This window comes from Spirosoma jeollabukense (assembly GCF_054777855.1).
The window spans coordinates 1-57,671 of the sequence record NZ_BAAHAD010000018.1 but is presented as its reverse complement, the minus strand read 5'-3'; the positions used below and the strand labels follow the sequence as shown (position 1 = coordinate 57,671).

47 protein-coding genes and 2 tRNA genes (1 of these 49 running past the window's edge) are annotated in these 57,671 nt (G+C 48.4%); 16 read left to right on the top strand and 33 right to left on the bottom strand.

Annotated features, from left to right (window positions below; all coding sequences use genetic code 11):
* From ACYVEA_RS32950 to ACYVEA_RS32940, 3 genes are all read right to left on the bottom strand, one after another.
* Nucleotides 1–2,746, bottom strand: partial view of an outer membrane beta-barrel protein gene (locus tag ACYVEA_RS32950; protein ID WP_461117631.1) — the 5' portion only. 47 nt of this gene lie to the left of the window's left edge; 2,746 of the gene's 2,793 nt are visible here — the first part of the coding sequence; the start codon lies at nucleotides 2,744–2,746; its stop codon lies beyond the left edge, outside the window.
* 82 nt (nucleotides 2,747–2,828) lie between these two features.
* Complete coding sequence (locus ACYVEA_RS32945; protein WP_461117630.1) at nucleotides 2,829–3,623, bottom strand: hypothetical protein; 795 nt, start codon at nucleotides 3,621–3,623, stop codon at nucleotides 2,829–2,831.
* A 75-nt stretch (nucleotides 3,624–3,698) separates the two neighbouring features.
* Nucleotides 3,699–4,469: a GLPGLI family protein gene (locus ACYVEA_RS32940; RefSeq protein ID WP_461117629.1), complete on the bottom strand. Its 771-nt coding sequence runs from the start codon at nucleotides 4,467–4,469 to the stop codon at nucleotides 3,699–3,701.
* Between the two features lie 137 nt (nucleotides 4,470–4,606).
* Between ACYVEA_RS32940 and ACYVEA_RS32935 the strand changes: the two genes are divergently transcribed.
* Together ACYVEA_RS32935 and ACYVEA_RS32930 are read left to right on the top strand one after the other, a co-directional pair.
* Complete coding sequence (locus ACYVEA_RS32935) at nucleotides 4,607–6,109, top strand: sensor histidine kinase (RefSeq protein WP_461117628.1); 1,503 nt, start codon at nucleotides 4,607–4,609, stop codon at nucleotides 6,107–6,109.
* A gap of 23 nt (nucleotides 6,110–6,132) precedes the next feature.
* Nucleotides 6,133–6,810, top strand: a complete 678-nt coding sequence (locus ACYVEA_RS32930; protein ID WP_461117627.1) for a response regulator transcription factor — start codon at nucleotides 6,133–6,135, stop codon at nucleotides 6,808–6,810.
* A gap of 194 nt (nucleotides 6,811–7,004) precedes the next feature.
* On the opposite strand, the gene ACYVEA_RS32925 is transcribed toward ACYVEA_RS32930, so the two are convergent.
* From ACYVEA_RS32925 to ubiE, 6 genes are all read right to left on the bottom strand, one after another.
* Nucleotides 7,005–7,304: a hypothetical protein gene (locus tag ACYVEA_RS32925; protein ID WP_461117626.1), complete on the bottom strand. Its 300-nt coding sequence runs from the start codon at nucleotides 7,302–7,304 to the stop codon at nucleotides 7,005–7,007.
* A 321-nt stretch (nucleotides 7,305–7,625) separates the two neighbouring features.
* Nucleotides 7,626–7,964: a LytR/AlgR family response regulator transcription factor gene (locus tag ACYVEA_RS32920; protein WP_461117625.1), complete on the bottom strand. Its 339-nt coding sequence runs from the start codon at nucleotides 7,962–7,964 to the stop codon at nucleotides 7,626–7,628.
* Nucleotides 7,965–8,142: 178 nt separating this feature from the next.
* Nucleotides 8,143–8,361 (bottom strand): hypothetical protein, encoded by a 219-nt coding sequence (locus ACYVEA_RS32915; protein ID WP_461117624.1) that lies wholly within the window; start codon nucleotides 8,359–8,361, stop codon nucleotides 8,143–8,145.
* Nucleotides 8,362–8,868: 507 nt separating this feature from the next.
* Nucleotides 8,869–8,943, bottom strand: a tRNA-Val gene (locus ACYVEA_RS32910).
* Between the two features lie 113 nt (nucleotides 8,944–9,056).
* The gene (porT, locus tag ACYVEA_RS32905) at nucleotides 9,057–9,836 is read right to left on the bottom strand and encodes a type IX secretion/gliding motility protein PorT/SprT (protein WP_461117623.1); all 780 of its coding nucleotides are present in this window, start codon (nucleotides 9,834–9,836) and stop codon (nucleotides 9,057–9,059) included.
* Nucleotides 9,773–10,522 carry a bifunctional demethylmenaquinone methyltransferase/2-methoxy-6-polyprenyl-1,4-benzoquinol methylase UbiE gene (gene ubiE, locus ACYVEA_RS32900; RefSeq protein WP_461117622.1) on the bottom strand — a complete coding sequence of 250 codons (750 nt, stop codon included), beginning with the start codon at nucleotides 10,520–10,522 and terminating at the stop codon, nucleotides 9,773–9,775. Before ubiE ends, porT begins: the two co-directional genes overlap by 64 nt.
* 212 nt (nucleotides 10,523–10,734) lie before the next feature.
* On the opposite strand from ubiE, the gene ACYVEA_RS32895 reads away from it, so the two are divergent.
* From ACYVEA_RS32895 to ACYVEA_RS32885, 3 genes are all read left to right on the top strand, one after another.
* The gene (locus ACYVEA_RS32895; protein ID WP_461117621.1) at nucleotides 10,735–11,943 is read left to right on the top strand and encodes a dipeptidase; all 1,209 of its coding nucleotides are present in this window, start codon (nucleotides 10,735–10,737) and stop codon (nucleotides 11,941–11,943) included.
* 178 nt (nucleotides 11,944–12,121) lie between these two features.
* Nucleotides 12,122–13,429, top strand: coding sequence for a Gfo/Idh/MocA family protein (locus ACYVEA_RS32890; protein ID WP_461117620.1), 1,308 nt, complete (start codon nucleotides 12,122–12,124; stop codon nucleotides 13,427–13,429).
* Between the two features lie 226 nt (nucleotides 13,430–13,655).
* The gene (locus tag ACYVEA_RS32885) at nucleotides 13,656–14,198 is read left to right on the top strand and encodes an RNA polymerase sigma factor (protein ID WP_461117619.1); all 543 of its coding nucleotides are present in this window, start codon (nucleotides 13,656–13,658) and stop codon (nucleotides 14,196–14,198) included.
* A gap of 92 nt (nucleotides 14,199–14,290) precedes the next feature.
* On the opposite strand, the gene ACYVEA_RS32880 is transcribed toward ACYVEA_RS32885, so the two are convergent.
* Nucleotides 14,291–15,295 carry a YpdA family putative bacillithiol disulfide reductase gene (locus ACYVEA_RS32880; protein ID WP_461117618.1) on the bottom strand — a complete coding sequence of 335 codons (1,005 nt, stop codon included), beginning with the start codon at nucleotides 15,293–15,295 and terminating at the stop codon, nucleotides 14,291–14,293.
* A gap of 189 nt (nucleotides 15,296–15,484) precedes the next feature.
* On the opposite strand from ACYVEA_RS32880, the gene priA reads away from it, so the two are divergent.
* The 4 genes from priA to pyk all read left to right on the top strand — a co-directional run bounded on the left by priA (nucleotide 15,485) and on the right by pyk (nucleotide 20,217).
* The gene (priA, locus tag ACYVEA_RS32875) at nucleotides 15,485–18,010 is read left to right on the top strand and encodes a replication restart helicase PriA (protein WP_461117617.1); all 2,526 of its coding nucleotides are present in this window, start codon (nucleotides 15,485–15,487) and stop codon (nucleotides 18,008–18,010) included.
* A gap of 34 nt (nucleotides 18,011–18,044) precedes the next feature.
* Nucleotides 18,045–18,275, top strand: a complete 231-nt coding sequence (locus tag ACYVEA_RS32870) for a hypothetical protein (RefSeq protein WP_461117616.1) — start codon at nucleotides 18,045–18,047, stop codon at nucleotides 18,273–18,275.
* Complete coding sequence (locus tag ACYVEA_RS32865; RefSeq protein ID WP_461117615.1) at nucleotides 18,275–18,670, top strand: type II toxin-antitoxin system VapC family toxin; 396 nt, start codon at nucleotides 18,275–18,277, stop codon at nucleotides 18,668–18,670. The genes ACYVEA_RS32870 and ACYVEA_RS32865 overlap by 1 nt, the downstream gene beginning before the upstream one ends.
* A 110-nt stretch (nucleotides 18,671–18,780) precedes the next feature.
* A complete protein-coding gene (gene pyk, locus ACYVEA_RS32860) occupies nucleotides 18,781–20,217 on the top strand; it encodes a pyruvate kinase (RefSeq protein WP_461117614.1) in 1,437 nt (478 codons plus the stop codon).
* Between the two features lie 189 nt (nucleotides 20,218–20,406).
* Here pyk and ACYVEA_RS32855 read toward each other — a convergent pair whose 3' ends face one another.
* A complete protein-coding gene (locus tag ACYVEA_RS32855; protein WP_461117613.1) occupies nucleotides 20,407–20,901 on the bottom strand; it encodes a DUF5606 family protein in 495 nt (164 codons plus the stop codon).
* A 111-nt stretch (nucleotides 20,902–21,012) separates the two neighbouring features.
* On the bottom strand, nucleotides 21,013–21,657 hold the full coding sequence (yihA, locus tag ACYVEA_RS32850) for a ribosome biogenesis GTP-binding protein YihA/YsxC (protein ID WP_461117612.1): 645 nt from the start codon (nucleotides 21,655–21,657) through the stop codon (nucleotides 21,013–21,015).
* Between the two features lie 193 nt (nucleotides 21,658–21,850).
* On the opposite strand from yihA, the gene ACYVEA_RS32845 reads away from it, so the two are divergent.
* Nucleotides 21,851–22,336 (top strand): thioredoxin family protein, encoded by a 486-nt coding sequence (locus tag ACYVEA_RS32845; RefSeq protein ID WP_093834009.1) that lies wholly within the window; start codon nucleotides 21,851–21,853, stop codon nucleotides 22,334–22,336.
* Between the two features lie 32 nt (nucleotides 22,337–22,368).
* On the opposite strand, the gene ACYVEA_RS32840 is transcribed toward ACYVEA_RS32845, so the two are convergent.
* From ACYVEA_RS32840 to tgt, 17 genes are all read right to left on the bottom strand, one after another.
* Nucleotides 22,369–23,361: an MraY family glycosyltransferase gene (locus ACYVEA_RS32840; protein ID WP_461117611.1), complete on the bottom strand. Its 993-nt coding sequence runs from the start codon at nucleotides 23,359–23,361 to the stop codon at nucleotides 22,369–22,371.
* The gene (locus ACYVEA_RS32835) at nucleotides 23,358–24,272 is read right to left on the bottom strand and encodes an NAD-dependent epimerase/dehydratase family protein (RefSeq protein WP_461117610.1); all 915 of its coding nucleotides are present in this window, start codon (nucleotides 24,270–24,272) and stop codon (nucleotides 23,358–23,360) included. Before ACYVEA_RS32835 ends, ACYVEA_RS32840 begins: the two co-directional genes overlap by 4 nt.
* Nucleotides 24,269–25,486 (bottom strand): glycosyltransferase family 4 protein, encoded by a 1,218-nt coding sequence (locus tag ACYVEA_RS32830; RefSeq protein ID WP_461117609.1) that lies wholly within the window; start codon nucleotides 25,484–25,486, stop codon nucleotides 24,269–24,271. The genes ACYVEA_RS32835 and ACYVEA_RS32830 overlap by 4 nt, the downstream gene beginning before the upstream one ends.
* On the bottom strand, nucleotides 25,449–27,092 hold the full coding sequence (locus tag ACYVEA_RS32825; protein ID WP_461117608.1) for a heparinase II/III domain-containing protein: 1,644 nt from the start codon (nucleotides 27,090–27,092) through the stop codon (nucleotides 25,449–25,451). The genes ACYVEA_RS32830 and ACYVEA_RS32825 overlap by 38 nt, the downstream gene beginning before the upstream one ends.
* Nucleotides 27,089–29,257 carry a bi-domain-containing oxidoreductase gene (locus ACYVEA_RS32820; protein ID WP_461117607.1) on the bottom strand — a complete coding sequence of 723 codons (2,169 nt, stop codon included), beginning with the start codon at nucleotides 29,255–29,257 and terminating at the stop codon, nucleotides 27,089–27,091. The genes ACYVEA_RS32825 and ACYVEA_RS32820 overlap by 4 nt, the downstream gene beginning before the upstream one ends.
* On the bottom strand, nucleotides 29,232–30,392 hold the full coding sequence (wecB, locus tag ACYVEA_RS32815) for a non-hydrolyzing UDP-N-acetylglucosamine 2-epimerase (protein WP_461117606.1): 1,161 nt from the start codon (nucleotides 30,390–30,392) through the stop codon (nucleotides 29,232–29,234). Before wecB ends, ACYVEA_RS32820 begins: the two co-directional genes overlap by 26 nt.
* 21 nt (nucleotides 30,393–30,413) lie before the next feature.
* Entirely contained in the window at nucleotides 30,414–31,106 is a 693-nt protein-coding gene (locus ACYVEA_RS32810; protein WP_461117605.1) for a class I SAM-dependent methyltransferase, read from the bottom strand.
* Nucleotides 31,107–31,116: 10 nt separating this feature from the next.
* Entirely contained in the window at nucleotides 31,117–32,244 is a 1,128-nt protein-coding gene (locus ACYVEA_RS32805; RefSeq protein WP_461117604.1) for a glycosyltransferase, read from the bottom strand.
* Nucleotides 32,241–33,272, bottom strand: a complete 1,032-nt coding sequence (locus ACYVEA_RS32800; protein WP_461117603.1) for a glycosyltransferase family 4 protein — start codon at nucleotides 33,270–33,272, stop codon at nucleotides 32,241–32,243. The genes ACYVEA_RS32805 and ACYVEA_RS32800 overlap by 4 nt, the downstream gene beginning before the upstream one ends.
* 6 nt (nucleotides 33,273–33,278) lie before the next feature.
* Nucleotides 33,279–34,613, bottom strand: coding sequence for a hypothetical protein (locus ACYVEA_RS32795; RefSeq protein ID WP_461117602.1), 1,335 nt, complete (start codon nucleotides 34,611–34,613; stop codon nucleotides 33,279–33,281).
* Nucleotides 34,610–35,881, bottom strand: a complete 1,272-nt coding sequence (locus ACYVEA_RS32790; protein ID WP_461117601.1) for a lipopolysaccharide biosynthesis protein — start codon at nucleotides 35,879–35,881, stop codon at nucleotides 34,610–34,612. Before ACYVEA_RS32790 ends, ACYVEA_RS32795 begins: the two co-directional genes overlap by 4 nt.
* A complete protein-coding gene (locus ACYVEA_RS32785; RefSeq protein WP_461117600.1) occupies nucleotides 35,878–36,888 on the bottom strand; it encodes a CgeB family protein in 1,011 nt (336 codons plus the stop codon). Before ACYVEA_RS32785 ends, ACYVEA_RS32790 begins: the two co-directional genes overlap by 4 nt.
* Nucleotides 36,889–36,902: 14 nt before the next feature.
* Nucleotides 36,903–38,195 (bottom strand): nucleotide sugar dehydrogenase, encoded by a 1,293-nt coding sequence (locus ACYVEA_RS32780; RefSeq protein WP_461117599.1) that lies wholly within the window; start codon nucleotides 38,193–38,195, stop codon nucleotides 36,903–36,905.
* A 234-nt stretch (nucleotides 38,196–38,429) separates the two neighbouring features.
* Nucleotides 38,430–38,975, bottom strand: coding sequence for an REP-associated tyrosine transposase (locus ACYVEA_RS32775; protein ID WP_461117598.1), 546 nt, complete (start codon nucleotides 38,973–38,975; stop codon nucleotides 38,430–38,432).
* Between the two features lie 163 nt (nucleotides 38,976–39,138).
* A complete protein-coding gene (locus tag ACYVEA_RS32770; protein ID WP_461117597.1) occupies nucleotides 39,139–40,248 on the bottom strand; it encodes a GNVR domain-containing protein in 1,110 nt (369 codons plus the stop codon).
* A 3-nt stretch (nucleotides 40,249–40,251) separates the two neighbouring features.
* The gene (locus ACYVEA_RS32765; protein ID WP_461117596.1) at nucleotides 40,252–42,576 is read right to left on the bottom strand and encodes an SLBB domain-containing protein; all 2,325 of its coding nucleotides are present in this window, start codon (nucleotides 42,574–42,576) and stop codon (nucleotides 40,252–40,254) included.
* Between the two features lie 173 nt (nucleotides 42,577–42,749).
* Nucleotides 42,750–43,880 (bottom strand): tRNA guanosine(34) transglycosylase Tgt, encoded by a 1,131-nt coding sequence (gene tgt / locus ACYVEA_RS32760; RefSeq protein WP_461117595.1) that lies wholly within the window; start codon nucleotides 43,878–43,880, stop codon nucleotides 42,750–42,752.
* A gap of 117 nt (nucleotides 43,881–43,997) precedes the next feature.
* Here tgt and ACYVEA_RS32755 point away from each other — a divergent pair, with 117 nt between their 5' ends.
* The 4 genes from ACYVEA_RS32755 to ACYVEA_RS32740 all read left to right on the top strand — a co-directional run bounded on the left by ACYVEA_RS32755 (nucleotide 43,998) and on the right by ACYVEA_RS32740 (nucleotide 46,436).
* The gene (locus ACYVEA_RS32755) at nucleotides 43,998–45,197 is read left to right on the top strand and encodes a glycosyltransferase (protein ID WP_461117594.1); all 1,200 of its coding nucleotides are present in this window, start codon (nucleotides 43,998–44,000) and stop codon (nucleotides 45,195–45,197) included.
* Between the two features lie 27 nt (nucleotides 45,198–45,224).
* On the top strand, nucleotides 45,225–45,854 hold the full coding sequence (rsmG, locus tag ACYVEA_RS32750) for a 16S rRNA (guanine(527)-N(7))-methyltransferase RsmG (RefSeq protein ID WP_461117593.1): 630 nt from the start codon (nucleotides 45,225–45,227) through the stop codon (nucleotides 45,852–45,854).
* A gap of 108 nt (nucleotides 45,855–45,962) precedes the next feature.
* Nucleotides 45,963–46,265, top strand: a complete 303-nt coding sequence (locus tag ACYVEA_RS32745) for a hypothetical protein (protein WP_461117592.1) — start codon at nucleotides 45,963–45,965, stop codon at nucleotides 46,263–46,265.
* A gap of 97 nt (nucleotides 46,266–46,362) precedes the next feature.
* Nucleotides 46,363–46,436: transfer RNA gene (locus tag ACYVEA_RS32740), tRNA-Asn, on the top strand.
* Nucleotides 46,437–46,600: 164 nt separating this feature from the next.
* Here ACYVEA_RS32740 and ACYVEA_RS32735 read toward each other — a convergent pair.
* From ACYVEA_RS32735 to ACYVEA_RS32720, 4 genes are read right to left on the bottom strand one after another with little or no spacing between them, the layout of a single operon-like run.
* Entirely contained in the window at nucleotides 46,601–47,293 is a 693-nt protein-coding gene (locus ACYVEA_RS32735; RefSeq protein ID WP_461117591.1) for a M48 family metallopeptidase, read from the bottom strand.
* Entirely contained in the window at nucleotides 47,286–50,471 is a 3,186-nt protein-coding gene (locus tag ACYVEA_RS32730) for a type I restriction endonuclease subunit R (RefSeq protein WP_461117590.1), read from the bottom strand. Before ACYVEA_RS32730 ends, ACYVEA_RS32735 begins: the two co-directional genes overlap by 8 nt.
* Entirely contained in the window at nucleotides 50,468–51,718 is a 1,251-nt protein-coding gene (locus tag ACYVEA_RS32725; protein WP_461117589.1) for a restriction endonuclease subunit S, read from the bottom strand. Before ACYVEA_RS32725 ends, ACYVEA_RS32730 begins: the two co-directional genes overlap by 4 nt.
* A gap of 8 nt (nucleotides 51,719–51,726) precedes the next feature.
* Nucleotides 51,727–53,292: a type I restriction-modification system subunit M gene (locus tag ACYVEA_RS32720; RefSeq protein ID WP_461117588.1), complete on the bottom strand. Its 1,566-nt coding sequence runs from the start codon at nucleotides 53,290–53,292 to the stop codon at nucleotides 51,727–51,729.
* Between the two features lie 1,044 nt (nucleotides 53,293–54,336).
* Here ACYVEA_RS32720 and ACYVEA_RS32715 point away from each other — a divergent pair.
* Nucleotides 54,337–54,678 (top strand): hypothetical protein, encoded by a 342-nt coding sequence (locus ACYVEA_RS32715; RefSeq protein ID WP_461117587.1) that lies wholly within the window; start codon nucleotides 54,337–54,339, stop codon nucleotides 54,676–54,678.
* Nucleotides 54,679–55,385: 707 nt separating this feature from the next.
* On the top strand, nucleotides 55,386–57,671 hold a 2,286-nt coding region (locus ACYVEA_RS32710), incomplete at its 3' end, for a ligand-binding sensor domain-containing protein (RefSeq protein ID WP_461117586.1).

Here is a 57,671-nt window from a genome sequence, read left to right as displayed (position 1 = left end):
ACCGACGTAGTATCCGGCTTTGAACGTCTTCGATATACGTATCGGTCGTGGTACGAATCAGACTGCGGTTCTGGTTCAGCACATCAAAAACCTGTAACCGCAATTCGCCTGTATTGCCTTTAAAAAACTGCTTGGCCAGCGCTACGTTCCAGAGCATAAACTGCTGATTATAGCCCGCTGCCCGGCCAGTTGTGCCCGTATACGTCAAATCGCTGGTAAGCACAAAACGGAAAGGGAGTTTCCAGAATACGTCGGCGGTAGCGTATTGCGACCAGAACGCTGTGTTCTGTTTGGGATCAGACCGGCCATCCGGTTGCGAATACGTAGCACTCTGATACGTTAGGTGGCTACTGATCCCGTATTCCAGACTGTTATTGAAATTAGATTGCAGCTGAAATCCCTGTCCCACGCTGGCCGTTTTGGCAATGTTTAGTTGGTCATTGATAAAACTAACCGCCTGACTCAGCCCCATGTTGGTGGTGAAGGTAAGTCCCAGGTTCGACGGTTGCAGCGTTCGCCCGATCGACATTGACCCGTTGGCCGACCAAAAACCACCGACATTAACGGGTTGCGTTGTCTGCACACCCGACGGACTAATCGTCGTTGACGTTGCAATCCGGTTGTGGCTCTGATTCAGGCTGGCAAACGCCGATAAACTTTTAGTGCCCTGATCTTTTGACACCTGGTAACCCAGGATAATTGTATGGTAAAACTCGGGAGCAAGTTGTGGATTCCCAATCCGAATGTTGAGCGGATTGGTATTATCAACAACGGGCTGCAATTGGGTAAGCGACGGCGCACTCAGGCGGGTTCGGTATTGCAAGCGCAGGTTTCGATTACCTGAAAAGGTGTAATTGAACAAAGCATTCGGCAACAGATTGAGGTACTGACGTCGCTGACTGGTATCGGCTGAACGATTATCAAGTTGCAGTTGCGATTGCTGAACATCCAACCCAAGCGCATATCGGTACCGTAATCGTTGATTCTGGAATGTAGCGCCCGCCCGCTGAAAAGTAAAGGAATGACTAAACTCGTTCGATAGCAGAGCATTGACGCGGTCATATTGGCCATTCACTTCATTTCGGTCAGTAACCAGTCGGTTAGCCTGATGGCTACTGATCGAATAGGCGTAGCGTAACTCCAGCTTTTGGGTGAATGATACCGGTTCAGTATACGACAACGTCAGCGTGTTTTGCAGGTTTTCATTGGCTTGCCGGTTCTGCTGGTTCAATACGTTCAAAACGGGATTACTACCGGTGGAGTCGTAAAATGTATTGACCGATTGATTCAGCGCCTTCGTTTCGCCATCGCCCAATACCGTGTTTAGATTGAACGACAGACTACGTCCTTCGCGTCGGAACTTACGCATCAGTAGCAGGTTATTGTAGCCATTCAGACCATTACCTGTCGATCCATAGATCGTTTCGCCGGTATTAATCAACTGAGCGGTTTGTTCTAAGATGCCGGGTACCGCCCGACCGGGTACTGTAGATCGGCTGGATAGTCGGCTGGGGTAATCAGTCGTTTGCCACCAGAAAGTGGGGGTTAGCCGAAGACTGGTCATCGAATCGAGTACCCAGTCCAAACGGGCATTGAATCGATGAGTCAACTGCTGATTCTGTGCGTAATGCTGCTGATCGGTCGTCAGTGAACTTCCGGGCAAAATACTGGTGCGCCGACTTTGTTGATCAGTAGTCGTGATGGCCTGATTCAGAAAATAACTCGCTGCAATTTCGGCTCGCTGTCCCAATTTATCCCGGTAGTTTACTCCGCCGGCGCGTACTTCGATCATAGTCGTGGGCGTCTGGCTACCCGGAGGTCCACCACCTTCCGGGCCTCCGACATAGACCGGAGCTTGCGCAGGCCCAGCGCCCAGCGTAAAATTTTGCTGGTTGAGGTTGTTCGCCTGACCAATCAGGGAGAGCTGACGTCCGTTGTTAAAGCGGTGTACGTTCAATTGACCCTGATACCGATTGGCCTCCCCCTCGCGCGCTGTGCCAAGACCCAGTTCATTCTTCCCAAAATACCCTTTCCGTTTGTCCCGCTTCAGGGTTATGTTGATAGTTCGCTCCCGATTCCCATCGTCAATCCCTGAAAACTGCGACTGATCCGACGACTGATCGTAGAGCTGTACCTTATCGACAATATCGGCGGGCAGGTTTCGGGTAGCCATTTTCGGATCATTACCGAAAAACGGTTTTCCATCCACCAGTATTCGGCTGACCGTTTGCCCCTGTGCTTTTATCGTTCCATCACGACCCACCTGCATACCTGGTAGCTTGCGAAGTAATTCCTCCACCGCGGCATTCTGTTGCGTCTTGAACGACCCGGCGTTGAACTCCAGCGTGTCCTGCTTCACCGTTACCGGCGCACTTTCCTGACGAACCACCACTTCCCGAAGCTGGTTACTCTGCTCAACCATCCGCAGGATACCCACTCCCTTCGCTGGTACATCGGGCGAAATAATGACCCCCTGGGAGACATTGCGATAGCCCAGGAAGGTAACCAGCAGCCGATAGGTCCCTGGTGCTACGTTGCGTATCTGAAACATCCCATCGCCATCGGTAATCGTTCCCGTTACGTAGCTCGAATCGCGATCCATCATCAGCGAAATAGACGCTTGCCGCAGAGGTTTGCCACTCACTGAATCAACGACCATCCCCCCAATCTCCGATTTTGATCCGTTCCGTTGGGCAAATAGGCCAGTAGTGAGCGTAAGGCAGAAAAATAAGAAAAACGAGTTCATGATAGAGCAAAGGGCTGAGGGTAGGATAGAGGGCATGGCCTAGAGAGCAAGGGGGTAACGCAACTCCTTGCCCTTATGGCACCTAATTCCGCTCGTTAAGTTGCAGTTGTTGCTGAAAATCGGCGATGGCTTTTTGGCGCAGGTCAGCTAATTGGTCCACCGTGACGGTCTGCGCCTGTGCGCTCGGTTTAAGCACGGATGCATCGAAGGCGGTTTTAGCTACTTTTCTGGCTTTAAATTGTTCTTTGCTTCCTTCGATAAGAAGTACGGTGCCCGTTTCGGGTGTGAGTTCGTGGATGGGCGAGTAGGTGACCGGAATTTCGGTCGTTATCCAGACCGTATAGATCTCTTTTTTGTAGGGCACGGTCGCTTTTCGGCAGGTGTAGCCGGCAATTTTCCTGGTTTGATCGGTCCATTGCCAGCCGCTTACTGGCTGAAAGGGCACTTCGGCCTGATACGTTTTGGCCCCCGCATCCTTGCCGACCGTGAGCCGCGTTACTTTCTTGAGCGCCTTCAGATCAACAAAAACCTGTTCGGCAAATGGCCTCGGCAGGTTTCTGGTTTGAGGAGGGCTACCGTCGTTCCTTACCCGAACGACGGCGTTCTGCTCATCGCGGCTTTCTTTCGCAAACGTACCGTTAATTAGTGTCTTCTGGCCAAACGAGCGCGTATCAGGAATGTCAGCTGGAAAATTCGGATCGCCGGGTTTGACTTGTTCGCCGTTGATCATAATCCGCATACTGGACGGATCGACTTTGCGAACACCTTCATAGGTAATTTGACCACACCACGGAGCAGTGGCCGTTTGTGCGATGATAGGATGAGTTGTCAAAAGGGCTACTAAGCAGTTGACAACGACGCTAGGGAGAGTTTTCATGATTGGTGATTTAGTTTACCTATTCAGAGATCAGATGGAGACTTATAACGTACTGATAACTAAGGCCAGACAGTGTTAACCCCCTTGCCCAACGCGTCTGTTCTTTTCTATAAAATCGGCGATGGCTTTCTGGCGCAGGTCAGCTAATTGGTCCACCGTGACGGTCTGCGCCTGTGCGCTCGGTTTAAGCACGGATGCATCGAAGGCGGTTTTAGCTACTTTTCTGGCTTTAAATTGTTCTTTGCTTCCTTCGATAAGAAGTACGGTGCCCGTTTCGGGTGTGAGTTCGTGGATGGGCGAGTAGGTGACCGGAATTTCGGTCGTTATCCAGACCGTATAGATCTCTTTTTTGTAGGGCACGGTCGCTTTTCGGCAGGTGTAGCCGGCAATTTTCCTGGTTTGATCGGTCCATTGCCAGCCGCTTACTGGCTGAAAGGGCACTTCGGCCTGATACGTTTTGGCCCCCGCATCCTTGCCGACCGTGAGCCGCGTTACTTTCTTGAGCGCCTTCAGATCAATAAAAACCTGTTCGGTAAACGGGCGCTGACCACCCACCGTTGGCATCACCTGATAATTGTTGCCGGTTACCTTCGCATACGCACCATTGATGAGGACCTCCTGCTCCGACATTCGGTTATCGGGAATGTCTTTAGGCCAGTTCGGATCGCCGGGCTTCATCAACTCGCCATTACTATCTTTGAATTTCAGACTCGCCGGATCAATTTTGTGGATGCCTTCGTAGGTAATCTGACCCGACCACGAAGCTGCGTTCGTTTGAGCGATGAGGGAATGAGCTGCCAGACAGGCTACTAACAAGCTGACAACGACGACAGGGAGCGTTTTCATAGGAATTGCTGGTTTGATTTAGCGCCCGTAATGACGGACCACTCAAAGGTCAGGCGGAGTTTTGTAACACACTGCTACATAGTGTTAAACAGTGTTAACGCCCATCCGAAGCCCACCCATCTGATGTAGCTTTGTGTATGAACCGACGCATTCGTTCGATAGTCTGGCTGATGACGCTGTGCATCATCGGCATTAATGCGTTTCAGGGCTATTGGCTCTGGACAACGTATCATCTTAAGAGCCAGCAGTATAACCAAACGATGCGCGATGCGCTGTTTTCGGTTTTGCAGAATCGTCAGATAGTTGAGGCTAACCGCTTATTTGCCAGACAGGGCCGTGATAAGTCATTAAAGCCAACACGAACGATTATTCGCCAGTTTGACGGTACTACCAACCGGGAGCAGATTCAAGTTATTGTAAGCGAACCCGGCCCCCCATTAAGCCCAAAGCGAACGCATAAACCGGCCAGGCGTGCGATAACCGTTGATGGTCTTTACCCGCGGCTGTCGCTCGGCCCGCCAGGAATAGATACACCGCTATTCGAATCGCCCGATACGCTTGCCCGTCGAATTTCAACGCTGTTGCTACTCGACTGGGCCGAAGGGACACGGATTAATTTGACTAAGTTGACAGATGCGTATCGGGCTGAGCTTCTTCAACGAGGCTTAAACCCTACGTTTAACTTTGATACGCTGAGCGTTCAGCCTCAAAAGACGGCCAAAAATGGACTGGTTCGTCAATGGGGTGCACCCTCCACGTCGAATGATAGTCCGAGTGTGTTGAATAAGTTAGTTGTGCCTATCAATCCGATTCGGAATCTGTTTGCCCAGGTGACCTTCGAAACGCCAACGTTCTATTTGCTCCGTCGAATGGGCTGGTTACTGGGCGGTTCGGTGGTACTAATATTGTTAACGACGGGTAGTTTTCTATTTATGCTGAGCACTATTCTACGTCAGAAGAAGCTGTCGGAAGTGAAAAACGACTTTATCAACAACATGACGCATGAGCTGAAAACACCTATTGCCACCGTAACGGCAGCCGTGGAAGCGTTGCAGCATTTTGGCGCGCTGGATAACCCGAGGAAAACGCAGACCTATCTGGCCATTTCACGAAACAACCTGCAACGCCTTGCCGATCTGGTCGAAAAAGTGCTGAATCAGGCCGTCGAAGAAAAACGCGAACTATCGCTTCATCCCGAACCGATAAACCTGAACGATATCGTAGCGGATTTAGTGACGAGCCATCAGTTGAAGGCACCCAAACCCATTACGTTCCAGGTCAACATACCGGCGCACACCCTGGTGAGCGTTGACCGCGTTCATTTCGGAAATGCGCTCAACAACCTGATTGACAACGCGATTAACTATTCCAGTGATCGCGTAACTATCCAACTAACGTTCCTGAAAAACGTAGCAGGCTGGCAACTGTCGGTAACTGACAACGGCATTGGTATCGCCAGAACGTATCAATCAGCCATTTTTGAGCGATTCTTTCGGGTTCCGACGGGCGATTTGCACCCGGTAAAAGGCTTCGGGCTGGGGCTTTCTTATGTTCGCCAGGTTGTTGAACGGCACGGCGGTCGCATTTTACTACGTAGTGAGCCCGGGAAAGGAAGTGAGTTTAGGCTTATATTTTCATAAAACAGTAATGATCTACTACGTATATGTCCACTGTTTTGCTGATTGAAGACGAACCGGCACTGGGAATGATTGTGAAAGACAGCCTTGAAGTGCGTGGCTTTACGGTACGGTATGCAACGGATGGCGAGGTCGGTTTGGCCATGTTTCGGCAGGAGCGGCCCGATATTGTTGTGGCTGACGTTATGATGCCGAATCTGGACGGGTTTTCGGTGGCACAACAGATTCGGCAGACTGATGCTGATCTGCCGATTCTGTTTCTAACAGCTCGTTCGCTAACAACCGATGTAGTCCGTGGTTTTGAATTGGGCGGCAATGATTACCTCAAAAAACCATTTAGTCTGGATGAATTGATCGTACGGATCAATGCGCTCCTTCGACCGAATTCACGATCGGGGGGTGAGAAGTCAGCCTGGGTACGTATTGGTCGGTATCAATTCGACGCCCCCAAACAAAAGCTTTCGCTTAACGGTTGTGACGTGCTCTTGTCGCATCGCGAAGCCGAACTGTTACGGCACCTTTACGAGCAGCGGAATCAGGTGCTGGAACGGAACGCCGTCTTATTGGAACTTTGGGGCGACAACAGTTTTTTCAATGGCCGTAGCCTGGATGTGTTTATCACCAAACTCCGTCGCCACCTCCGCGACGACCCATCCATACAGATTGTCAATGTGCGCGGGATAGGTTATAAGTTAATTGTGTAACTATTTCTAAACTGGTCGAGCCAGCTTGTTAACAGCATTATAGTTACGGTAGAATAAAATCGGGCAAGAAACTTGCCAAAACAAGCTAGAATTAGTCAACGCACAAACCTGGGAAAATACAATACCTTCTACAACTTTTGAGATTGATCCATTTTTATCTTGACGAAGCTTCCATAAAAAATATCGGGATTCAACTAGTCCAAAGAGTTTATCAGGAGCTGCTTTAGCTCGATAATGCGGGTCTCCAGGTGAACCAAGCTGCTACCTGATGGGTGAAGCTGATCCAATAGGCCTGCTATTGAATCGAAAAGGTCTTGGCTGGGAGCTTGCTGTCCGATCTGACCTAGACAAACCCGCATCTGCGGCAAGACGGACTGTAAGCCGGTGACATTACGACTAACCATGTCCTGGTAGAGTTGACGGTCAGCCGTTGAGAGCCGCTTATCCCGGAGCACATGGACCGCCCAGTGAATAGCACTCCAGGTATTACTCAAACTATGTGAAAGAAGGCGTAATTGATCTTTAGATAAGGAGTTCACTATTTCTGATGTCTCCCCACTTGACTCCTTGACTCTTCCCATAACCTACTCCTTGTGTTTATTCTACTTACGTGTTGATTTATCCTGAAATTAGCAAGAGCGATTAAATTCGGATTTGGAAGCTCGTTCCAATTAGCTCCAAACCATTTAGCCAATACATATTAGACCTAGGTGGAAGTAGTATATCCGTCATTCAGCATACCGATAGCTGGGCGAGTTTGAACCTTGGTGGCATATAGAACGAGTAAAAAACTCGTGAGTAAAGACAAGGCTAAATTAAGTACGATCTAGTCGAGCCAGCGTTTGAATCATTCGACGGCGGGATACCAGTAAACACAGCCCATTGGTTAGTTTTAAATAGATCACTTTGGCCTCTTCCCGAATGATTTGGTCAACATAATTTGGATTGACCATCGTGGATTTACTGATGCGAATGAAGTGGGGGAAGAGTTCTTCAAAGCGTTTTAAAGTCTGACTGACCAACAGGGGTTTTGAACTACCCTGTAGATGTATAATGGTATAATTGCCATTGCCCTCAAGCCGACAGATGAGCCCGGTATTCTGGAGGTGGCGGTAGCCTGGAATGCGTAATGGAGTATCTTGGTGAGAGGTCATGAATTGAAGTAGCGAGTCGACGCTTAGGGGTTGAGTATCATTTTAGTTACTGGTCAGGCTAGCCAGTCTTTCTCTTAGGGCCCACTAGCCTGACTAAGTGGACTGGCTGGATCACTAGTAAAGATGAATCAGCATTCTGAAGCAATTCTGTAGAATTGATTGGTGGCAACTCGTTCATTTATAAAAGGCGCATTCTGAGTCGCATGAAGCGAATCCCTAGAAAAGTATAGAAGCCTAGAGCACCTGTTTCAAGAAAGGCCTCCAGATGATTCCGTTCATAGACGCCTGTTTTGTAGTCCTGTACCCAATCAATGAGGGCTGTACAGTAGCCAGCAAAGCAGGTTAAACTGCCGATGGCCAGTAGGAGAGCAAAGAGGGCTTGACGCCTGTTTCCCATAAGTAATGTGTGATGTATTTAACTACTTATTAATAAGCCGATTTTCATTACTTAGTAACAAGTCATTTGTATAGACAGTGATACTACCTAAGAGTTTAACGAATGTTTTCTTGTCACGACTAAACAGGATTAGACTCGTTATAAATCATCATAAAGCTCAATCAATATAATCGCTAGCTGCACCAGTTGATGATGCAGGTGGACTGGTTGTAAGATAGGGAATAGGTTGACCTGCTTATCAGGTAGGCTTAGTGCCGGATTCTGACACTTTTGATCTGTCGGGATTACCCATTGCCACATTAGCGTCGCGGCTAGGAGTAGTGTTAGCCGGAATGGGTATGCTGGGTTACTTACACTAGCTAAGTGATAGAACGACGAGTAACCACAGTGATGTACGGCTGAAATATTTCACTGGTTGACCAATTTGGTCTAACGTGTCAATATCTATATTGTACACCAATAAAAAACCACTTACTGCTTTTACGCTGTAAGTGGTTGATAATCAGGTGGGAGTTGACGGGTTCGAACCGCCGACCCTCTGCTTGTAAGGCAGATGCTCTGAACCAGCTGAGCTAAACTCCCTTTCCTTGTGTTTGGGAGTGCAAATATAGGTAGCTAAACTATCTTTATGCAAGCCCAAGTCAGAAAAAAACTGAAGTTTTTTGCAAATGTCTGATACCCAATGATTGGGCCAGCTATTCGAAATTCAAATACAAGGTAAATGAATGCGTTGTTAGTCGGTTGATACCAATGCCCGCCGAATTAGTAGTGGGTTGATAAAGATTAATGAGACCATGTGAAAAACGAAGTTCGGGAGCAAACTTGAAAAATTCGAAGAACTGATCAAACCCGATACCATATTCTATCGCAAAATCCATGGTGCCCATACTGAGCCGACTGGCACCTATGGCTTCTTTTTTGCGTACGTTACTTTCAATGCTGAATGTCCCCCCTGCCAATAAATACATACGGGAGTTGTTACGTCGTTCCGATTTATATTTCAGTAACACCGGAAGATCAATCCAGGTAGATTCCCGAAGTTCGGTTTTTGACGCGCTGTTGGGGTAATCATACGTTATTTCGCGACTGAGCAGCGAAACCGAAGGTGTCACCCGTAAATCGAAGCGGTCATCCAGGTAAGCATTGATGAGCAGACCCACCCGAAAAGCCGGTCTGTTGGGTGAATAGATTCGGTAAGCCGAATCAGCATTCAGAAACGACGGGCTGTGACCGACACTGAAACGAGTAACGGGAGCCGCAAAGAAAAAACCGTAGTGAATCGTCTTATCATCGTAGCGTTCAAGGTGCTTACGAACATATTTGTACGATGTTTGAGCCTGGCTCTTCAGAGCCACTGTACTGAGTATAAGGGTTAGACCAAAATACACCGAATACTTGGAAAAGAGACGTATCAGGACTCGGCCAGCTTGTGGCCTATGTAGATTGATGCAACGCCGAAGGTGAGCGGTATCCATTTGGTGTTGGTAAATCCTGATGCTTCATAGATCCGTAGAAAGTTGGGACCGTCGGGAAATGCCTGCACAGATTCGGGCAGATACGTATACGCCGACGCGTCTTTGCTCACTACACGCCCAATAAGCGGCAGGATGGTACGGGAGTAAAAACTGTATACTTGTTTAAACGGAAACTGGCGCGGGTTTGAGAATTCCAGCACTACACACACGCCACCAGGACGTGTTACGCGGTGCATATCAGTCAGTCCTTTGAGCAGATTCTCGAAGTTGCGCACACCAAACGAAACGATGACAGCGTCGAATTCATTGTCTGCAAAGGGTAAACCTTCTGAATCGCCCGCTCGCATGTCAATAATTTGGTCTACACCACGCTTTTTCATCTTCTCCCGGCCAATGGCCAGCATACCCTCCGAAATATCGACACCAACGATTTTTTTAGGGTGCAGCGCCAGAGCTTCAAGGGCGAAATCACCCGTTCCACTGGCCACATCTAAAATGGTTTGGGGAGCAAAAGACGGTGTCTTTGATGCCTTGAGTTCACGAATCGCCCGTTTGCGCCATAGAATGTCAATACCACCACTCAATACGTGGTTGAGTAGGTCATATTTTGGCGAAATAGAATCAAACATCTCCGCGACTTGGTCACGCTTGGATGTGTCTTTGTCTTTGTAAGGGACGACGGCCATGTTTAAAGAACGAAAGAATGAAAGAGCGAAACCGGGTTGTCGGCATAGAGCAAATAAAAAGGCGATTAGTAAACGCTCTTTCCTTCTTTCGCTCGTTCGCTCTTTTACAAAGGTAGTGCGATAACAGTCTGTTGTTGGCGAAAGTTTGGCATTTCGTTGGGCAATGCGTAGTTTCGACTTAGTGTCATTCTCTTCATACAACCTGATTCACTATGTCTCCCTTCATTCTTGCCACTATGCTGGCTTTGAGTTCTTTTACAACTCAGTCACCCGCTGATGATGACCCGATTGTAAAAAAAGCCCGCAAAATCCATAAACAGGTGCTGACCCTCGATACGCATGCCGATGCACCGATCATGATGCAGCAGCCCGGTTTTGATGTTGGGGTGGCGCATGATACCAAACGGGACCAGTCGCAGATTGACTTTCCGCGGATGAAGCAGGGAGGCATGGATGCTATGTTTTTTGCCGTGTATACGTCACAGGGGCCACGTACTGATTCGGGTCATGCCGAAGCTAAACGGAATGCTCTGAACCAGTTTGACCTGATTCATAAAGCCCTGAAAAAATATCCGAATCTGGCCGAGTTAGCTACGTCGCCTGCTGATGCTTATCGAATTAAGAAGGCGGGCAAGCGGGCGGTCTTTATTGGTATGGAGAATGGGTATCCAATTGGCAATGATTTGTCTATGCTTAAAACGTATTACGATCTTGGTTGCCGCTACATCACGCTCACGCACTTTGCCAACAACCTCATTGGCGATTCCTCGACCGATCCAGACGGCCCGATGTACGGCGGTTTGAGCGACTTCGGCAAGAAAGTTGTGCCTGAAATGAACCGGCTTGGTATTCTGATCGACGTATCGCACGTGGCCGACAGTACGTTCTATGATGCCTTAGCGTTGTCGAAAGCGCCCGTTATTGCTTCACACTCCAACTGCCGGGCCTTGTGCGATTTTCCGCGTAACATGACCGACGACATGATCAAGGCTATTGCTGCTAAAGGGGGTGTAGTCCAGGTGAATTTTGTGAGTGATTACCTCAAAAAGCCATCTGATGCCCATCGGGCCGCTAAAACTAAAATACGGATGTCGCGGGTAGGCAAGGTAGCCACACCAGATATGGAAACTCGTATAGCCGCTCAAAGCGATTCAGTATCGAAACTCTATGCCTCGGAACGGGCCAGTTTGTCGGACATTGCAGACCATATTGATCACATCGTTAAACTGGTTGGGATCGATCATGCGGGCATCGGTAGTGATTTCGACGGGGGCGGTGGTGTTAACGGACTCGAAGACGTAAGCCAGATTGAGAATCTTACGGCTGAACTCGTTCGTCGGAAGTATTCCGAAGCGGATATTGCAAAAATCTGGGGAGGTAATCTGCTACGTGTGCTGGGACAGGCTAAGGTGACGCAGTAACTGTCATGACAAAAATTTATTTCTATTCGTTGCGCCTGCTCATAGAGAATTGACATAAAAAATCTCTTTCAACTGGCCTGAGAAACTGACGGTAAAAATACAGCGCGTTCAGCTTTAACGTAGTAAAGGCCAATTTACGGGTCTGTTAACGTTATAACCGCTAATCTTGCTTTTGCCAATGAATCGCTCCGACTTTCTGAAAACGTCTGCTCTTGCTGGTGCTTCGCTCATTACTGATCCCGTCCAAGTCCGGGCATTTATTACCCGTCAACCGGCTCAGAAATACCGTACGGCAGTGATTGGGACGGGCTGGTGGGGTGGTAATATTCTGCGCTGCGCGGTGCAGGCAGGCCAATCGAAAATCGTTGCGCTCTGTGACGTAGACACACGTCAACTTCAAAAGACCAGCGATGAACTCAGCAAACTAACTTCTGATAAGCCTAAGCTTTACCGAGATTATCGGGAAATGCTGGCGACCGAAAAACCCGAGATTGTTATTGTTGCCACGCCCGATCACTGGCATCCACTTGCGGCTATTGCGGCCATGAAAGCAGGCGCGCATGTGTATGTTGAGAAACCAATTTCGCACACCATCAATGAAGGCAAGGCGATGGTAAAAGCGGCTCGCCAAACAGGACGCATTTGTCAGGTTGGCATGCACCGGCGTGTATCGCCCCACAACGTATCGGGCATGGAATTTCTGAGATCGGGCAAGGCGGGGCAAATTGGCATGGCCCGGGCCTTTGTGTACTATGGTGGTGGAGCCGGTCAGCCCACGCCCGATGGTGACGCCCCCAAAGAAATGGACTGGAACATGTGGTGCGGACCCGCCCCGTTGCGAGCCTATAATCCGGCCATGCATCCCAGAGGCTGGCGTAATTTTCTAGATTACGCCAATGGTACCCTTGGTGATTGGGGTATTCACTGGATGGATCAGATTTTGTGGTGGACGGACGAGAAGCATCCACGAAAAGTTTATTCCACTGGCGGTCGGCCTATTAAAAAAGACAGTACCGATGCGCCTGATCATCAGGTTGCTACATATGAATTTGAAAATTTTACGGCTATTTGGGAGCAACGGGCATTCGCTGGCAATATGGCCGAGAAGACGCATCCACAGCAAGCTGTAGGTGTTTACTTCTACGGAACGGAGGGTACGTTTCACATGGGCTGGCTCGATGGCTGGACTTTCTACCCGTCGGACCCGAAAAAGCCCGTTATCCATCAGGAACCTCAACTCAATAAACCTGACGATCAGAATATCGCGCAACTTTGGGATAACTTTCTCGATAGTATTAAAACCAATAAATTGCCTATCTGCGACATCGAAATTGGTCATCGCTCTACGAATATGGCCCTTCTTGGTATGTTATCCATGAAACTCGGACGTAGCGTTGAGTGGGATGGGAGTCAAATTCCTAACGATCCTGAAGCCAATAAACTGCTTAGCCGAGCCTACCGGGGCGAATGGCAGTATCCGACTTGAAGTATAAGAGCTCCGCGCCGGAACGACGCGGAGCTCTTGTACCTATTAGTACTAATTTATACATACTTCAAGGTATGTTGATAGAAAATAGTCGTAAAAGTGAATTTTAATATACTATTTTATTTAGTTGTTAAATTAGAGAGGAATTTTAATAAAATATAACAAATAAATCATTAACTTATTAGTAAGTTTACGAATTATTACAAACTTAAACTTATTCATTTCTGTGAAGCTTATACTCACTGACGAAGAAATGATTCGTCATTACCTACCCAATCAACCGGACCAATGTTTTGGAGCACTTTACGAGCGCTATGTAGGCAAGGTTTACCAGCGATGTCTGCACATGACTAAAGACACCGAAAAAGCGCAGGACTTCACACACGACATATTCATTAAAGCATTTGACAAACTAGATGCTTTTCAGGAGCGCTCCAGTTTTTCCACCTGGCTTCACTCAATTGCCTATAACTACTGCTCAGATCAACTACGCCTGGCTAAACGGTTTACTACGATGAGCCTCGATGAAAACCTCGAGCAGAATTTACCTGATTCCAGAGAAGAAGCCAGGCAGGAAGAAACACTTCAGTTGTTCCAACGAGCCTTTGCCAGCCTTTCTCTTCAGGAGCAAACCTTATTGAGATTAAAGTATGAAGAAGGCGTTAGCGCTGAAAAAATTGCTCAAATCTATAGCCTAAAGCTCAGCGCGGTGAAGATGCGAATCAAACGGAGCCGGGAGAAATTACAACGACTGTGTATGATTGAGTAAGCGAACTGACTGCTGGATAGGCAATGGCTGACCAACGTAGCAGTCAGGCACTAATCAACTGTCAGGCCATCTCAGCGATTGAAGGAAATGGATCAAATCCGCTGAATTAGCTCCGCTACCTTGTGAACTTCCCGGCCCATAATATGGTCAATAATGGCCTGCGCATGTTCACGACCGTTCTCAATAAAAACTTTCTCCGTATAAATTCCGGCCATTACGGTACCACACACGTATAAGCCCGGCACTGTAGTCTCAAAATTCTCTTTGTTGTAGACAGGAACCTGCGTAGCCGGGTCAAGCTCAATTCCGCAACGACGTAGTAACTCAGCATCAGGAATATAACCCGTCAGTACGAACACAAAATCGGCCGACAATTGGCTTTCTTCGCCCGTTTTCAGGTTGTTGACCGTTACCGTTTTTTCGTCGATGTGTGTTACACACGAATCAAACACCGTTTTTATTCGGCCTTCTTTCACCCGGTTTTTCACATCCGGCACAAGCCAATATTTGACCGTGCTACGGAAATCTTCACCCCGATGCACAATCGTAACGTTCACATCGTGCCGGTACAGCTCCAGCGCTGCTTCGACTGCCGAATTTGATGCGCCAATGATTACTACGTTCGTAAACGAGTATTTGAACGGTTCGTCGTAATAATGCGAGACGTGCGGCAGATTTTCGCCCGGAATATTGAGCCAGCGTGGTCGGGTAAAATAGCCTGTGGCCATAATTACCTTGTGAGCGTAGTATTGATCACCAGCTTTGGTATTAACAACGAACACGTCACCCTCTTTCTGAACATCCCAAACTTCCTGAAATAACTTGAAATTCAGGTGATAGTAGGCTGCTGTTTTTCGGTAATATTGAAGAGCCTCATTACGACCCGCTTTTACATCCGAAATAGCAAATGGTAATCCGCCGATTTCAATATTTTCGGCCGTTGAGAAAAAGCGCATCCGGCGAGGGTATTGCCGAATAGACTCCGTCAGGCTGCCCATTTCCAGAATCAGATGACTTAGCCCCGCTTTAGTGGCTTCGATACCAGCAGCCAGTCCACAGGGGCCACCGCCAACAATAATAACGTCGTAAACTTGCATGATTGTAACGCGGCTGAAAACCCGTGCTTTATACCTACAGATGGTGGGTTTTCACCCACGCTACATTTCTAACAGTCATAAAGGGCTCAAAGGTTTAATTGAAACTACCTTTTTTGCCAGATCAGGAATTCGCCGGGACAACGAGGGGTTTTCCGTATATTTACCTGACGTACCGCCCGTCTTTCGTCCGTGGAAAACCAGATCTATTCACTCTTTTCATCAACAGACGTCGAGGAAGTAACCTTCTTCGCCGACTTGATTTTACCAATTCCCGTACCGAGGCTGTTCACGTATAGGGTGCCCCGTGGAATGGCCGAGGTACTCAAAATTGGCGCCAGAGTCATTGTACCCTTCGGTAAAAACAATGGTCGCGTGCTCACGGCGGTCGTAGCGAGACTCCATAATTCTCCACCAACAGCCTATCAGGCACGGTATATCAGCGAAGTTTTGGATGAATATCCCTTAGTAACGGGCTATCAATTAGAGCTTTTCAGGTGGATGTCGGAGTACTATATGTGTTGCATTGGCGATGTCATGAACGTAGCGTTGCCATCGGGTCTGAAGATTTCGAGCCAGTCGAAAGTGCAGTTCAACCCCGATTTCGACTATCCTGAACTCCTTACCGAATTTGAAGCAACCTTATTGACCGAACTCAAAAAACAGTCGGCGCTATCTTATGAGGAGCTAGGTCGGTTGGCGGGGGCCGGCAGCAACGTACCGGCGCTCATTAAATCGCTGGTGGGCAAGAAAGCCGTCATTGTGTTCGAGGAGGTCAAGGAAAAATACATTCCCAAAATGGTGCGAAAAGTACGTTTGCACCGCAATTATGAAGAACGAGAGCAATTATTAGTCCTGCTGAATCGGCTGGAAAAACTGCCTAAACAGCAGGAAGTGGTAATGCGTTATCTGAGTCACGTTCCCATGCAGCGCAACCCGGAGCTGAACCAGAAAGGACTGGATAAAACCATCCTGAACCAGGATGATGAGCTTTCGCAGTCATCCCTGACGACACTCATTAAAAATCAGGTTTTCGAAGCCTTTGAGATTATTCAGCCCCGCTTCTCGGACAACCTCGCCCCACAAGCCGAAATTCGGCTAACCGATAGCCAACGTTCAGCGTCACTGCAGGTTATGGCGCAGTTCGAGAGCCAGAATATTGTGCTCTTACATGGTATTACGGGCAGTGGTAAAACAGAAGTATATATCGATCTGATTCAGCAAGCCCTGGCCGGCGGTTCGCAAGTGCTTTACTTACTGCCCGAAATTGCGCTGACCACGCAGATCGTGGTCCGTTTACAGCGCGTTTTTGGCGATAAAATGGGGATTTATCATTCCAAATTTTCAGATAATGAGCGCGTTGAGGTCTGGAAAGGGGTCGTATCCGGGCAGTATCAGTTTGTGGTTGGTGTGCGGTCGGCGGTATTTCTGCCCTTCGACAATCTCGGCTTGATCATCGTCGACGAAGAACACGAAACCAGCTATAAGCAACACGACCCGGCACCACGTTACCACGCCCGTGACGTAGCAATTATGCTGGCTCACTGGCAGCAGGCCAAAGTGTTGTTAGGATCAGCCACGCCCTCACTCGAAACCTATTATCAGGCTAAACACGGGCGATATGGCCTGGTGGAATTATTCCAGCGTTTCGGCGATGCTACATTACCCACCATCACATTGGTGAATACCCAGCAGGAGAAAAAGCAGAAATCGATGAAAAGTGAGTTTTCGTCCGCTTTGCTCAACGCGCTGGAGATGAACATGGCCCGCAAAGAGCAAAGTATTCTGTTTCAGAACCGACGGGGTTACTCGCCCTACATGCAGTGTGAAGACTGCGACTGGACCGCCGAATGTCCCAACTGCGCCGTCAGCCTGACGTATCACCAGCGCGACGCCGAATTGCGCTGCCATTATTGCGGCCATAAAGACGCGGTTCCCCGAATCTGCCCAACCTGTGGCTCCACCAAAGTTAAAACGATTGGCTTCGGAACGGAGAAACTGGAAGATCAGTTGCAGATTTTCTTTCCGCAATCACGGGTGCTACGTATGGATTTAGACACCACCCGCGCCAAAAATGCCTATCAACAAATTATTCAGGAATTTGAAGGAGGTCAGGTTGATATTCTGGTTGGTACGCAGATGATTACTAAAGGATTAGACTTCGACAATGTCAGTTTAGTCGGCATTTTCGATGCCGACCGGCTTATTCATTTTCCTGATTTTCGGGCTACTGAGCGGGCCTTTCAAATGATTACCCAGGTTAGTGGACGGGCCGGACGACGAGCCGGACGACAGGGTATTGTACTCATCCAGACCAGCAATCCGCAGCAGCCGATTTTGCAAAAAGTGATCGAAAACGATTACAAAGGTTTGTATGAAGAGGAAATCCAGGAGCGTCAGAATTTCAGCTATCCACCTTTCGTGCGACTTATTAAACTGACGGTTCGGCACGCGGATAAAGCAATCAGCCATCGGGCCGCCGAACGTCTTGCTGCTGAATTAACCGACGCGCTGGGCAGCAGTCGCGTATTAGGGCCCGAAGAGCCCCTGGTCGAACGTATCAGAAACCAGTTCCTGTTCGATATTCTGGTTAAAATTGAGCGTGATAAAGTAAATGTAAAAGCGGTAAAAACGTACATCCAGGATCGCATCAACGACATTCTAACCGACAAAGGGCTACGGCAAGTGAGTATCGTAGCTGATGTGGATTGTTTATGAGCATTTTACGTTATTGCTAAAAAAACCTACAACTATGTTAGCCACAGTAACCGGAACGTATCGAAATGGACAGATTATCCTCGATGAGGAACTGCCCGTGAAAGATCACGATGTAAAAGTGATTGTGACATTGGTGGAAGAATCAGTCGAAAGTCTGGAAAAGCCTAAACGCCAGTTTGGACGCCTAAAGGGGACGTTTATCCACCCGTATTGGTCATCGAAGGAATTTAATGACCCCCTTGATGACTTGAAAGAGTACATGTAATGAAGATACTACTGGATACCCAGGCCTTAATTTGGGTACTTAATGACTCGGAGCGGCTTACATCGACTGCCCGTAAGTTCATACAGGAAGCCGATGATGTATATGTAAGTCCAATCAATTTTTATGAAATCGCAATAAAAATTACACTAGGCAAAGACACCGGAATTAAATGGCCAATGCATGAAATCATACAGGAGGCCTTATTGTCGAACTTTGTCTGGTTACATGTGTCAGCTAATCATATTGAAGCTTATACCCGTCTGCCTCTTTTTGCCCAACACCGTGACCCTTTCGACCGGATGATTTTAGCTACAGCCCTTTCTGATGATTTAACAATCGTTTCGTCAGACCATAATTTTCCGCTTTATAACGAGCTGGTCAAAACCATTTGGTAGCAGTAACATATTACTCTTCCGTAAAATTTCCGCAAAAACCACCGTATATCCTGCCATCCGGTTATTTTTGCACCGGCTTCTGGCCGATTTTGCCCAATTTTCCCCGTCCTATGTCTAAGAAAACCAAGATCGTAGCCACCATTGGCCCCGCATCCGAAACGAAAGAACAATTGCTGGCATTAGCCAAAGCAGGAGTAAATGTTTTCCGACTTAACTTCTCTCACGGTACGCACGAAGACCACCTGATGCGGCTCACTCGCATCCGCGAAATCAATGAAGAGTTTAACCTGAACCTCTGCGTATTACAGGATTTGCAAGGTCCCAAAATTCGCATTGGTAACGTCGAAAATAAAGATGGGGTAACGATTGTGCCCGGCCAGGAACTTGTCTTCACCAACGACGATATTATTGGCACTTCCGTGCGTGTTAGTACGCCCTACAAGAACATGTACCGGGATGTCCATCCGGGTGAGCGTATCCTTATGGACGATGGAAAGTTAGAAGTACGTGTTCTCCGGACAGAAGGGACCGACGTTGTTACAGAGGTGGTATATGGTGGCTCCATGAAGTCGAAAAAGGGCGTGAACCTGCCTAATACGAAGGTATCAATGCCTGCCGTAACCGAAAAAGACTGGGCTGATCTTGAGTTTGGTCTTGAACATGATGCCGAATGGATTGCCTTATCGTTTGTGCGGGAAGCCTCTGAAATTCTTGAAATTAAAGAATATATCAAGTCGAAAGGCAAGAAAAGCCGCGTTATTGCCAAAATTGAAAAACCCGAAGCCATCCAGAATATCGACGAGATTATTGCGGCTACGGATGGACTGATGGTTGCTCGTGGCGACCTCGGCGTTGAGCTACCCGCCGAAGAGGTGCCCATGATTCAGAAGATGCTGGTGGAGAAATGTAACAAGGCTGCGAAACCAGTTATTGTGGCTACGCAAATGCTGGAGAGCATGATCGACGCGCCCCGTCCGACCCGTGCCGAAATCAACGACATTGCCAATTCGGTGATGGATGGAGCCGATGCGGTTATGCTTAGCGCCGAAACAGCCTCGGGTAAATACCCGATTCTGGCCGTTGAAGCGATGGCAAACACGATCTTGCAAGTCGAGACAACAACCGACAAGATTTACTATCGCTACCACGCTCATGTTAATGAACAGCCCAGCGAGAACGTCATCAATGACAACGTAGTGATGAGCGCCTGCCGACTAGCTCGCGATACCCACGCCAGAGCGGTTATTGGTATCACAAATTCAGGTTACACCGCCGTTCGCTTGTCGCACCACCGCCCCAAAGCTGATCTGCTGGTTTTCTCCAATGATTCGCAACTGCGGAATACACTCGGTCTATACTGGGGTGTTCAGGTTATGCCGTATGAGCCTGATATCACGCTGACAGTCGATCAAACAGTGGAAGGGATCAAACAGATACTTATTGGCCAGGGTAAACTGGTTTCTGGTGATATTTTCATTAATACGCTCAGTATGCCTCTGACCCAGTCTCGCCGGACGAACACGGTGAAATTAAGTACCGTAGATTAAACTAGTCAACAGGCGGTAGTCAGGCATTGTCAGGACTAAAGGCTATAAACTGACGTTTCCTGAATACCGCCTGTTTTGAACATCTAAAAAGCCGCGAAACCAAGGGTCATCGCGGCTTTTCCGTTCTCACTGAAAATGAAGTACTTTAGCTTTCTAGGTGAATTTGACAGGTCATCCAGACAAACTTTTTTATGCTTTTTCCGTTTTCGACTCTTCGGCAGCGGGTGCTTCTATATCGGCTACGTCTTCGGTTTTTTCTTCTTTAGTCTCCTCAGCTGTCACCTCAAAAATTTCGGGAGCGTATTGGCTTAGGATGCCATACCAGCTGATAAGCTTTTTAATATCAGTTGTGCGAACACGTTCACGATCATAGTTCGGAACGACCGACGCCATAAAATCAGCTAGTTGGTCATTCGTTCCTTTGGAATCGATTGGTAACGTATTACTGTATTTATCGTTAATTACTTTCAGTACATCGCCGAGTGATATGGATTGCTCCTCGCTATCGTCATCAACGTAAATTGAAATATCATTTAGAACCGATACGCGAGCCGTTGGGCCCATCATCGTTTTAGCTTTTTTTTCGTCTAACGACTCAACAATAACGCCAGAACGGCCAGGTTTAAGAATTCGATAAAGGCCGCTATAACCAGCAACGTTGGCAATCTGTTTTAATGCTTCCATAGAGGTACTGTGTAAATTGGTAACGCCCGTTTTGGCCGACGTATTGCCTTTTTAATGGTAAAAGAGCGAAAGAATAAATAGAATCGCCAAAACGAAAGGGATAGGACGCTTTCAGCTTTTCGTTATATTCCAGCGATCTGGCTTCACTTTATTGTTCTTTTTATATTCCTCATTTAACGGCCGGATAAATGCCAGAATGTCTTCACGACCAGCGGCTGTAATAGCCGATGTTATAAAAAATGGTGGCATTTCTTCCCACGTCTCGAGCAGTTTAGCGCGATACGTATCAATAGTGGCCTGAAGTTTTGTCGGGCCAAGTTTTTCAGTTTTCGTGAACGCAATGACGAATGGTAACCCTCGCTCCCCTAAATTAGTCATGAAGTCGAGGTCGAGTTTCTGAGGCTCGATCCGGGCATCAACTAGCACGAAAATACACAACAGGTTTGGTCGGCTTGTCAAGTATCCGTCGATCAAAGCCGCAAATTTTTCTCGATCTGTTTTGCTTACCTGGGCATATCCATAGCCAGGCAAATCAACTAAATACCATTCATTATCAATAATAAAATGGTTGATTAGCTGGGTTTTACCCGGTTTCCCCGAAATCTTGGCCAGCGATGAGCGTCCCGTTAGCATGTTAATCAGGGACGATTTGCCAACGTTAGAACGCCCGATGAATGCATATTCCGGCCGGTCAGGTTTGGGGCATAATGCCGGATCAGAATTACTAACAAAAAATTCAGCTTGTTTAACAGGCATGGCAGTGTTAACTAAAATGGTCTCAAAGTTCGGAAAGATTACGCAGAATGGCACACTGTTTGTAACTTGCCATTTCGAATCTATCCGTTAATTATGTTTGGCAAACAGGCATCTGACGGAAACGAAAATTGCCTTCTGGTACGTTATACACACGAAAAACCACTAAAAAGACCACCGGTACGCCGGTTTGACTATGAAAAAAGTATTTTTTCTATTGACTACCTTACTTGTGGGATTTGGTTTCGTCCCGACTAATGCCGCGTATCCGTCAACAACATTGAATCACATTGGCGATGATAAGCGTTCTCCCAAGGAAGATGCCGAGGGCATTCAATTTACCGAGACATCCTGGAAGGAGATTTTGAAGAAGGCAAAAGCCGAGAAAAAGGTGATCTTTTTAGATGCTTATGCGAGCTGGTGCGGCCCCTGTAAGATGCTTCAGAAAAATGTATTCACGAAAAAAGCTGTTGGTGAATTTTACAACGGTAAATTCATAAACGTGAAAATGGATATGGAAAAAGGCGAAGGCCCGGCTCTATCGCAGGTATATCCGCTCGAAGCCTACCCAACGCTGTTGTTCATTGATGCCAATGGCCGCTTGTTGAAAAAGGTTTTGGGCTATCAATCGCCGGAATCACTGATTGCCATTGGCAAGAGTGTTAAAGGAGCAGCCATGTAATACGTTGCATTTCAACACAGAAAAGGGTCGGTTTAGCTAAACCGACCCTTTTCTGTGTTGAACTCATTCATCAGCCACTTCTTTAGGCTAATATACAGACTAATCAATATGCCTAAAATCAATCCTGTCAGCATTAGTTGAGCTGTTAACGACCAATCGCGTGCACTTAAGACAAGGACGTTAATACCAACCTGAACGAGCGCATATAAGCCAGATACGCGTAAATGAGACCACCCGTGTTGATGAACGAGCAACTGAAATAAATGCAATCGATGTGCCTGAAAAACGGATTGACCGAGGTAAAGCCGGTGCATGATTGTCAGGACACTATCCACGCCATAGACCGCTAAAAATAATATCAACAGATACGTATGGCTTTGGTTGATCGCAGTCAGTAAGGCATACAGACAGATGAATCCCATAGAAATGCTACCGACATCACCGGCAAAGCAGATAGCTTGTCGGCGCGCGTTGAAATAGCTGAAAATAAGCAAGGCAATAAATACGCATGGGAGCAACGAATCCGCTACATTACCCGGCCTTGTCTGGCTCTGCCGATACCAAAGCGTTCCAATTGTAACAAGGCTGTAAAAGGCAGTCATGCCATTAATGCCATCCATGAAATTGTAGGCATTCAGGCTACCAACGCCAATTAGAAGTAAGCCAAGAAATACCCAGTAATAGTCAGGGAATACGCCCGTTTGCATTAGCAACAGGCTCATTGCACTAAACTGCGTGATGATCCGGGAACGAATGGATCGGGAGTTAAGGTCATCCCAAAAGCTAATCAGCGCAACCGCCGTCAGGCCAATGAAGAAGTAAGGCTGGTTGAGTTTATCGACTGAAACAGCCACCAAAGCCGCCAGATAGAAGATAATCCCTCCCGATTGGATCGTAACAGGGCTGGTATGCGAACTGCGTTCGTTAGGCCTATCAAAAAGATTGAAATGCCGGGCTATTCGGAGATATACCAACTTTATACCAATTAACAGGGCTGCCAGAAGTATGTAGCCGACTAAACTCATCTAAATACGTCGAGCACAGGACGTGAATGCCAATCCAGTTGTTTGCGGGCCAGTTCGTCAGAAAAAGTGAGCGAGTGAGTCAGCTTTTGCAAGGCAATTGAGTCGAGCGGAAAGCGATGGCCTACGAGCGCATTGATTCCATCGCCAGCATACGCCAGGGCCTTAGCCAGGTCGAGCGGAATAATCAACCGGGTTTTCTTACCAGCCTGTCGGGCTATAGACTCTTCTACTTCACGAACACTGGGGTGATAGCCGTCCGTAAGGTTAAATATGCCGCCAACCTCTGCCGCACGGATAATTACAGCCGCTACGTCATCGGCCCGCACCATGCTTCGTCGGGCCGAACCAGTGCCCATATGGACGTAGTAACCACGTTTGATAGCCTTGATCATGGTGGACAGATTTCCTCTGGGATTTTCGGCAACTACCAACGGTAGACGTAGTATAGCCAAACGGACACCGTTACGTTTGGCCCAGGAACGTACCACATCTTCGGCCATGATCTTACTTAGACCATAGGCATCCTTAGCGTCAAGTGGCGTCATTTCTGTGAGCGATTGCCCTTCTGAGCGTCCATAAACGAGTACCGTACTGATATGAACAAACGATTTAGGCAGGATCGGCGATCGCTCCAGCATGTTCAGGAGCCTACTAATTCCGTATACATTTACCCGTTCATAATCAGCGCGTTCTATTACGTTACGGGGAACCGCGTGGGCTTTCCCCGCGGAATGAATGATGATGTCGTACGGCTCTGGAAGAAGCACAGGCCTAGCTTGAGTTAAGTCACAGTGGATATGCCGATTACTGACTACTGTTCGACCCAGCGTCGTAACGGTATGTTGCTGGATAAGTTCTCGGTAAATTCGACTGCCTAAAAAACCCGACGCACCCGTTAATAAAGCGTTCATAGCGTTTTGACGAGTTGTTTACGGCTTGATTTAGTCAGCGTTTCGAGCATTTGCCGGGCGAGTTGCTGACTTATTGCCCTCCGCTGAAAACGCGCTCTAAAACCCGCTCTGCCCTGCGTTCGGTAAGGAGTTTCGCGCAGTTGCCTAACCAAATCCACTACGTCGCCGGGGTTGAACAGAATACTGTTTTCGAGTTGCTCCTGCACAAACGAGGCTGCATAACCCGCTACGCCAGCGACGATCGGCTTGTCTGTCGCGCCTAATTCAAAAAATTTCGACGGCAACACCCGCTTGAAAGCTTCCAGATCATCAAGGTGGACAAACAGGTAATCGGCCTTTTGGTATTCGACCAATAATTCTGACTGGGTGACAGGATCATACAGGTCAACATTTGTGACCTTCTCCAACTGAATAGCTTTCTCCAGCTTTCGCCTGGCTGCGCCCCCACCTCCAAAGACGACAAACCGATAGGTAGCGCCCAGCAGGCGAGCCGCTTGTGGAATAACCTTATGCAGGGCCTGCCCTTCCCCGATATTTCCCGCGTAAAGCAAGGTTCGAATAGATGAACCTGGATAGGGCTGGCTGGGAGGGATGCTCAAAAACACATCGTCAATGCCATTTGTGAGATAGCTAAACGTAGCTAGGGGATAGGATTTGAAATAAGACCGGAATGCCTCAGACACTAAATTTATATGACTGGCATAACCAAATGTATAGCGTTCGACAGCACGCAAAACCGGATTTAGTAGCGCCCGAACGCCAGAGTTCCTTAGCTTTTCCAACATCACTTCACGAAATAGATCGCGGATATCTAAAAACAGAGGAGTTTGGTATTTCCTGGCGATGAAAGCTCCTAAAAAGGCAGTGGCCAAACGAGATGACGAAGCCACAACCAGTTCGTATCTGTGATTTTTTGTAAGCCGATAAGCAGCCCATCCGTACACCATAAAAGACCATATCTGGCTTAATTGACCATTTCCATGCCTGGGAATCCTGATGCGTTCAGTTGTAATCAGGCAATCACCATTGCTACGTCTTTCGTAGTCGGAAATAGCTGGCTTGAACGATTCGTACCGGTTAGGCTTGGTTGTAACAACCTGAATATGGCTGTTCTGGGGAAGTTGGCGAGCTAGTTCGTCCACCGTAGCTGTGTTCCGAAAGGCGCCGGGCCCAATATCAGGTGCGAAGTAAAACGTTAGGTAGAGGATTTTCATCCAGTAGATATATCGTGGTTTCTAATTGATCATCAAACACGACTTCTACGCATTTTCCCGTCAGTAGGCGATTAAAGCCGTCAGCCATATCGTACCTTGTGACGAGAAAATTAAAATTGGTTACTGACGAGAAACTTATTTTTATCGGTCCCGCCATAACTACGTTATCCACACGATCTATCTGAATAGCTGGATGGAAGTATAAGCGGGCAACACCCGCCCGATTTGTCTTAGAATCAGTACGTTCCAACAGACGATCCGTTATACAGATCTTCGTTTCTTCGACAGACCACGTCCGCTGGTGAATGACATTATCGCGTTGATAACCATCATGAGAGGCCATCAGCCTACTTTCTGTGTCTTGTTGCACTTTTACCCGTGCCCGACGACCAACGCGAAAACCAGCCCATACCTCAGATGAGTTAATACGGTTCACCTCAACGGTATTGTGAGCAGCTGTGCTTCTTTCCCATGTCCGACGTTGACCAAGCTGGTACGTCGAGGCTGAGTTATCCACAATTATGGGAGAGTTATCCACATTTAATAGAAACGAGAAAGTGTCCGCGTGGGCATGTCCAGGCTGATGGTCAGGTCCAATTGACCCTACATTCACCATTAATTCGTATCGATCCTGTCGAAAAAACCGGTAGCCGCTTTCTGCTTCTAAGGTTGATACTGTAGCAATTCTGGAAGCAGTAAACTCCGCAGGCGATGGCACCAGCCGCCCTGCCTTCTCTCGCAGTTGTCTCGTCGTGGGAGCAACACCGGCTGTCGAATCATTGACCATCGGTACATCGCCATGGCGGAACGTAACGGCTTCGAGCCAATTGAGCATCTGACTCGCCTTCTGATTTAGAAAAGCAAGGAGCGTATCCTCTTTGTGCCAGCGATCATGTTGCAGAGCCAGCAGCACCGTCAGCAATCTGTCAAGAAGAATCTGGTGATACATTGGACTACGTTCGTAATGGCAGCCATCGGCTAAAAGCTGTGCGGTTAGTTCGGTACGAACAAGATTTGCCGCCAAACGAAACCATTTTTCGTGCCGGAAATACAAAGCGCCGATGAGCCATGAAAAACCATTTTCGAGTAGGTGATTTCCGGATAAATGATACTCTAATCGGTGGCTGAGCAGATGGATTTGAGCAAACAAATGGCGGTTAATCGCAGGGTCATGAACCTGATTCCGGCTTAGGAACGCCACCCAATTTATAATCCGTAGCGAAGTAGGGTAGGGTTCCAGCCCATCCCGTACTGTATTGGTCTGACTTATGAAATCCTGAATCAACGCCAGTCCAGCTTCGGCCGTCATGCCTGGTTGATTCAGGAAATCGAAGTAATTGAGGTGATATGTCCAGAGTTTGCCATTACCCGAAAAATTCCAGTCAATTCGGTGTGGAAAAGATTGGCGCTGATTCAAAAACGTAAATATCCCATTCTGCCATGACGCCACCTTATCAGCATCGGGTATAGTCAGAAAATAGCCCTGGGGTTCGACTTCAGGAAAGCGTAAACGAGCGCGTCTCCTCAGGCGAGTAAGTACTTGATAGACTATCTGCCGAAGGGTCAGATGCCGCACAGTTCGCCAAAGTAGACCTGGGTTAGTCATGTTGCTACGTTGCTTTGCGACATCCCGATACCGGCTACGTCAACCCAGCGATCTTCCCGCAAACTGTGTAAAGCCGCCAGTGTCGTTTGAGTCGTGTTAACGCTATCGGCAAAAGGAAGTAGTGATTGCTTTTTCTCATCGCTACGTAGCTGTTCAATCAACCGCTTCATCTGCTCGTTGTGCCCCTTATCCTGCTGACCGGATTGGCTTGAGAATCCGCGGAATCCGTAGCCCGTTAGCTGGCGAAAGTTGTCCAGAATCAGGGTTCGCCCCTGCGAGTAAACTTCTACACGCTCTTTAGCGTAGGCTTTACTGCCATTGCTGAAATAATTAATTACACCCGTTGCACCATTTTCGTAGCGCAGAAGCATTGACGCCGAATCGCTCGTTTCGGCCGGTTGCCATCCCATTGCGTTCATACAAACACGCGCGACGGTGCTTCCCGTAAGATACGTGATCAGGTCTACGAAATGGCAGGCCTCGCCCAGAAGACGTCCACCCCCAATCGCTCGGTCATGTACCCAGGAACTGGCGTCAACAAAACCCGCATTGACGGTCACGACTACGTTCATCGGTAGCTCATCTGACCTTGTTCCACCCAAAAGTGACTTCATTTTTTGCGCATGGAGTGAAAACCGACGATTGAATCCAACCCATACCATTCGACCCGACGTCTGTTGAGCGTCAATGATTGGAGCCATCTCATGCTCATAAATAGCCAGCGGTTTTTCTACAAAAACGTGCTTCCCCACTTGCAGCGCTTCGATAACCAACCGGGCATGACTGTTGTGTCGCGTCGTGATGACGCACAAATCAACGGCGGGGTCATCCAGTATCTGTCGATAGGCTGATGTGCTTTGGCTAACGCCATATTTTCTAGCCAGCAACGTAGCATTTAGCCCGCTAGCGCTAGCGATGATTTTCAGGTTTGCCCCTGATGCTTTCAGCGCTGGCAGCAGCGTAGCATCCGTAAAATTTCCCGCGCCAATAATACCGACCGTTCCTGAACTTCGGCTATAGACGGGGTCACGCAGGCGAATTGTTGGACTCAGATCAACTTGATCCGGGTAGCTGAGTAGCGCGGCAATTCGATGCGACGCTTCCAGAGATCCATAAATTGTGTTGTATTCTGCAAACGGAACCTTATCACTAATAAGTGGTTTTACGTCCAGTTGGCCGGTTGCCATGAGCCGTAGGATTGCGTCAAAATTGCGGTTTTCGGTCCAGCGCACATGGGCTATTGGGTAATCGCGACCCTGTTGCTCGTAGGCATCATCATACCGGCCGGGTCCATACGAGCACGACACCTGAAATGTCAGTTCTTTCTCGTAAAACTCCGCCCGATTCAGCGTCAGTCCGACAACGCCAATTAGCACAATCCGGCCCCTTTTGCGACTCATTTGAGCTGCCTGGGCTATAATTTCATCGGTAGACGACGAAGCTGTGATGATCACGCCATCAACACCAACACCATTCGTACTTGATAAAACTCCCGCTACGGGATCAGTGCCAGTAGTAGGATTAATCGTAAAAATTCCCTTTTTCTCTGCTAGCTGGCATTTGGCTTCGTCTATGTCGACACCAATCACCCGACATCCGTTGATACGTAGCAAATCCGCCGTTAACAAGCCAATTAGCCCCAGGCCAATGACAACGACAGTTTCGCCCAGTGTAGGATTCAGTAACCGAATACCCTGCAAGCCAATAGCGCCAACGATTGTAAAAACCGCGGCCTCATCCGGCACATTGCCGGGTACTGGGGCGACCAGATGTCGGGGTACACAAACAATTTCGGCATGTGGGCCGTTGGACGCCACCCGATCACCGATGCGCAAATCGGTAACGCCATCACCCAGGGCCAGCACCGTACCGACGTTGCAGTAACCAAGCGGTATCGGCTGGTTGAGTTTCCGGAATACGGCTTTCAGCGTGGGTATTGCCCCATCTGTTTTCACTTTCTCAAGCACCTGCTTCATTCTCTCTGGTTGCTGCCGGGCTTTGGCAAGTAAACTGGCTCGTCCAAATTCAACCAGCATTCGTTCCGTCCCTAAGGATACCAGCGACAGCCGGGTCTGAATCAGCACCTGGCCTGGCCGTAGTTGTGGCGCCGGTACGTCTTCGAGTCGGGTTTCGCCCGTTTTAAGGTTCTGTATGAGTTGTTTCATGGTTTTGGAATACAGAGCCTTTAAGCTGTGAGCCGCTGCACATCTGTGTGGCATACAGGATCTCCGCAATACGTTCAGCGGTCTTTCCGTCCCACAAAGGCGGGACTATACCCGGTTTAGTACGTCCGTCCAGGATCTCGGTCACTTTTCGACGTAGTGTATCAGGATTCAAATCGGCCAGTAGCTGATTGGTGCCAAGTTCGATCGTTACGGGCCGCTCGGTCGAGTCGCGAAAGGTTAGACAAGGGACCTGCAAATAGGTGGTTTCTTCCTGAATACCGCCCGAATCGGTAATGACGAGCGAGGCATGTTCCATCAGATTCAGGAATTCCAGGTACCCCTGCGGTCCCAGCAGCCTAACATTCGGTATTGCAGTTAATTGACCCATCAAGTCAACATTCAGCAGGCTTGCGCGGGTTCGCGGATGAAGCGGGAACACTACGGTTTGGCGCAATGCCGTCTCACTCAAAATTTGCAAAATGCTACGCAGTCTGGCTTCATAATCTACATTGGCCGGGCGATGCATGGTTAGCAGAACATACTTTTTGGCGCGAACGCCAAGATCACTACTAACCTTTAACTCATTAGCTTTCTGGCGATACCGCACCAGTGAGTCAATCATCACGTTGCCAACAAAATGAATTTTTTCGTCGGTAACACCTTCACGACGGAGGTTATCTATGCCAGCTTGTTCAGTCACGAATAGCAAATCTGATAGCTTATCCGTCTCGATTCGGTTGTATTCTTCGGGCATTCGTAAATCTCCCGAACGAAGTCCCGCTTCAACGTGTGCCACACGTACACCCATCCGGGCGGCCACCGATGCACAGGCGAGGGTACTCGTTACGTCGCCCACAACCAACACCCAGTCGGGCTGTTCGCGCGTTATGACCTTCTCGAATGTGAGCTCGATTTCGGCCGACTGTTCAGCCGACGTTCCTGGGCTAATACCGAGATGATAGTCTGGTTTGGGCAGATCGAGTTGCTCGAAAAATACATCACTTAGCTGAGTATCGTAGTGCTGACCCGTATGAACAAGTTTGGATTCAATGCCTGGATGCGCTAAAAACGCCCGATGCAAAGGAGCCACTTTTACAAAGTTTGGACGTGCCCCGACAATGCTTATGATTTTCATGGGTGGATAGGTATCGAACTGCTAAACTTCTGCCCGTCGGTAAACACCAACGAGCAAGTTGTTGACGTAGTGCCGGGCTAAAAACGGTTTTAGCAGTCTCGAAATGGGATCATGACTTGAAAAGAACGTTATTTCGACTCTATCAAATCCTAGCATGGACAGGTGATGGGAGAAAATTGCGTCAGTTGAGCTATTGCGAGTGTGGGCGAAATAGGCGGGCCAGCCGGTTAGCCGGAATAGCCTGCGTTCCACCCGCCGATACAGGCTTAGCTGGTTGGGAATAGAGACGATAAGAAGGCCATTTGGTTTCAGTAAATCCCTGACCTGTTGAAGCATCTGCTCCATATTGTCTATGTATTCAAGTAGACTCGACATAAGGACGACATCCTGTGGGGCATATTTCGCAGGATCGGGCAGTGGCAGTAATTGGACTACGTAGCGTACGTTAACAACTGTTTTTTTCTGATTACATAAAGCAATCATTGCTTCCGACCCGTCAATGCCCGTAACGATACAGCCTTTTTCGGCGAGGTAATTGCTGAAAATGCCCGATCCACAACCAAGGTCCAGAACGCGGTCGATGGGCTTTACATACTGATTAAGCAGGTCCGTCCAGACGTTGAATCGTTCCACAAACGCTGTTGAGGATTCGTAGCGTCGATCAAATTGCCGCGCAATTTCTCCATGAAAATCAATAGCCGACGTTGAACTCATTTTCAGTACGTTATATCTTTATCCTCGCTCGCACTATCGTATAAAACTGTTCCCACTGGGCTACCTTCGAGCGACTGTTGAACTGTTGCCGGGCCAGATTTAAAGCGCGGGTTCGAAAAAGCGAATATTTATCAGACGGCATTGTTATGAATTGGTCAAGGGCCTGTCGAAGCGCGTCCGGATCATTAGCTACCCAACGACCGGCACGTTCCGTTTCCAGTACCTGCCAGGGTGTGTTTGTTGACGCAACAACGGGCGTTCCCTGCGCCAGTGACTCGATGACAACGTTGCCAAAATTCTCGGAATGAGAGGGTAGAATCAGCAACCGGGCATCGGCGTATACCTGCTCCTTTTGCTCACCATAGACGGCCCCCAGAAACGTAACCCTGGCGGAGAGTTTCAGCGTATCGACACGTTCACGAAGAAAATTGGCATGGGCTTCATCCGAAACCGGCCCGGCAATCAGCAGGGAATATTCACTATTTAGAAACAGCGGTGACGTACTCAATGCGTCCAGTAGCCGGTCAATGGCTTTGATTGGATGCAATCGCCCCATAAACAGCAGATACGGTCGGGCGACCCGCGCGACTGGCGACGACAATTCCATTGTATTAGGAATTTCGCCTACCTGTGCATCAACCCCAAAATGATGTCGGATATGAGCGGTTTCCGCTTCAGACGTTGCGTGAAAATATAGGAAAGACCGAAATAGCCGAAATGCATTTAGCAGCATTCGTTTCAAGCGGGGGCGAAAGCGTAGAGCAACGGGACTGAGTTCGCCGTGGGGCGACCATACAATCGGCTTACGTAGTAACAGACTCATGAGAACCCAGGCCAATGATGCCGGATAAAACAAACTATTCACATGGACAAGCTCGGCGGTGCGGATGGCCTGCCAACCGTACCAGATGTGTTTTATGGGGAGATAGAAATGTGGATTTTTTGAGTAGATCACCCGACCACAGTCCAGCGTCAGCCAGCGATCAAGCTGTATTGACGACGGCAAACTCTGCGACGTAGCTACCACCGTCACATCGTGCCCGGCCATTGTCAGCGCCTTGGCCTGCCAGTAGATGGCATTGCTGGGACCACCCATCTGCGCCGGATAAAAGCAATCGGCCGACATAACGATGTTCATCTGAAAAAGAGCGAAAGAAGGAATGCGTGAAAGAACACCACTGGTGCCTGCCGATATAAGGCTTCGTAACGGGTTGCGGCTGTCTTGACTGTATAGTTGCGGGCGTTCTGAAGACCTCGCTGTATTAATGTTTCCCGATACGTAGCATCCTGAATCAACGTCAGAATCCCCTGTCGAATAGCTGCTATGTCAGTTGGATCGACTACATGCGCGGCTCCGTCGGCAACGTCTCTCATAGGAGAATCATTGGCTGTAATGACCACCCGTCCAATGGCGTTGGCCTCAATAATAGGCATCCCGAACCCTTCGTAGGTTGACACGAACGTAACGATGTCGCAATTGACGTAGCATTGAACGACGTCTGATCGGCTGATATTGGCGTGATTTAGATACTGTATTCGCCTTTGGTGAAGATCAGCTATAGTGCTTTGTGTTAACGGACCAATAACGACGAGTGTACATCTGATTTCTTCGATGGCCGCCAGCAGCCGCGCCAGATTCTTATGGGGAGCTGTACCAATCTGAAGCAGCACAGGTCGATCAGTGCAAAAAGGTCTGGGATGATGGGTAAAAAGCGGATCGTAGCTATTCGGGATAACATGTACATGTCGGGCTGCCCGACCTACGTAGCGCCATAAATCCTGACGGGTTTTCTCAGAAACGACCGTCACAATGGCCGCTCGTTTTATAGGAAAGTAGTACCAGAAAAGCCAAAAAAACGCATACCGCAACGGCCGATTTCGGTTAGTTTCCAGTAAACGGCAATCATGAATTGTCAGGATCGTACGCGATGCGGGCAGTGCCAGCGCAACGTAGTGGACATCACCGGTGATGTGAAAAACGTCGGCCGATAGCTTTTTTACAAAGTTCAAATTTTTCCAAACGCTACGTAAACCCCGGCTAATATGAGGCAATTGAATCGTATTTGTTTGTATTCCCTGCTGCTCAACTTCGGGCTGAATGCTGTCAAACAATGCTTCAATACTGTGGCCAGTGCCGGGACTGCGAACGATATAAGTAACGGTCATGAAGGATTATAAGTGAATACTGACGCGCTTCAGAAGCCAGACTAGCAGCATGATAAAAATAGCGTTGTTCACTAAGCTGCCCCAGGTTGAGAGAAGGTCGGTTTCCATGGTTAGACAGCCGATATACAGCATTGGTAACCAAAGGATAAGCGAGGGACGGTGGGCTGCCAACTGCAATACGTATTGGAAAATGCCACCTAACAGCAAGCCATAAAGTAGAGAGAACAAAATACCACCATAGCCAAAATTAACATATCCTTCGCCCAGGGGCGACAGATTAATGCTGGTGTTTTCGGATTGCGGCAACGTAGTAAACCGTCTGATGTTTTCGTATCCACCCGTTTGGGGCTTGTTTGGCCACATCAGTCGGGGGACGAAGGGGTAAATGAACGACAGTAATACGTCTCCATTGGCATACGCTTCATGCATGGGCACCTTCGTCATGGCACTCCCGATCATGATGCCCTGATTAAATCGAACGAATGACAAAAATAAATGATCGACGTTCAGGAGTTTTTCAGGATTAGTAAGTCGGTCAGCCAGCAGGTCGCTCATGAGCTCTGCATTGCCCGTACGTTCGCCCCGCTGGTAACCCCACGTGTTGTATCGGTATTCTCCTTTAACGGATTGAATCAGGAGTAAAAACGCGAACGCTAAACTCACAAAGATGATTTTCGTGCGAATTGTGAGTGGATTAAGTCTACCAGCCGTACCAAAAATTGCCAGTAACATTATCCAGAAGAATAGCTCACCAAACATCCCCGCCTGAATCGTATGTGTTACCAGCACAGCGAAGACTGTAGCAAGAATCAAGAGTCGATACCGACTCCCGGAATAGTAGGCATAAAATGCGCTTATGAACAGGCAGTACGCCGGTAACGTACCGAGAATAGTGGGTGCAGTGGGCACAAAGGTCTTTACCGAAAAACCGAGTAAACCAATGATTAACAGTACGATACCAGATGCTTTTTTGTCCTGGAGATAGGCCGCTGCGTTTTGAATATAAAGTAGATGAGGAAGTTTCGGCTCGTAGTTTCTGAACCAGAATAATCCGATATAAAATGCGCTATAGGCCGGTAACGCATAACTGAAATACGTAGCTGACTCTACGGGCATGGAGGCCGGGAAGACCCAGTACGTAATGGCAGGCACCAGCAAAATTTCGAGTGCCGCAATGAAACTAATGCACTCCAGCAAGGCAATCCGCTCACCGACGCGGTGGATGAATGTCTGGAAGGTACACAGCGACAAGGCAACGGCTAACGCTTCTGCACCTGTGCAATACGCTATACCCTGGATGGCCAGCAGAAAGGTCAGCGCACATACGAGAAGGCGTTTCATTGGCTATTGAACTTTTCGGACAGAAACAGCCAGATTACTAACAGAAACTGCCCGGCGAAACCGAATAAAGTAGCTAGCGCAGCACCCAAAATGCCAAGTCTGGGAATTAACAAAGTACTAAGCGCAATAGTCAATACGGCTCCTGATACGTTGTGAAAAAGCACTAATCGAGTTTGGCCGAAGGCATACCATTTCATTTCCAGCAGGTGAATACTCGTCAGAAATAAATAACCGGCTGCCACAATCGGTCCAACAAGAAAGGCGGGGCTGTATCGATCCGACAAGAGTAACTCTCCGATCCAGTCATGATTTAGATAAAACAGCAAACAACCCGTCCCGGCCAGCGCTCCGTAGCGGCCCAGGTAACGTAGTATCAATGGGTTAGCGGTTACAGAAGGCTGCCCGGCGGCTCGCAATTCCAGTACTTGTGGCGAGAGAAAGGTTAACAGCGGAGCCACCAGAATCAGCAATTTCGACCCCAGACTATATCCCATAACATACTGACCAACATCGGCATCGGTTAGATAAAGCCGAAGGAGATAGCGATCAGCATAGTTATTAATCCACCCCCAAAAAGCCAGACTGAGCAATGGACCAGCATATTGCCTGAACGAGTTGATCAGCTCGCTCCAATCAACGGTTATTTCCGACAGCGATTCATGGGTCCGAATCGCCTGAATTAGCTGCCAGTAGGCCAATAGGGCAAACAGGCTATTCAGCAAGGTTAACGACTGCCAAAGCCCAACGGATGTTTGCTGCCTGAAGCCAACAATGAATACCAAAAAAATCAGTACGTTACTGGCAGCATACCCGATTTGAATCAATACGTAGCGCCGGTGCTGGCCCGATACGTTCAGATAGCTGTTCCCGAACTGATAAATTCCCTGCCCAAAAGCCGCCAGCCAAACCAATCCAAAAATCGGGTTCTGGTAATACAACCCAGCTACCAAAGCCACCGTTGGCAGGATAGTCAAATAAATCAGCAGGAGGATTCGGCAATAGAAGCGGATGGTTTGTCGGTGCGAAAACCGAGCAAATGCCACCTTGAATGACTGAATGGTAGGCGTCACTAAAAAGCTGTGTGACAACGTCATAGCTGCGAATAGCAAACTGTAATCTCCCCACTCAGCCGGTAGAATGTATACGGCCGTGAGTTTCCCGTAGATCAACGTCATCAGCGCAGAAACCATCTGCCCGATAACCAAAACCGTCAATGGTCTTGAAACGGCTGTTCCTGGCTGAATAGCGTGCCCCATCACGCTTCTCATAAAATCGGTATGTACAGACTAATCGTACGCAGTAGTTGCTCTACTCGCAGGTCGAATGTGTGATGCGTCTGAAAATGAGCGTACTGCTGCGCTGCGAGTTCATGGCGTTCGTTGGGGCGGGCCAGGTAATACCGGATTTTATCAATGGCCTCATCCATCGTATGATACGTTACCCGGTCGGCCGCTACACCCGTATATTCTTCAATGGTCGGTTTGTAATCGCAAAGCTGAAAGGCCCCGATGCCATTAATTTCGAAGTACTTCTGATTGACCGACGTGATCTCCGCGTAATGAAAGTTATTGAAAACGATTTTAGCCCCATACAGTAGCCTGTTTTTCTCAGGGCCTATCAAATACTGCTCCCGAAATCCTGACCGCACGGCCGCCCGCAGATACGGACCTTCGGTTCCATACACCGCTACGTTCACACCTGCCCGCATCAGTTGCTCAATCATGCGGGCCCGGTAAGGATATAGGTTGCCAAACACCAGCACATCAATGGTTGTCATCCATTCGGCAAACGCTTTTTCAACGGGTGGCTTTTGATGAATGCGCGGATTAAAACCTTCCGGCAAATAATGGGCATTCAGACCCGCCCGGTCACGTAGCGCATGGACGAGATACGGTTCTTTGGAAAAGTAATAGTCGAAGTCGGCGGCAATGATCTGCTGTTTCTCCAGGTTCGAGAGTGCATCGGGATTTACCTGGACAACCGGCACATCAGGGCATCGAAGTTTAACCTGTTCCACCAGGATCGGGTGTACATTCCGGTAGACAACCAGCACTAAATCAGGGTTTAAACGCACGATTTTGTCAGCGAGCTGTTTGCCAATCGCCCGGTCGTAGGGTTCAAAAAAACGTGACGCCCAATAATTGATCTTAGCCGAAACGGGCAATCCATCTGTAACATCCAGCAAAGAAACGCGATGCCCCAGCGTCCGAAAGGAATCGCTCAGATGATATTCCAGGGAGTCGAATGCCGGGCTGCCTACAATGACTACGTTCATTAATTTGTCGAATCTCAAAGCCGCCAGTATTGAATTTCATCGTCTTTTTGCACACTGTATAATCCCTTCAGATCCAACAAAATCGGTGCGCCGTTCATCAGTGATTTAAAATAGGGTACGTCCAATACTTTGTATTCGTCGTGCCCAACGGCCACAATAATGGCGTCATACTGAGTCGATGGTACGTCCATCAGCGTCAGGCGATATTCATGCGCTACCTCATTCGGCGACGCATATGGATCTACTACGTGTACATTGATGGCGTATTTCATCAGTTCGCGGACCAGATCCGCTACCTTCGAATTGCGGATGTCGGCAATATTTTCCTTGAATGTCAATCCCATAACCAGCACCTTCGTCTGGCGTGGACTCTTGTCACGTTGTAGGAGCATCTGTACTAATTTTGTCGCGATGTAGGCTGGCATCCCGTCATTAATTCGCCGACCGGAATTAATGACTTGTGGATCATACCCCAACTGGCGGGCTTTGTAGAGCAGGTAATAAGGGTCAATCCCAATGCAATGTCCACCAACCAATCCTGGTGTAAATGGCATGAAATTCCACTTCGTGGCAGCGGCTTTCAGCACTTCCTGAGTATCGATTCCCATCTTGTCGAAGATGATCGCCAGCTCGTTCATAAGCGAAATGTTCAGGTCACGTTGCACATTTTCAATGACTTTGGCAGCTTCGGCGACTTTGATACTCGGTGCTACGTAGATGCCCGCGCGGATGATGCTACTGTATACTTCGGCGATGGTTTGCGCAGCCTCGGCATCATTACCCGACACGACTTTGAGAATGTCGGGTAAGGTTCTGACTTTATCGCCGGGATTGATACGTTCAGGGGAGTAACCGAGTTTAAAGTCAGTGCCAAGCGTCAGGCCAGAATACTTTTCCAGCAATGGCAGGCAATCATCTTCGGTACAAGCCGGGTATACGGTGGATTCGTACACCACATAATCACCGGGTTTCAGCGCCAGCCCAATGACTTCCGAAGCTCGTTGCAGCGGCTTCAGATCGGGCACTTTATAATCGTCTACCGGCGTGGGGACGGCCACCACAAAGAAGTTAGCTTGCCGTAAGTGATCTGGATTATCCGTAAACGTAATGTCGGCCCCCGCAAACGCATCGGGCGGTAATTGACGCGACGGATCTTCACTACGCTGTAGCATCACCACCCGATCGGGATTGCTGTCGTAGCCGATTACGCGAAAATGTCGGGCAAACTCCAGCGCAATCGGCAGACCGACGTAGCCTAACCCAATAACGGCGATCTGCTTTTTTTTCTGTTTAAGGTCGTTTAACAAATTCGTGTGGTTAAGTTGGTTCGTCGTAAACGACTCAAATGATGAACGTTTACGCTTGGCTTTGCTGGGTTCGGCGTAGTCTCTGACTACGTCGCCGTGTTAACCGGTCTCTGACCGGAACCTAAGATAAAATCAAAATTCCGGTCAGAGACCGGATAACGCTATGACGTAGTCAGAGACTACGCCAAACATCAGCCATGTGCCACACATAGCGGAAGACTACGCCAAACACTATCACACTAAATCAATTTCAATTAATGCCGGTCGGCCACCATAATTTCGGGCACTTGAATACAAATAATCCTGTGGTTCATCAACCCAGCCTGCCCGTACTGGATTTTGATGAATATAGTCCGCTTTTTGGTGCAAAAAGCGATCAGTAAAAATCTCAACGGCATGATTTTCGTGTGTCCAAAACTGATGAGTCGAATTTCGTACATGACGTTGAGCCGCAAATTCAAAGCGCTTCAACAGCCAATCGCTACGGCTTTCGACACCACTATCAGCAATCAGTTTAAGAATTTGGCTTGCTGTAAACTTTTTAAAATCACGTAATACGTCCGACAAATTTTCTTCCCGGGCGCGTACAAGCAAGTGCAGGTGGTTACTCATAACGACGTAGGCATAGACATCGAGACTTTTATGCTGTCGGCAATAAGTCAAACTATCCAAAACGACATCACGATACGTTTTCCGAGTGAAAACATCTACCCAATCGATTACTTGTAACGTTAGGTAATACGTTGCCCCCGGATCTTGAATTTGATAGCCTTGTGGCATAACTTTTGTGTTTATTCCGGTCAGAGACCGGTTAACGCTGTGACGTAGTCAGAGACTACGCCAAGCAACTAACCATGCTTTACTGTATGTTAATCGTTTACCATGTTCGGCGTAGTCTCTGACTACGTCGCAGCGTTAACCGGTCTCTGACCGGCACACAGTCCTACTTCTCTCGCAACACCATCCGCAATCTACCCGCGACGTCAGCCTGCCGGACTAATACGTACATGACTCCTGCTAGCAGGCCTATTCCTGAAAAAATCAATACGATTATTGTTCGTTTCGGGGAAGTGCGCTTGAGAGGTACCTGCGCGGGTTCGAGTACTTTAAAGATGGGCGTTCGTTCCTGCACTTTCAGTTTTGCCTGCTCAAATTGGCGGGAGAGTTCCGAATAAACTGTCTGTGCGATGCTTAATTCGGCCTCCATCCGCTGTTTTTCCATGGTGGCGGCCTGCACTACGTAATATTTGTGCTGGTCGTTGTACTGAAATACGTTGAACTGCGCGGTTTGGTATCGTTTTTGGGCTTCATGGAGTCGCTGGGCATAAAACTGTAAATCCTGTCGGGCTTTCTCGGTACGGTAATTTGTTACGTATTGCGTCAGATAATCCATGCTCAGTTGAGCTACCAGGGCTGCTACGTTGGCGTCGGGCATTTTGGCGGTGATGGTAATAATCCCCGAACGTGTATCGAGTTTAGCACTAATTCGTTTTCCGATGTCCTCAACTAATTCCTGCTGGCGTGACGTTAATCGTACGGGCCCGCCCGGTTTGTTCGTTAGGGGAAGCTTGGGATCATCTTTCTTTCCAAACTCGAGTAATTTTTTCAGTGACCAACGGTCATCGTTAGGTAATAGAAACTGACCAACTGTCAATCGTTGACCATTTGTTGTGATAATAGGTTTATCAATCAATTGCAAAACAAAAGGCGTACTCTGTAATACGTTCGGGTATAAGTCCGGGCGAACGGCGTCTACGCCTTCGGCATCCGAGAGATCCATGCCAGCAAAACCCGCCACCGATGCCAATCGTTTAAACATATCGCCTGAGCCGTTATTCATTTCAGGCATAATTCTAGCTTCCGAAATAAACTCTGGTTTTAGCAGTAAGGCGATTATAATTCCCAGCATAGCAAATACCATCATCGTCACTAGTATTTGTGCCCGTCCCCGCCAAACGGACTGCATCACTACGTCCGGCGGTAGGCTAAGCCATCGGTTTACGGGCAAATTCGATTCAGGTTCGGTCTGCGTTACTCTGGTTTTCGTCTCCATACGTTAGTTCGTAATCAGTCGTAACGCTGTCAGGATCACGGCCACGCCCGACGCAATGACTGTTAACCAGGCCGCACGCTCGGTAGAAGAACTTCTGGTTGACTCTTTAGGCGGAATGGCGGGAACCACAATTTCAGCTCCACGCTCAATGGGTGGATACGATCGAATGCCCAAAAATGAACGTGTTGGCATAATTTTTCCGTTAGCCCCCATAACATAGGTTTTTCGTTTCAAGGCTTTGTTCGTGAAGCCGCCGGTTTCGTCAATGTAGTCACGAAATGACTTGGATGAATCGAATTCCAAGGTAGCTGGATTCAAGACTTCACCTCGGATGTGGACAATGTCGGGGCGACGCGGTAACGTTAGTACGTCGCCGTCGTCCAACAGAAGATTACCCGCTACGGCAGGGTCATCCAATATTTTTTTGAGATCAAGTGATATACTTTCTCCCCGGCGTGTGAAGCGCGCTGCCGCTAGGTACGCTTCCGGTTTCAGACCACCGGCTCTGCGGATAAGATCGGTAATACGGTCGCTTTTTGTCCGGATGGCATAGCCGCCCGGATACACCACCTCCCCCGCAATGCTGGCGCCCTTTTGCGCTTCGTACCGGGGTGATGCCCGCACAAAAACCTGATCGAAAGGACGCAGTATTAGTTGCGCATCAGCCGGGTTGAGCCGTAGATTCTGATCAATTTCAAACGCAATCAACCGGACGTTCTGATCACCTGGTAAACCACTCGTATCGCTCTTAACGCGCCGGGCAATTTCCATCCGCGATGAGATGGCTGCGTCTGAAAACCCCTCCGCCAGCACAATCAGATTGGCCACCGTCATGCTATCGGCAAAGTCGAACGTACCACTTTTATTGACTGCTCCCTGAATCGAAACGCTACGTTTCTGACGTAGTTCGCTCCAGGTACTGATATGCAGGTGATCTTCTCGATGGAGCACGATATCGGCGGTTTCACCCCGCAGGAGTTTCGCTAGATCAACCGAAATAACTTCGGGGTCAAGGTTGGCACGCAACCGACGTATGGTGGCCCGATTCAAAAACGCATCTTCCCGCAACCCCTCCGCTCGGGTAATCAATTGCTTAAGCGTACCCTCTTTCGACAAGGCATAATTGCCCGGTCGGAACACCGCTCCGCTAATACTGACGTTGTTCTCGACGCGATCCAGAATAGCCCCGACCACGTAGCGATCACCGGCCTGAGGCACAAACTGAGCTATTTCTGCCGGCGTAATGGTTATCAATTGTTGCTCAATAGACGTGTTTCGGAGCAGATTAATCGATGCCATATAGGCACGATCAGAAAAGCCACCCGCGAAAGTAAGCGCGCTTTTAAGGGTTTCACCCCGGCGTATTTCATACCAGCCAGGTTGCTTGACTTCCCCTGTTAATTCAATATGGGTGCTGTAATGATCTACGAAAATAATGTCCTGATCAAGCAGGCGGATGTTATCTTTCTGATCGGCTCGAAGGAGAAAATCGTAGCAATCCAGCGTTCGCACCACCCTGTTGCTCCGGTACACCCGAATGTCGCGGAATGAACCTCGGCCGGGTGCCGGGCCACCAGCCGCATACAGTGCATTGAAAACCGTCGCTAAGGATGAAAGTGTGTACGTGCCCGGTCGGACCACTTGACCCAGGAGTGTAACTTTAATACTTCGAACGCTACCGAGTGTCACCTGCGCCTGAACCCCGCCAAGTGACGTATTGATTCCCTGGTAAAGCGTTTTTAACCGCCCGACAACACGCTGTTCAGCCTGCTCAATGGTCAGTCCGTTTACGTAAATAGGACTGAGGTTTTCGATACGGATGCTCCCTTCGGGACTGACTTTAGGGCGGTACGTTTGCTGAGCGTTTCCAAAAACATCAACGATGAGTTCATCGTCGGGCCCAATGATGTAATGGCGGGGCGTCGGAATTCTCAGATTCGGCTCAAACGACAAATTGGCGTTGGTAAATAAGGATGCCCCAAAGACAGTTGATGGTGGTGAGACGGTAGTGGTCGTTACGGGTGGGCTTGGCGTAGCGGGTTGTTCACGAACAACACTCGTTTCAGCAGTAGCTGCTGGCCTGCCCGGCAATGGTTGTAACTGGCTGACTCGCTGATGCATCCGATTGATATCAGCAGTCGTAAACCCGCGCGTTTGGGCCATTGCTTCCATCTGACTTTCGGTCATACCACTGGTCCGGGCTTGTTGTACAAACTGAGCTAGTTGTTCATCCGTCAACTTATTTATGGCTTGTGCAATCGCTCCATCGACTCCGTTTTTAAGAAAAAATAGCGTCAACAAAATGATTATCAGGGCCTGACGAATCATTCTTTCGGTCAATATCACGATTCAGTAAAGCGAGTTACGGGTAAGGCGACTACGATTGAGAAGGCAACCAATAGCCCAAATTATTATACGGGAGTTAGGACGGTAAAACGCAAAAAAGTCTCCCAATTTATGTTTTAGGAGACCTTTTGATGAACAGACAACACGTTTTGCGTTTACAAGCGCTGCATTAATTTGACAACCATTTCGTTTTTCCAGGCGATAAAGTCACCGGCCGCAATATGTTCCCGCGCTTGTCGGACAAGCCAGAGATAAAAGGTCAGGTTATGCAAACTGGCAATTTGGCCGCCTAATAACTCCTCTGATTTAACCAGGTGACGAAGATACGCTTTAGAATAAAACGTACTGGTATAACCACCCAGGCCCGCATCGATGGGGCTAAAGTCTTTATTCCATTTTTCGTTTTTAATATTAATAATTCCTTCCGTTGTGAACAGGAGACCGTGCCGGGCATTACGTGTTGGCATGACGCAGTCAAACATATCCACGCCTAAGGCGATGGCTTCCAGAATATTAGCCGGTGTTCCTACCCCCATCAGATAGCGAGGCTTATCGGCGGGCAGGATTCCATTCACCAACTCAATCATGGCATACATCTCCTCGGCGGGTTCGCCAACAGCCAGACCACCAATGGCATTCCCCTCGCGCTCTTTGCTGGCAATTACCTCCGCCGACTGGCGACGGAGATCAGCATACGTACTGCCCTGCACAATAGGGAACAACGTTTGTTGGTAACCGTAATGGCCTTCGGTGGCGTCGAAGCGGTCAATGCATCGACCAAGCCAGCGATGGGTCATGTCCATCGACTGACGGGCATATCCATATTCGCAGGGATAGGGCGTGCACTCATCGAACGCCATGATGATGTCGGCTCCGATGATTCGCTGAATATCCATCACACCTTCGGGCGTAAACGTATGTTTCGACCCATCGATATGCGATTTAAACGTAACGCCTTCTTCTTTAATCTTGCGTGTGTTCGACAATGAATATACCTGATAGCCACCTGAATCGGTCAAAATGGGACGACGCCAGCCATTAAAACCGTGCAATCCGCCAGCCTGACTTAATACGTCAAGACCGGGCCGAAGGTAAAGATGGTACGTATTGCCCAGAATGATTTCGGCATTAATGTCGGTTTCAAGCTCGCGCTGATGAACGGCCTTTACGGTACCCGCCGTGCCGACAGGCATAAAAATAGGCGTTTGGATAGGCCCATGATCGGTCGTCAGCGTGCCCGTTCGGGCTTTTGACTGCGGATCGTGGGCAGTGATTGAAAATGTCATAGCTGCAAAGATAGGGAAGATGGTGAAGAGAGGGAGGAAGGCGCAGAGGGCAAACAAGGAGTCACCAATTTCTTTTCTCCTTTTCCCTACCTTTGCTCCACATTTATCGACCTCTCTGTGATTACGGCAATACTGATAGTCTGGCTACTAATGGTCAGTATTCAGCTTATTTATATTTTTTTCGTTTATTCCCGAACGGCTTTTTATCGACAACCTATCCAGGATAATCCGGGCGAGTTAATATCGGACGCGGCCACCGCATCAGCCGATCAACCTGGCATTACTGTTATTGTCTGTGCCCGCAATGAACTGGATAATCTGATCGAATTATTGCCTTTGCTTAACGCGCAGGCGTATCCTGATTTTGAAGTTTTAGTGATGGATGACCGCTCAACCGATGGCACTACTACGTATCTGGAAAACGGCATCACCGATCTCAACCGCGTTCGATTCATTCGAATTGACAAGGAACACGAGCACGTAACGCCCAAAAAGTACGCCCTGACGATTGCACTCAAGAAGGCAAAGTTCTCCACCGTGTTGCTCACTGATGCTGACTGTCGCCCTGCCACGGCTAACTGGCTGGCAACTATGGTAGCGCCACTCAACAACACGAAGAAAGCGATAGTACTGGGATTTTCGCCTTACGAGAAACGACCGGGTTTGTTGAATCTGCTCATTCAATCCGAAACGTTATTTACGGCGGTCCAGTATTTTTCGCTGGCCTTAGTCGGTCGTCCCTACATGGGCGTTGGTCGCAATCTAGCCTATCGAACCGACCTCTTTTTTGCTAACAAGGGGTTTTATACACACAAGAACGTAGTGGGTGGCGACGATGACCTGTTTATGAACGAAGTAGCTACAGGACGTAATACGGCTATTTGCCTTCACCCGGATGCCTTTACATGGTCCAAGCCAAAAGAAACTTGGTCTGATTGGCGACTTCAGAAACGACGGCACTTAAGCGTCGGTAAATACTATAAATCTGGCCACAAATTTCGATTGGGTCTACTCATTGGTTCCCACGTTTTGACCTGGACATTTGCGCTCGCCCTCATCTTGATCGTCTTGCATCATGAATACTATCACATTTTATTCACCGCGCAGGAATGGCTACTTTTGCAGATCGTGACAGGCGCATTTGTCCTTCGACTACTAACATTCTGGGGTATTGTCGGACGTATTAGTTACCGGTTAGCCCATACGGTTCACTGGGCAATCATTCCTTACATGGACCTGACGTTGTCCGTTTATTTCGGCATAGCGGGACTAAAAAACTTTTTTACTCGTCGCAAAAAACGGCTTTACTGGCGGTAATGCGACATCGACAGGCTACCTGGACAAATGAATATTGACCTTATCTTAAAATACTTCCCTACTCTAACTGCTGAGCAAAAAGAACGCTTTGCAGCCTTGGATGGACTGTACCGCGACTGGAACGCAAAAATCAACGTTATTTCTCGTCAGGACATCGACGCGCTTTACGAAAAACACATATTACACTCGCTTAGTATCGCCAAAATCGTTCAATTCAAACCCGGGACCGAAATTCTGGATGTCGGAACGGGCGGGGGCTTTCCTGGCATCCCCCTGGCGATCATGTTTCCGATGGTTGACTTCCATCTGGTAGACAGTATTGGTAAAAAAATAAAGGTCGTGCAGGAAGTATCCGATGCGCTTGGCTTGACGAATGTAAAAGCTGAACAAACCCGGGTTGAGCAGATAAACACAACCTACGATTTTATTGTAAGCCGGGCCGTTACGCGGCTGAAGCCTTTTTTGGGCTGGGTACGTTACAAAATTCATAAGTCGGGCAACAACGATCGGCCGAATGGTGTTTTATACCTCAAAGGTGGCGACCTTACTGAGGAACTGGCCGAAGTTCCTGATCGTTACCGGGTTTATGATCTTTCAGACTATTTTGAAGAACCCTTTTTTGAGACGAAAAAAGTAATTTACATACCTAAAAAGTAGCCGGGATTTATCTGATTTTATTGACTGTCCTGATTTTGGCTTTAACGAAATCCGGTTGATACGTTCAACGTAAGTCAATAAAATCAGATAAATCCCGGTTCAAACACCATGGCAGAGAAATTTCGCAGCAGCAGCTTCAAAGACCCCCTCACGCCCGACGAGGTTGAGTTCAATGACAAGGGCGTTACGTTCCGGGCCCGCAAACTGATTGGCGGTACGGATAATTTTGTATTTTATTCCGATATCTCAGGGGTTGAGATTGACAATGGACTATTTTTTGCCACTGTGCGGATTATTCCGCGAGCGCGACCTGAGATTGTGATTCAAAACTTCTCAAAAGGCGACGCTCGGCGTATAAAGGAACTGATTTTACAGAACGTACCCAATCACCGCCCCGACGCTCTTAGGTAAAATTGAGTTTGAAAACCAATTTGTTACGTATAAAGCGATTTTTTTTCAACCTGATGCTTGTGTAATACAGCCGTGTGTTATACTTTTGCACCACGATTCCCGAATAGCTCAGTCGGTTAGAGCATCTGACTGTTAATCAGAGGGTCGCTGGTTCGAGCCCAGCTTCGGGAGCACTGTGAATCAAGCACTTAGCAGAAATGTTAAGTGCTTTTTTTATGACCGTTGCAATACAACTTGCAATACATTTTGCAAGTTTACAGATATCCATCCCGGTTATTAATAAACCAGGGATACTTATTGAAGAAAAATAAAACAGGATGACTTATTGAATTTCTTTACACCCGATACCGACTAAGCCGCTCATCTAGTTCTTTCCAGTTGGGCATATGACGTGATAGCTCAGCCCAGAACTCTTTGGCATGACTTTTCACCTTCGTGTGACACAGCTCATGCACAATCACGTAGTCGATTAGCGTATAAGGAAGTTTGATCAGATCAGGGTTGAGGATAATGGTATCGCTGCTGGTGCAACTGCCCCACCGTTTGCTCATCTGGCGGAACTTCAGTTCTTGGTACGGTAGGCCTGTTTTTACGGACCACTGACGGACACGAACTGTTAATTTCTCGTGAGCCTTGGCCCGAAAAAACGAATCTAACGCTTGATTAATAACGGGTTGGCAGTCGGTCGTTGGGTTAACCTGAATCCGGAAGCGGGACTGATTGAAATCGATGTGGGTCTTTTCTAAGGTAGCATCAAGCACCACTTCGGTATAATAATACTTGCCCAGATAAGCGATACGTGAGCCCGTTACTACGTCTGCTACGTTGATGGCCCGAACTAATTCCAGCTTGGATAGAATCCATCGAGCCTTTTTCAAGACTAGTTTATCAGCTTGAGGTTCCGGCAATCGGGGACCTTTCAGGACCACACCCTCGTCGCGGGAGACGCTGACGTAGTGCGCCTGACTATCCGGGCAATGTTGCACGGTGTAGCTGATGTTGCGGTCGCCGTAGGAAATATCAGGCATGGTTGTTCTTTCGCAGTAAATCGACGAGTTCGGATGCCTTCTTTTTGCGGGCGTCCAGCAAGGGCAACTTGTCTCTGAGTAAACGACTGATTTTCTGTTCCATCGAATGGCGCACTTCATGCTTTCCTTCCCAGCCTACAATGCCTAACTCGCCACTAATGTTGGTGAAGAGTTGTCGGGTGGTTTCGGCGGCATCCTCGTCGTAAAGCGCTGTCAGTGCGTTGAAGACGTCGATCTGTTGCGGGCTGGTAAATCCCTGCGCCTGACCGGCCTTCTGTTCATTAATCAGGTCGTCCTGAAGTTGGTCGTACCCCAGCAGCAGTTGCACCTGATCCAGTCGGCCCGCTTCGTGTTCTTTTAGTAAATTGTCCAGTCGCTGGGCCAATGGTTTAAAAAAATCTGGGTTGCGGTCCATGCCCACTTTAATGGTGTATTTGAGCTGATTGCGCATCTTCAACTCCTTCGTAGCGGGTGAGGCATTCAGGATGTCGGCCCGGAATTTATCGCGGTCAATGATCGACACGGGTTCGGCCAGCAGGTTCTCGACACCTTCGGCGATGAGATGCTTGTTGATTAGGTCCTGAAGCATTCGGCTCTCGTCGGCACTGACTTTTAATTCCTCGTCATCGGGATAGGCATTGCGGGCTCTGAGCTTGATTTCGTTGAACAGTTTGAAATCCGTCTCATACTTCATAGCCGCTACGTTGGGCAGCACAATACTGATCGACTTGTTAAATGTCTTCAGTAACTCTTTGAACGTATCGCGGTGGTGGATCGGCTCGATGTAGCGAACAAACGCGTCGATGAACGTATCGCGCTGGTAGTGGCGATCTATTCTGATGGGTTTGGCGAACGTAATGAGTTTGGCATGATTCAGTTCCAGCTTCGGGATTTCGTCGTTGAGGTTACGCAGAATATCATCGGGGCGGAGGTCGCCAGAGAAGATGTCCAGCGCCTGCATCAGCGAGGCCGTGATGCCGCAATAGTCGATAATGAAGCCAGCGGCTTTGCTTCGATACGTCCGGTTCACGCGGGCGATGGCCTGTAACAGGTTGTGCTCGCGCAACGGTTTATCGAGGTAGAGGCATCCGGCAATGGGCGCGTCGTAGCCGGTCAGCAACATGTCTGACACGATCAGAATGGCGGTGTTGTCATACTTTTTCTTCTTACCCGATTTCTCCAGATCGGCCTCGTTGCCAAACGGCAGTTTGAAATTAGTCGTTACGTCTTTAACCTGCTCGCTGGACGTGACCAGAATATCCTTTAGCTCATCAGGATGTTCCCGATTCCAGGCGATACGTTCAACATGATCGGCGGCAATGGGGTCCGATTTGGGTGAACCCAGACTAACCACCACGCGGGTCGTGAAGTCATGCAATCCCTCTTTTTTGAGGTTCAGCATCGTTTGCTGATAATCCAGTGCGGCCTGACGACCCGAACAGACCAGAATCGCTTTGTGGCCATCGGGAAAAATCTTGTCGCAATAGTGGGCCAGCAAGTGCAGGCTGATGTCGCGGATACGACCCGCCGAGAGTTGGTACTTTCGAAGTGCTACGTCCTTGAGCTTACTTTTCTTCTCCTCCGATTCGTTGGCAAATAGAGCCTCGAATTCGTCGTCCAGTTCGGTCTTTTTTACGTCCAGCCGCGCAATACCCGCATCGTAGAGCAGTTCGACGGTAGCGCCATCGGCCACGGATTCCTTAATGGTGTAGACGTCGAGGTATTGCTCGCCGTAGAATTCGGCCAGCGTCGATTTGTCTTCTTTGGAAATGGGCGTACCAGTGAAGGCTATGAACTTGGCATTCGGCAGCACTGAGCGCATGAAGGCGGCCAGAAATCCGTAGTGACTGCGGTGAGCCTCATCGACCAGAACGTACAGGTTGTCTTTGGTAGAGAGCACTTCCAGCGGAATTTCCTCGCGACTCACTTCGGTCCATTTACCGTCACGCACTGCTTTGGTAACCTGCACCAGCAAATTATCCATGATGTGCCGTTCAGTACGTGTCAGACCGTCTTCGTCGGGGGTGTCGTCGGCGGTGGCGTTTTTGTCAGCTTGCTGAAATTTCTGGATCGTGGTGGTGATGATGCCGCCGTAGTCGTTCCGCAGGATTTTGTCCAGATGCGCCACCGACGTGGCCTGTTGCACGGGTAAGCCGATGTGCTGGAACGTAGCGGTAATCTGCTGGTCCAGATCATTGCGGTCGGTCAGGATGAGGATGGTCGGGTTATGGAATTCATATTCTTCGGCGCGGAGCTTGCGCACGAGGTAAGCCATCGTGAGCGACTTGCCGCTGCCCTGCGTGTGCCACACAACGCCCCCCTGCTCGTGCTGCTGCAATTTGGCGATGGTGCGGTTGACGGCTCGCCACTGCTGATAACGCGGCAGTTTCTTGATTGTGCGTCCCTCGTCCTGCTCAAACAGGACGAAATGCCGCACCAGGTCCAGCAGCCGTTCGGGGCGAAACAGGTTGTAGAGCAAAATGTCCTGCGCGGTGGGCAACCGGCCACCCAGCAGCGCGAGTAAGTCGGGGTCATGATCGGCGCGGAAATGGGAATAAAACGCCTGCGGTGTGCCGATGGCGCCGTATTGACCGCCAACCTGCCAGATGCCTGCGCAAATCTGGTTGTAATGAAATACCGGTTCGTTGTTCCGTTGGTAGGCGTCCAGATCGTTCCAGGCGCTGTCCCAGGCGTTGGAAGCACTGCCCGCTTTGCACTCGATGATGCCCAGCGGCAAGCCGTTGACATACACCACAATATCGGGAATGGCGGTGAAGGCGTGTCCGCGAAACCGGAGCTGGTTGACGGCCAGCAAGTCGTTGTCGTTGGCGGGGCTGTAGTCGATGAAGCGGACGGGCACGAAGGACTCACTACCGTTTTTGGTCTGTTTGAGCGTAAAGTCCTCGCCCCGCAGCATGGCCCAGATTTTCTGGTTGGTTTCCATGAGCGACGTAGCGGACACCTGTGTAATGCGTTCGTAGGCGCGTTGCTGGTTGGCGGCATCCAGCGCCGGGTTGAGCCGCGCAATGGCCGCCCGCAACCGACCCGCCAGCACTACCTCCCCCGCATCGGGCCGCTCGGCTGACAGAGTTGCTCCCGATACGTAGTGATAGCCCATTTGTTGCAGCAAATGCAGGGCGGGTTGCTCAGACTGGACGAATTCAGGGCCTTGACTCATGCGGGAACGGCGTCTTCGGTTACGCGCACCCGCAGCTTGCCCGTGAGGAGTTGCTGCATCAGGCCGCGCTTGAGGGTTTGGTAGTGTTCCTTCTTATCACGTAGCACCTGAATTTTCTCCTCCACGGTTGTCAATAATTCAGCGATTTGGCGCTGTTCCCCGAGAGGAGGCAAAATGAACGCTAGTTTCGTTATATCAGACTTCTTTACATGGACAAAGGAAGATTTGAATCCGTGAGCTTTAGTTTCAATCTCGGCTTGCGCTTGTTTAAGTATTATATAGGCAAAGTCATAGTCTATTTTTGCTTGGTCCGGGACAACTCGAAAAATATGTTGATTCAAAACAGCTTTGTCTCCCTTCCAAATTCTAGCACCAAATGACACACCTTTCGTGCCTGACCAAGCAAACAAAATATCATTACTGTGGACGTAGTATCTATCCTCTATAAGGCCACTGTAATAGTTAAAAGGAGCATTTGAGTTGTTTAGATTTTGTATTCGAATAATTGGCAATCCTTCTAGTCCCCAATCACTTGGCTGAAAAGCTTTGCCATTTATTAAATCTAATACGTCTCCTAATTGCATTACCTCCCAACTTTCCGGAATCTCGCCTAGCGGTGAATCTTTGAACGTAGTGTGGCCAATGCCTTTGGTTAGCAGACGCTGCATCAGGCCGGTTTTTAGTTCGGCGGTTTTGGCTAATTGTTCGTCAATCACGGCCATCTTCTCATCCACCGTGGACAGGATTTCGGCAATTTTTTGTTGTTCGGCGAGGGGTGGAAGGGGAATTAGAAATCCGCTTACATCAGACGTATTTATTGCTGGATAATTTGAGCCAACTGTCAGTTTACTTATTTGCAATTGAATTGTCTCGCTGTATAATAATTGATAAATGAATCCACCAACAGAATCAGTATTTGGTGAAACAATAGCGAATCCGGTTGAGCAAATTACATCTGTTGTATCAAAATTGGCGATAGCATATCCGAGTAAGTTTGGACGTACTGTCGAAACCAATACGTCTCCATGTTTCATCTTTCTTCGAGCACGGGGAGATGAATCACCAAATCTCGTTTGATTAAGAGGAAAATTAATTTCACCCTGTTTTACTGCTGATAAATCGATGTACCAAAAAGTATAGTCGGCATCCGTTCCATTGGGCAAAGATGATTGATTGATAGTTGCAACTTTGCCGAGTTTTACCACTTCCCAATCCTCTGGAATTTCGCCAATTTTCGTCTGCTTCATTACGTTGCTCATAATCCAATTTCCTCCAGCAGACTTTCTAATTTGGCGTCAATGAGGGCTTCTTTCGCTTCCAGTTCGCGCAGGGCCGCATGAACGGCCGCTAATTCAATCACTTCGGCGGCTTCGCTCCGGTCTATGTAGCGCGAGATGTTCAGGTTGTAGTCGTTGGCTTTAATGTCGGCTACGTCCACCACCTTCATAAACTTGTCGATGTCCAGCCCTGCATCGTAGGCTGCCAGAATATGCTGTACGTGCCGGTCTTCGAGTTCGTTCTGATTTTTGCCTTCTTTAAACTCCTGGCTGGCGTCGATGATCCGCACCCGCTTCCGCAGTTCGACCGGTTTGGATTTGGTCAGCACCCAAATAGCCGCCGGGATGCCCGTGTTGTAGAACAGGGCAGAGGGCAGGCCCACAATCCCTTCCACGAGGTCGTCTTCCAGCAGTTTCTCACGAATACTCCCTTCCGCACCACCCCGAAACAACGTACCGTGGGGCAGGACCACGCCCATGCGCCCATTCTGGCGCAGTACCGCCAGCATATGCTGCAAAAACGCCATATCGGCGTAGCCTCTGGGGGGCGTACCATAATGCAGCCGGCCAAAATTATCGACCACAGCGGTGGCGTAATTGGGTGTCACTTCCTTTTCCTTGCCGTCTTTATCCAGCTTTTTGGGCAGGTTTATTTCGGCGGGTGTCCACCAGCGATCCTGCGAGAAGGGTGGATTGGCGATAACTCGGTCAAAGAGACGTAGTTCATTCTCGGAGTTTTTGTGTTGCGGGTTCACTAGCGTATCGCCCTTGCGCAGGTCAGCACTGTCGAAGTTGTGCAGCAGCATATTAAGCTTGGCAATGGCCCAGGTGCCCATGTTCTTCTCCTGCCCGAACAGCGATACGTTAATGAGGTTGCCCACTTTGCCGCCCTTCTGCTCCGCTACGTACCGCGCCGATTCGATGAGCATGCCACCCGAACCACAGGTCGGGTCAAAAATTTCGTTGCCCGGTTGCGGCTTAATCAGGCCTACAATCAGCTTCACCACACCACGCGGGGTATAGAACTCGCCCCCTTTCTTCCCGGCATCATCGGCAAACTGTTTGATGAGGTATTCGTAGGCATCGCCCAGCAAATCAGGCGTATATAGGTCAGCATTACGTAGCGAATGCTGGTTAAAATGACGGAGCAGCCGTTGCAGCGTATCGTCGTCCAGTTTTTCCTTATCCCCAAATTTGGTGGCTGTCATGACGCCCTCCAGTTTCAGGTCTTTATTGGCTTCCTCGATAGCGGCAAATGCTTTGTCGAGCACCACCCCAATATTTTCGGTCGCCTTTTTTACTTCGGCCCAACGGGCTTCGATGGGCATTTTGAAATACGTAGCGTCTTCGGCTTCTTCGCGGGTATAATCTTCCTCACGCGCCATGATGACTTCGACTTCCTCATCGAACACATCGTTGGCCCGTTTAAGGAACAGCAGTCCAAAGATGTAATTTTTAAAATCGGAGCTATCAATGCTGCCCCGTAGGATATTGGCCGAATCCCAGAGCCAGGATTCGAGGGTTTGTAAGTCTAATTTGGGCATAATTGGAAAAGAAAATGTACAGCAGGATATACCAGCTTAATCAGTGTATTTTAATCAGTGTCCACTACGTTGACGGGATGGTCTCGTGTTCGTATACTATAAGTAAGTGTAAAAGTTAGTGATGGCCAATGCTTCCAAACAGCGCTGGTGATGTTCAGCGCAACGCTCAGGCGGCCTTTTGGTGTTAATAATACCTACCCGTTTGTGATTACAAACGGTGAATATACTGGAAAGACGACTCAATTGGGTAGAGGAAACGACCCGAAACAGGCAAATTTGAGCGCTTAAGTCGCCAAGTCCATGATCTTCAGGAGAAAGTAAATTCCGAGTGCAGGACACCCACTTTGCAAAGTGAGTGCGGGAACTGATTCTCATTGAACTAGAAAAAAATATTTCTTTTAGCCTGAATCCAATAACGAGCCGGGGGAATGAAAAAAACGGTCAGTACCCGGGGGCGATTAAATCGGTAGTCCCTGTTCTTGCTTGTGTAACACCGTTTTCCTTATCCGTTTCCAGTGCCCATTTTCGATAAGTTTAAGTGCGTTTTTTCTTTCGAAAATGTTTTTTCGTACGATTTGCGCTGCTGCGTACTTGCGAAAGGGATGTTACGCCTACGAGTGGCGACATGAGTTATCCTACAATAAGATCTGTTTTCTGGTAAAGACTGTTATGAGCTGCTAGTAAAATAAATTCTATTGGCTGAATACTCTACCGACCCGTAAAGAGTGAACTGTTTTTTAATTCGTGACACTAATATGTGGTTTTTATGATAATAGCGTATCAATCAGAAATGTATAATTTCAACCCGTCAATATGATCTTAGAAAGGCACACTTGCCGCATGTTGGCCTGCTAATGAAGTGATTATACTTAAAAATTTAGTGCGAAATGGTAGCCATATAGGCGGTTTTCGGGCCTTAATCTCTGGACTTCGTTCAGTTTAGGGGTTAACTACTGATAGTAAGGAGGTTACTACTATTTCAGTGTTCTTATGTAGGCCAAATATTCGGTGTATTTACAACCATAAATCTTAACAATTTACCAGATGGCTGCGAACGTACTGACAAATCATAACCAAAATCCGTATAGGATTGGCAAACGAACTCAACACCTGGTTCTGTTTACGGCTGTTGATCATAAACTAAGCCGACTGCTTGGTCAGAGCTCCATCGCCTTACGGACCATGATCGTCTTGGCTAGTAAACTTAATGCGGAGGGCTATGCTTGCGCTACCCTAGACGAATTAGCGAAAATCCTGGGGACTCGTCGCAGTTATGTTAATAAAGGTGTTCTGGAACTGGCCAGGTGGAATCTGATTACCAAAAAGAAACGCAGTGAATATTGGATTGGGCCGGACGTCTTCCGGTCTGCTCAGATTGAGGTGTAAAAAAGCCATTAGTCGAAGTGGAGTCATTGACAAGATTTCTCTTTGAATCTTTACGAGCTCGATAGTTTAAGCGTATACGGTCAGGTAATAGTCAACGCCAAAGCTAAAAATCGATGTTGACTTAAAGTTATATTGACTTCAATTAATCGGCGGTTTTCGTAAACGATTTTTTAAAACGATCAAATAAAAGTCAACGTCCTTATCTATGGACTTTAACGGTGTTCAGAAAAATAGAAGTAGTGGCGGTTGATTTAACGATTTTGAATAGGGTAGGGGTAGGGTTGCTATAACCAGATTAAATAATTGTCAATACTAGTGCGTAGTATACGCTGTTAATTACCCGGTTGCGCCATAACGCTACCATTTATAATTTATGGACCAAAGGACGCTAGTCAGTCCAGCGCTGGCCAACCCGTCGCTACAATGGCAAGGCCTAGTTTTATGACTTAGCTGACTGGCAATCCAGCGGGTTTAATCAAACTATGAACTGCTCACAGTATTAATATTGTAAGCTGACCATTCCACGTAAACCCTAGGAAATTATTAGACCGTATTCTCCTTATTATTTAAAAAGCCTGAAACAACGAAAAATATTAACCATACAAATACGTAAATATGGCTAATATTTGGCTTCATAACGTATTTTTATATTTACATATATGTTCTAGTCTGATTGAATTATTAAGGTGCTAAGAATCCTTTTTTTTTTGTTTTCCCTAGCTCTTTTTCTGTTTCCCTATTATAGCATAGCCCAGAATAAGTCGGTTAGCAACTTTATCCTAAATCATTATACTGACGAGAATGGGTTACCCCAGAACAGCATCAAGGCAATGGCCTCTGATGGCTTGGGGTTCATCTGGATCGCTACGGAAAATGGGTTAGTACGATTTGATGGCCAACGGTTTTATGCCTTCACCAAAGCCAACTCCGCCATAACCAACAATCGATTTGCTGATTTAGAGCCCAGCATGAGTAGTATGGCAGGCCCTCATAAAAACCAAAAAGGACAGTCAAACCCAGCCCCCTCCACCCAGTCGGAACGATCCATTTTCGGTGTCGATGAGGAGCTTAATTTTGTCCGTATTCAACAGGGTAAGGCGGTGTTCGATTCCGGCTATACCGCCCGGGTCAGACACCTGCCCTTTATGAAGAAGGGGCGAATTCACACCTACATAGCCACTGGATTACCTAACTATTTAGATCTAAGTACGTATGGGCACCATTACATCATTCCCTTACCGGGTGAGCATGGCTGTTTTTATGTGTGTGATCATCAACAGGTCGCTTTTTACCAGAACTGGACTAAACGGCATCAAATCGCCGTTAAAACCGATAACTTTTGGAATTTTTTTACCTTGGGTACCACCCTCTTTTCCCGCTGTAAACAAGGGCCAATCTACCAGATCACTCCGTCGGGCAAAAAAAAGATAAGGATTCAACAGCCTTTTCAGCGACAAATTCTTGAAAAGGGGGAGATTTATTGGAATAACGCGGCCGACCAGTTGTTTGTCTATTATGGGCAATCGTTGTTTCGAATCGAAATCGATTCGAGGGGCCAGTTGTCAACCCAGCGAATACTGACGGGATTTGACTTTAGCGATAAGGTCATTAAATCGGTCTATCATGAAAAAATTACGGGGCAAATTTTCTTAGGGAGCCTGGTCAATGGTTTATATAAATTAAGCCCGAAACCGTTTGAAACGCTGCGTACTCAAGGGGATAATGTCTTTTATGCCCAGTTACCCTTTGATTCCAATAGTGTGTTAACCACCAAAGGGAGCATTTTAGGTAAAAATAGTCGTACGGGTCAGCAAATTGACAAAATCGTACCTGCCCTGCGGGCCAACATGGCCAATGATCGCAGTATAGTGACCGATAAGTGGAAACGAATTTGGATCCAGGGATCAGGGCAGTTGGTCCAGATTGATCTAAGCCGCAACCGGGTGCTTCAAGGCTGGAAATGGCCCGATGACTTCCAACTCTATCAAAGTCCCTGGGATGGTGCGATTTGGTTAGGAGGTAAAGAAACCGGACTTTTCCGAGTCGACTCCTTATCGGCCTCGACGGTTCCTGAGCCGATCAATAAGCTCAAATCGATCAGCTGTTTTTTGCAGGTAAGCCCCCAGCAGCTGCTCATGGGCACTCCGCATGGTCTCTACCGGTTGAATACCCGGACGCGAACCTGTCAAATCGTCCCGGGTACGAGCTTGTTTACGATCCGAAGCCTTTATCAGCCACGACCCGGCGAGCTTTGGTTCACCACCTACGGCGACGGCTTTTTTCTGTTGCTGGGGAATAGATTGATCCGGTTTCCCCTCGATGATGACCAGTATTTAGCGACGAGCCACAGCATCTTTGAAGACAAGCGGGGCTACTTCTGGATACCCACCAACAAAGGCCTTTTTCAGATGGCTCACCGTGATTTACTGGCCTACGACCAGGGCAACCAACTGGAGCGTCCTTTTTATGTCCAGTACACCAAAGAGCAGGGTTTTTTGACCAATGAATTCAACGGGGGCGGAGAGCCCGGCATCGTCCGGTTGGCCAATGGCTACGTGTCGATACCGTCACTGATGGGACTCGTCTGGTTCAAACCTGAACAACTCCAGCCTGCCTTACCTCGTGGTCCCCTGCTAGTCGATCGGGTCGAAGTCCGCCAGCAACTTTATCCCAACCAGGGGGATACGATCCAACTACCCACCGAGCCCCAACAGATTCGCTTTCATCTGACAACCCCTTATTTTGGTAACAGCCATAACCTCCGATTGGCTTACCAACTCCTGGTAGGGAATGCTGCCCCTAAAGCTGATGGTTGGATTCCGATTCCTGCCCAGGAACCGAGCATTCTCGTATCGAGTTTACCGCTGGGTAGCTATCGGTTGCTCATTCGAAAGACCAATGGTTTTGGGCTTGGCAATTATAGTTACAAACGCATTCTCATTGTGGTTCCCCCGCGCTGGTACGAAACCTGGTGGATGCGACTCATCATGATC

Bases quoted from the DNA above. Each gene is read 5' to 3' on its own strand.
- ACYVEA_RS32745 (WP_461117592.1), top strand. From the start codon at position 45,963: ATGGCAGAGAAATTTCGCAGCAGCAGCTTCAAAGACCCCCTCACGCCC.
- ACYVEA_RS32940 (WP_461117629.1), bottom strand. From the start codon at position 4,469: ATGAAAACGCTCCCTGTCGTCGTTGTCAGCTTGTTAGTAGCCTGTCTG.
- ACYVEA_RS32775 (WP_461117598.1), bottom strand. From the start codon at position 38,975: ATGCCACAAGGCTATCAAATTCAAGATCCGGGGGCAACGTATTACCTA.
- ACYVEA_RS32825 (WP_461117608.1), bottom strand. From the start codon at position 27,092: ATGACTAACCCAGGTCTACTTTGGCGAACTGTGCGGCATCTGACCCTT.
- ACYVEA_RS32810 (WP_461117605.1), bottom strand. From the start codon at position 31,106: ATGAGTTCAACGTCGGCTATTGATTTTCATGGAGAAATTGCGCGGCAA.
- ACYVEA_RS32795 (WP_461117602.1), bottom strand. From the start codon at position 34,613: ATGAAACGCCTTCTCGTATGTGCGCTGACCTTTCTGCTGGCCATCCAG.
- ACYVEA_RS32715 (WP_461117587.1), top strand. From the start codon at position 54,337: ATGGCTGCGAACGTACTGACAAATCATAACCAAAATCCGTATAGGATT.
- ACYVEA_RS32855 (WP_461117613.1), bottom strand. From the start codon at position 20,901: ATGGAAGCATTAAAACAGATTGCCAACGTTGCTGGTTATAGCGGCCTT.
- wecB (WP_461117606.1), bottom strand. From the start codon at position 30,392: ATGAAAATCATAAGCATTGTCGGGGCACGTCCAAACTTTGTAAAAGTG.
- tgt (WP_461117595.1), bottom strand. From the start codon at position 43,880: ATGACATTTTCAATCACTGCCCACGATCCGCAGTCAAAAGCCCGAACG.
- ACYVEA_RS32785 (WP_461117600.1), bottom strand. From the start codon at position 36,888: ATGAACGTAGTCATTGTAGGCAGCCCGGCATTCGACTCCCTGGAATAT.
- ACYVEA_RS32765 (WP_461117596.1), bottom strand. From the start codon at position 42,576: ATGATTCGTCAGGCCCTGATAATCATTTTGTTGACGCTATTTTTTCTT.
- ACYVEA_RS32770 (WP_461117597.1), bottom strand. From the start codon at position 40,248: ATGGAGACGAAAACCAGAGTAACGCAGACCGAACCTGAATCGAATTTG.
- ACYVEA_RS32845 (WP_093834009.1), top strand. From the start codon at position 21,851: ATGAAAAAAGTATTTTTTCTATTGACTACCTTACTTGTGGGATTTGGT.
- rsmG (WP_461117593.1), top strand. From the start codon at position 45,225: ATGAATATTGACCTTATCTTAAAATACTTCCCTACTCTAACTGCTGAG.
- ACYVEA_RS32840 (WP_461117611.1), bottom strand. From the start codon at position 23,361: ATGAGTTTAGTCGGCTACATACTTCTGGCAGCCCTGTTAATTGGTATA.
- ACYVEA_RS32895 (WP_461117621.1), top strand. From the start codon at position 10,735: ATGTCTCCCTTCATTCTTGCCACTATGCTGGCTTTGAGTTCTTTTACA.
- ACYVEA_RS32790 (WP_461117601.1), bottom strand. From the start codon at position 35,881: ATGAGAAGCGTGATGGGGCACGCTATTCAGCCAGGAACAGCCGTTTCA.
- ACYVEA_RS32930 (WP_461117627.1), top strand. From the start codon at position 6,133: ATGTCCACTGTTTTGCTGATTGAAGACGAACCGGCACTGGGAATGATT.
- ACYVEA_RS32725 (WP_461117589.1), bottom strand. From the start codon at position 51,718: ATGAAGCAGACGAAAATTGGCGAAATTCCAGAGGATTGGGAAGTGGTA.
- ACYVEA_RS32915 (WP_461117624.1), bottom strand. From the start codon at position 8,361: ATGGGAAACAGGCGTCAAGCCCTCTTTGCTCTCCTACTGGCCATCGGC.
- ACYVEA_RS32830 (WP_461117609.1), bottom strand. From the start codon at position 25,486: ATGAAAATCCTCTACCTAACGTTTTACTTCGCACCTGATATTGGGCCC.
- ACYVEA_RS32820 (WP_461117607.1), bottom strand. From the start codon at position 29,257: ATGAAACAACTCATACAGAACCTTAAAACGGGCGAAACCCGACTCGAA.
- ACYVEA_RS32945 (WP_461117630.1), bottom strand. From the start codon at position 3,623: ATGAAAACTCTCCCTAGCGTCGTTGTCAACTGCTTAGTAGCCCTTTTG.
- ACYVEA_RS32835 (WP_461117610.1), bottom strand. From the start codon at position 24,272: ATGAACGCTTTATTAACGGGTGCGTCGGGTTTTTTAGGCAGTCGAATT.
- ACYVEA_RS32805 (WP_461117604.1), bottom strand. From the start codon at position 32,244: ATGAACATCGTTATGTCGGCCGATTGCTTTTATCCGGCGCAGATGGGT.
- ACYVEA_RS32890 (WP_461117620.1), top strand. From the start codon at position 12,122: ATGAATCGCTCCGACTTTCTGAAAACGTCTGCTCTTGCTGGTGCTTCG.
- ACYVEA_RS32735 (WP_461117591.1), bottom strand. From the start codon at position 47,293: ATGCCTGATATTTCCTACGGCGACCGCAACATCAGCTACACCGTGCAA.
- ACYVEA_RS32720 (WP_461117588.1), bottom strand. From the start codon at position 53,292: ATGCCCAAATTAGACTTACAAACCCTCGAATCCTGGCTCTGGGATTCG.
- ACYVEA_RS32865 (WP_461117615.1), top strand. From the start codon at position 18,275: ATGAAGATACTACTGGATACCCAGGCCTTAATTTGGGTACTTAATGAC.
- ubiE (WP_461117622.1), bottom strand. From the start codon at position 10,522: ATGGCCGTCGTCCCTTACAAAGACAAAGACACATCCAAGCGTGACCAA.
- ACYVEA_RS32730 (WP_461117590.1), bottom strand. From the start codon at position 50,471: ATGAGTCAAGGCCCTGAATTCGTCCAGTCTGAGCAACCCGCCCTGCAT.
- ACYVEA_RS32800 (WP_461117603.1), bottom strand. From the start codon at position 33,272: ATGACCGTTACTTATATCGTTCGCAGTCCCGGCACTGGCCACAGTATT.
- pyk (WP_461117614.1), top strand. From the start codon at position 18,781: ATGTCTAAGAAAACCAAGATCGTAGCCACCATTGGCCCCGCATCCGAA.
- ACYVEA_RS32935 (WP_461117628.1), top strand. From the start codon at position 4,607: ATGAACCGACGCATTCGTTCGATAGTCTGGCTGATGACGCTGTGCATC.
- ACYVEA_RS32870 (WP_461117616.1), top strand. From the start codon at position 18,045: ATGTTAGCCACAGTAACCGGAACGTATCGAAATGGACAGATTATCCTC.
- ACYVEA_RS32920 (WP_461117625.1), bottom strand. From the start codon at position 7,964: ATGACCTCTCACCAAGATACTCCATTACGCATTCCAGGCTACCGCCAC.
- porT (WP_461117623.1), bottom strand. From the start codon at position 9,836: ATGGATACCGCTCACCTTCGGCGTTGCATCAATCTACATAGGCCACAA.
- ACYVEA_RS32880 (WP_461117618.1), bottom strand. From the start codon at position 15,295: ATGCAAGTTTACGACGTTATTATTGTTGGCGGTGGCCCCTGTGGACTG.
- yihA (WP_461117612.1), bottom strand. From the start codon at position 21,657: ATGCCTGTTAAACAAGCTGAATTTTTTGTTAGTAATTCTGATCCGGCA.